The 57,671-nt window shown below is 69.0% G+C and carries 48 protein-coding genes (1 of these 48 running past the window's edge); 38 read left to right on the forward strand and 10 right to left on the reverse strand.

All coding sequences use genetic code 11. From position 1 onward, the window contains the following. The first annotated feature begins 120 nt into the window (after nucleotides 1–120). Entirely contained in the window at nucleotides 121–1,512 is a 1,392-nt protein-coding gene (locus tag ACZK5D_RS14535; RefSeq protein ID WP_463665165.1) for an IS1380 family transposase, read from the forward strand. 204 nt (nucleotides 1,513–1,716) lie between these two features. Here ACZK5D_RS14535 and ACZK5D_RS14540 read toward each other — a convergent pair whose 3' ends face one another. After that, nucleotides 1,717–2,598 (reverse strand): glycosyltransferase family 32 protein, encoded by an 882-nt coding sequence (locus ACZK5D_RS14540; RefSeq protein WP_463665782.1) that lies wholly within the window; start codon nucleotides 2,596–2,598, stop codon nucleotides 1,717–1,719. Nucleotides 2,599–2,786: 188 nt separating this feature from the next. On the opposite strand from ACZK5D_RS14540, the gene ACZK5D_RS14545 reads away from it, so the two are divergent. After that, on the forward strand, nucleotides 2,787–4,598 hold the full coding sequence (locus ACZK5D_RS14545) for an ABC transporter ATP-binding protein (RefSeq protein ID WP_463665783.1): 1,812 nt from the start codon (nucleotides 2,787–2,789) through the stop codon (nucleotides 4,596–4,598). Here the strand turns inward: ACZK5D_RS14545 and ACZK5D_RS14550 are convergent, their stop codons facing one another. Beyond that, nucleotides 4,599–5,321 (reverse strand): glycosyltransferase family 32 protein, encoded by a 723-nt coding sequence (locus ACZK5D_RS14550; RefSeq protein ID WP_463665784.1) that lies wholly within the window; start codon nucleotides 5,319–5,321, stop codon nucleotides 4,599–4,601. A 233-nt stretch (nucleotides 5,322–5,554) separates the two neighbouring features. Beyond that, complete coding sequence (locus tag ACZK5D_RS14555) at nucleotides 5,555–6,445, reverse strand: glycosyltransferase family 2 protein (protein WP_463665785.1); 891 nt, start codon at nucleotides 6,443–6,445, stop codon at nucleotides 5,555–5,557. Nucleotides 6,446–6,700: 255 nt separating this feature from the next. Here ACZK5D_RS14555 and ACZK5D_RS14560 point away from each other — a divergent pair, with 255 nt between their 5' ends. Then, the gene (locus ACZK5D_RS14560) at nucleotides 6,701–7,522 is read left to right on the forward strand and encodes a glycosyltransferase family 2 protein (RefSeq protein ID WP_463665786.1); all 822 of its coding nucleotides are present in this window, start codon (nucleotides 6,701–6,703) and stop codon (nucleotides 7,520–7,522) included. A gap of 10 nt (nucleotides 7,523–7,532) precedes the next feature. Here the strand turns inward: ACZK5D_RS14560 and ACZK5D_RS14565 are convergent, their stop codons facing one another. Then, nucleotides 7,533–8,258 carry a glycosyltransferase gene (locus ACZK5D_RS14565; protein WP_463665787.1) on the reverse strand — a complete coding sequence of 242 codons (726 nt, stop codon included), beginning with the start codon at nucleotides 8,256–8,258 and terminating at the stop codon, nucleotides 7,533–7,535. 130 nt (nucleotides 8,259–8,388) lie between these two features. Between ACZK5D_RS14565 and ACZK5D_RS14570 the strand changes: the two genes are divergently transcribed. From ACZK5D_RS14570 to ACZK5D_RS14630, 13 genes are all read left to right on the forward strand, one after another. Further along, the gene (locus ACZK5D_RS14570; RefSeq protein ID WP_463665788.1) at nucleotides 8,389–9,252 is read left to right on the forward strand and encodes a glycosyltransferase family 2 protein; all 864 of its coding nucleotides are present in this window, start codon (nucleotides 8,389–8,391) and stop codon (nucleotides 9,250–9,252) included. A 56-nt stretch (nucleotides 9,253–9,308) separates the two neighbouring features. Beyond that, nucleotides 9,309–10,550: a hypothetical protein gene (locus tag ACZK5D_RS14575; protein ID WP_463665789.1), complete on the forward strand. Its 1,242-nt coding sequence runs from the start codon at nucleotides 9,309–9,311 to the stop codon at nucleotides 10,548–10,550. Beyond that, complete coding sequence (locus tag ACZK5D_RS14580) at nucleotides 10,547–11,464, forward strand: glycosyltransferase family 2 protein (protein ID WP_463665790.1); 918 nt, start codon at nucleotides 10,547–10,549, stop codon at nucleotides 11,462–11,464. Before ACZK5D_RS14575 ends, ACZK5D_RS14580 begins: the two co-directional genes overlap by 4 nt. Nucleotides 11,465–11,544: 80 nt before the next feature. Then, a complete protein-coding gene (locus ACZK5D_RS14585; protein WP_463665791.1) occupies nucleotides 11,545–12,438 on the forward strand; it encodes a glycosyltransferase family 2 protein in 894 nt (297 codons plus the stop codon). Next, nucleotides 12,435–13,439: a CgeB family protein gene (locus tag ACZK5D_RS14590; RefSeq protein ID WP_463665792.1), complete on the forward strand. Its 1,005-nt coding sequence runs from the start codon at nucleotides 12,435–12,437 to the stop codon at nucleotides 13,437–13,439. The genes ACZK5D_RS14585 and ACZK5D_RS14590 overlap by 4 nt, the downstream gene beginning before the upstream one ends. Then, a complete protein-coding gene (locus ACZK5D_RS14595) occupies nucleotides 13,430–14,446 on the forward strand; it encodes a prephenate dehydrogenase (RefSeq protein ID WP_463665793.1) in 1,017 nt (338 codons plus the stop codon). The genes ACZK5D_RS14590 and ACZK5D_RS14595 overlap by 10 nt, the downstream gene beginning before the upstream one ends. After that, a complete protein-coding gene (locus tag ACZK5D_RS14600) occupies nucleotides 14,443–15,360 on the forward strand; it encodes a glycosyltransferase family 2 protein (RefSeq protein ID WP_463665794.1) in 918 nt (305 codons plus the stop codon). The genes ACZK5D_RS14595 and ACZK5D_RS14600 overlap by 4 nt, the downstream gene beginning before the upstream one ends. Nucleotides 15,361–15,479: 119 nt before the next feature. Further along, nucleotides 15,480–17,723: an N-acetylneuraminate synthase family protein gene (locus ACZK5D_RS14605; RefSeq protein WP_463665795.1), complete on the forward strand. Its 2,244-nt coding sequence runs from the start codon at nucleotides 15,480–15,482 to the stop codon at nucleotides 17,721–17,723. Nucleotide 17,724: 1 nt separating this feature from the next. Further along, nucleotides 17,725–18,768 (forward strand): glycosyltransferase, encoded by a 1,044-nt coding sequence (locus ACZK5D_RS14610; RefSeq protein ID WP_463665796.1) that lies wholly within the window; start codon nucleotides 17,725–17,727, stop codon nucleotides 18,766–18,768. Beyond that, nucleotides 18,765–19,790: a glycosyltransferase family 4 protein gene (locus ACZK5D_RS14615; protein WP_463665797.1), complete on the forward strand. Its 1,026-nt coding sequence runs from the start codon at nucleotides 18,765–18,767 to the stop codon at nucleotides 19,788–19,790. Before ACZK5D_RS14610 ends, ACZK5D_RS14615 begins: the two co-directional genes overlap by 4 nt. Further along, nucleotides 19,787–20,722 carry a glycosyltransferase family 2 protein gene (locus ACZK5D_RS14620; RefSeq protein ID WP_463665798.1) on the forward strand — a complete coding sequence of 312 codons (936 nt, stop codon included), beginning with the start codon at nucleotides 19,787–19,789 and terminating at the stop codon, nucleotides 20,720–20,722. The genes ACZK5D_RS14615 and ACZK5D_RS14620 overlap by 4 nt, the downstream gene beginning before the upstream one ends. Beyond that, a complete protein-coding gene (locus ACZK5D_RS14625; RefSeq protein ID WP_463665799.1) occupies nucleotides 20,719–21,861 on the forward strand; it encodes a glycosyltransferase in 1,143 nt (380 codons plus the stop codon). The genes ACZK5D_RS14620 and ACZK5D_RS14625 overlap by 4 nt, the downstream gene beginning before the upstream one ends. Further along, nucleotides 21,858–23,036 carry an O-antigen ligase family protein gene (locus ACZK5D_RS14630; protein WP_463665800.1) on the forward strand — a complete coding sequence of 393 codons (1,179 nt, stop codon included), beginning with the start codon at nucleotides 21,858–21,860 and terminating at the stop codon, nucleotides 23,034–23,036. The genes ACZK5D_RS14625 and ACZK5D_RS14630 overlap by 4 nt, the downstream gene beginning before the upstream one ends. Here the strand turns inward: ACZK5D_RS14630 and ACZK5D_RS14635 are convergent. Beyond that, entirely contained in the window at nucleotides 23,030–24,562 is a 1,533-nt protein-coding gene (locus ACZK5D_RS14635) for a tyrosine-protein kinase domain-containing protein (protein ID WP_463665801.1), read from the reverse strand. The two genes, ACZK5D_RS14630 and ACZK5D_RS14635, sit on opposite strands and share 7 nt — an antisense overlap. A gap of 152 nt (nucleotides 24,563–24,714) precedes the next feature. On the opposite strand from ACZK5D_RS14635, the gene ACZK5D_RS14640 reads away from it, so the two are divergent. Continuing rightward, nucleotides 24,715–26,124 (forward strand): sugar transferase, encoded by a 1,410-nt coding sequence (locus ACZK5D_RS14640; protein ID WP_463665802.1) that lies wholly within the window; start codon nucleotides 24,715–24,717, stop codon nucleotides 26,122–26,124. Between the two features lie 7 nt (nucleotides 26,125–26,131). Here ACZK5D_RS14640 and rfbA read toward each other — a convergent pair whose 3' ends face one another. Next, nucleotides 26,132–26,998, reverse strand: coding sequence for a glucose-1-phosphate thymidylyltransferase RfbA (gene rfbA / locus ACZK5D_RS14645; protein ID WP_463665803.1), 867 nt, complete (start codon nucleotides 26,996–26,998; stop codon nucleotides 26,132–26,134). A gap of 100 nt (nucleotides 26,999–27,098) precedes the next feature. Between rfbA and rfbB the strand changes: the two genes are divergently transcribed. Genes rfbB through ACZK5D_RS14675 form a run of 6 tightly spaced genes read left to right on the forward strand, consistent with a single transcriptional unit; the run spans nucleotide 27,099 to nucleotide 31,673 of the window. Next, nucleotides 27,099–28,097, forward strand: a complete 999-nt coding sequence (gene rfbB / locus ACZK5D_RS14650; protein WP_463665804.1) for a dTDP-glucose 4,6-dehydratase — start codon at nucleotides 27,099–27,101, stop codon at nucleotides 28,095–28,097. After that, nucleotides 28,097–29,476: a sugar nucleotide-binding protein gene (locus ACZK5D_RS14655; protein WP_463665805.1), complete on the forward strand. Its 1,380-nt coding sequence runs from the start codon at nucleotides 28,097–28,099 to the stop codon at nucleotides 29,474–29,476. Before rfbB ends, ACZK5D_RS14655 begins: the two co-directional genes overlap by 1 nt. Then, nucleotides 29,473–30,366 carry a nucleotidyltransferase family protein gene (locus tag ACZK5D_RS14660; RefSeq protein WP_463665806.1) on the forward strand — a complete coding sequence of 298 codons (894 nt, stop codon included), beginning with the start codon at nucleotides 29,473–29,475 and terminating at the stop codon, nucleotides 30,364–30,366. Before ACZK5D_RS14655 ends, ACZK5D_RS14660 begins: the two co-directional genes overlap by 4 nt. Further along, nucleotides 30,363–30,626: a PqqD family protein gene (locus ACZK5D_RS14665; protein ID WP_458995213.1), complete on the forward strand. Its 264-nt coding sequence runs from the start codon at nucleotides 30,363–30,365 to the stop codon at nucleotides 30,624–30,626. The genes ACZK5D_RS14660 and ACZK5D_RS14665 overlap by 4 nt, the downstream gene beginning before the upstream one ends. Continuing rightward, on the forward strand, nucleotides 30,619–31,356 hold the full coding sequence (locus ACZK5D_RS14670) for a hypothetical protein (RefSeq protein WP_458995214.1): 738 nt from the start codon (nucleotides 30,619–30,621) through the stop codon (nucleotides 31,354–31,356). Before ACZK5D_RS14665 ends, ACZK5D_RS14670 begins: the two co-directional genes overlap by 8 nt. After that, nucleotides 31,353–31,673 carry a PqqD family protein gene (locus tag ACZK5D_RS14675; protein ID WP_463665807.1) on the forward strand — a complete coding sequence of 107 codons (321 nt, stop codon included), beginning with the start codon at nucleotides 31,353–31,355 and terminating at the stop codon, nucleotides 31,671–31,673. Before ACZK5D_RS14670 ends, ACZK5D_RS14675 begins: the two co-directional genes overlap by 4 nt. A gap of 11 nt (nucleotides 31,674–31,684) precedes the next feature. On the opposite strand, the gene ACZK5D_RS14680 is transcribed toward ACZK5D_RS14675, so the two are convergent. Together ACZK5D_RS14680 and ACZK5D_RS14685 are read right to left on the reverse strand one after the other, a co-directional pair. After that, entirely contained in the window at nucleotides 31,685–32,587 is a 903-nt protein-coding gene (locus ACZK5D_RS14680; protein ID WP_463665808.1) for an HAD family hydrolase, read from the reverse strand. 10 nt (nucleotides 32,588–32,597) lie between these two features. Next, nucleotides 32,598–34,361 (reverse strand): glycoside hydrolase family 3 protein, encoded by a 1,764-nt coding sequence (locus tag ACZK5D_RS14685; RefSeq protein ID WP_463665809.1) that lies wholly within the window; start codon nucleotides 34,359–34,361, stop codon nucleotides 32,598–32,600. A gap of 217 nt (nucleotides 34,362–34,578) precedes the next feature. Between ACZK5D_RS14685 and gnd the strand changes: the two genes are divergently transcribed. Together gnd and ACZK5D_RS14695 are read left to right on the forward strand one after the other, a co-directional pair. Next, a complete protein-coding gene (gene gnd, locus ACZK5D_RS14690) occupies nucleotides 34,579–36,033 on the forward strand; it encodes an NADP-dependent phosphogluconate dehydrogenase (protein ID WP_463665810.1) in 1,455 nt (484 codons plus the stop codon). A gap of 77 nt (nucleotides 36,034–36,110) precedes the next feature. Next, nucleotides 36,111–37,418: a lactate racemase domain-containing protein gene (locus ACZK5D_RS14695; protein WP_463665811.1), complete on the forward strand. Its 1,308-nt coding sequence runs from the start codon at nucleotides 36,111–36,113 to the stop codon at nucleotides 37,416–37,418. A 91-nt stretch (nucleotides 37,419–37,509) separates the two neighbouring features. Here the strand turns inward: ACZK5D_RS14695 and ACZK5D_RS14700 are convergent, their stop codons facing one another. Beyond that, complete coding sequence (locus ACZK5D_RS14700; protein WP_463665812.1) at nucleotides 37,510–39,174, reverse strand: MFS transporter; 1,665 nt, start codon at nucleotides 39,172–39,174, stop codon at nucleotides 37,510–37,512. Between the two features lie 68 nt (nucleotides 39,175–39,242). Between ACZK5D_RS14700 and ACZK5D_RS14705 the strand changes: the two genes are divergently transcribed. Then, nucleotides 39,243–39,830, forward strand: a complete 588-nt coding sequence (locus ACZK5D_RS14705) for a TetR/AcrR family transcriptional regulator (RefSeq protein WP_458995221.1) — start codon at nucleotides 39,243–39,245, stop codon at nucleotides 39,828–39,830. Nucleotides 39,831–41,231: 1,401 nt separating this feature from the next. On the opposite strand, the gene ACZK5D_RS14710 is transcribed toward ACZK5D_RS14705, so the two are convergent. Continuing rightward, nucleotides 41,232–42,683, reverse strand: coding sequence for an MFS transporter (locus tag ACZK5D_RS14710; RefSeq protein ID WP_458995223.1), 1,452 nt, complete (start codon nucleotides 42,681–42,683; stop codon nucleotides 41,232–41,234). Nucleotides 42,684–42,969: 286 nt separating this feature from the next. On the opposite strand from ACZK5D_RS14710, the gene uidA reads away from it, so the two are divergent. The 12 genes from uidA to ACZK5D_RS14770 all read left to right on the forward strand — a co-directional run. Beyond that, nucleotides 42,970–44,748, forward strand: a complete 1,779-nt coding sequence (uidA, locus tag ACZK5D_RS14715) for a beta-glucuronidase (RefSeq protein WP_463665813.1) — start codon at nucleotides 42,970–42,972, stop codon at nucleotides 44,746–44,748. 5 nt (nucleotides 44,749–44,753) lie between these two features. Beyond that, entirely contained in the window at nucleotides 44,754–45,662 is a 909-nt protein-coding gene (larE, locus tag ACZK5D_RS14720) for an ATP-dependent sacrificial sulfur transferase LarE (RefSeq protein ID WP_458995225.1), read from the forward strand. Next, entirely contained in the window at nucleotides 45,659–46,345 is a 687-nt protein-coding gene (gene larB, locus ACZK5D_RS14725) for a nickel pincer cofactor biosynthesis protein LarB (RefSeq protein WP_458995226.1), read from the forward strand. Before larE ends, larB begins: the two co-directional genes overlap by 4 nt. Next, entirely contained in the window at nucleotides 46,338–47,741 is a 1,404-nt protein-coding gene (gene larC, locus ACZK5D_RS14730; RefSeq protein ID WP_458995227.1) for a nickel pincer cofactor biosynthesis protein LarC, read from the forward strand. Before larB ends, larC begins: the two co-directional genes overlap by 8 nt. After that, complete coding sequence (locus tag ACZK5D_RS14735) at nucleotides 47,734–48,792, forward strand: LacI family DNA-binding transcriptional regulator (protein ID WP_458995228.1); 1,059 nt, start codon at nucleotides 47,734–47,736, stop codon at nucleotides 48,790–48,792. The genes larC and ACZK5D_RS14735 overlap by 8 nt, the downstream gene beginning before the upstream one ends. A 7-nt stretch (nucleotides 48,793–48,799) precedes the next feature. Continuing rightward, complete coding sequence (uxaC, locus tag ACZK5D_RS14740; RefSeq protein WP_458995229.1) at nucleotides 48,800–50,221, forward strand: glucuronate isomerase; 1,422 nt, start codon at nucleotides 48,800–48,802, stop codon at nucleotides 50,219–50,221. After that, the gene (locus ACZK5D_RS14745; protein WP_458995230.1) at nucleotides 50,218–51,639 is read left to right on the forward strand and encodes a mannitol dehydrogenase family protein; all 1,422 of its coding nucleotides are present in this window, start codon (nucleotides 50,218–50,220) and stop codon (nucleotides 51,637–51,639) included. The genes uxaC and ACZK5D_RS14745 overlap by 4 nt, the downstream gene beginning before the upstream one ends. A gap of 38 nt (nucleotides 51,640–51,677) precedes the next feature. Next, complete coding sequence (gene meaB, locus ACZK5D_RS14750; protein ID WP_458995231.1) at nucleotides 51,678–52,703, forward strand: methylmalonyl Co-A mutase-associated GTPase MeaB; 1,026 nt, start codon at nucleotides 51,678–51,680, stop codon at nucleotides 52,701–52,703. Nucleotides 52,704–53,952: 1,249 nt separating this feature from the next. Next, on the forward strand, nucleotides 53,953–54,657 hold the full coding sequence (locus ACZK5D_RS14755; protein ID WP_463665814.1) for an FHA domain-containing protein: 705 nt from the start codon (nucleotides 53,953–53,955) through the stop codon (nucleotides 54,655–54,657). A gap of 3 nt (nucleotides 54,658–54,660) precedes the next feature. Continuing rightward, nucleotides 54,661–55,122: an FHA domain-containing protein FhaB/FipA gene (locus ACZK5D_RS14760; RefSeq protein ID WP_458995233.1), complete on the forward strand. Its 462-nt coding sequence runs from the start codon at nucleotides 54,661–54,663 to the stop codon at nucleotides 55,120–55,122. Nucleotides 55,123–55,125: 3 nt separating this feature from the next. Next, nucleotides 55,126–56,568 (forward strand): PP2C family protein-serine/threonine phosphatase, encoded by a 1,443-nt coding sequence (locus tag ACZK5D_RS14765; RefSeq protein ID WP_463665815.1) that lies wholly within the window; start codon nucleotides 55,126–55,128, stop codon nucleotides 56,566–56,568. Continuing rightward, a protein-coding gene (locus tag ACZK5D_RS14770; RefSeq protein ID WP_463665816.1) for an FtsW/RodA/SpoVE family cell cycle protein crosses the window boundary here: on the forward strand, nucleotides 56,568–57,671 show its 5' portion. Its footprint extends 291 nt past the window's final position; 1,104 of the gene's 1,395 nt are visible here — the first part of the coding sequence; it begins with the start codon at nucleotides 56,568–56,570; its stop codon lies beyond the right edge, outside the window. Before ACZK5D_RS14765 ends, ACZK5D_RS14770 begins: the two co-directional genes overlap by 1 nt.

Consider the following 57,671-nt stretch of genomic DNA (forward strand, 5'->3'; position numbering starts at 1 on the left):
CCTCGTGCTTTCATGACGGTGGGTGGACTGTAGTGGCCTGAGATAGCGAAAGTGCCCCTGACTTGGGATGATGTGACTTGTCTAGAGAAACATCGACCAACAAGAAGGAGCACCTTCGAGGTGAAGAGTACCGGCTCGTATCCCAGGGTTCATGTCGATACCGCGAAGGTGACCGCGGTCGGGCAGGCTGGCGGGATCCTGCTGACCGAAACCATCCGCGCGGCCGGCCTGGACCGGGCCCTGTCGGAGGCGCTGTCTCGGTGGCGGAAACCGTTGGCGGTCCACGACCCAGGCAAGATCGTCTGTGATCTGGCGGTGTCGCTGGTGCTCGGCGGTGAAGCGTTGAGTGACCTCGCTACCCTGCGTGCTGAACCAGGGGTCTACGGCCCGGTGGCGTCGGATCCGACTGTGTCGCGGCTCATCGCGGCCCTCGCTGCGGATGCGGACAAGGCCATCAAGGCGATCGCGGGAGCTAGGCAGCAGGCCCGCGCCACGGTCTGGGCCCTGGCCGGTGAGCATGCCCCCGACCACGAGTCGACTGCCGAGGATCCGGTGATCATCGACTTGGACGCGTCGTTGATCACCGCCCATTCGGAGAAGCAGCGCGCGGCTGCGACGTTCAAGCGAGGCTTCGGGTTCCACCCGTTGCTGGCGTTCGCCGACCACGGACCTGAGGGCACCGGCGAAGCCCTGGAGGTCCACCTACGCCCCGGGAACGCCGGTTCGAACACCGCCGCCGATCACATCACCGTCACCAAACAAGCTCTCGCGCAGCTCCCCGACCGGAACCCGCGGCCCGGACGCCGCGTGCTGATCCGCGCGGACGGGGCCGGCGGCACGAAGGAGTTCACCAAGTGGCTGACCGGGCGCAGGGTGGCGTACTCGGTCGGGTTCACCCTCCCCATGGACACCCCCGACCTCTACCACTTGGTCCCTGAGTGGGTTTGGGTGCCGGCCCTCAACAGCGATGGCGAGGCTCGCGAGGGGGCCGATCTTGCTGACTTCACCGGACTGCTGGATCTCGACGGTTGGCCTGCCGGGATGCGGGTGATCGTCCGCAGAGAACGGCCCCACCCCGGCGCTCAGCTGCGGTTCGACGACGTCGACGGCTACCGGCTCACCGCCTTCGCCACCAACACCACCCTCGGCACCCTCCAGCAGCTGGAGCTCAGGCATCGTCGACGCGCCCGCTGCGAAGACCGGATCCGGATCGCGAAAGACACAGGCCTGGCCAACCTCCCGTTGCACGGGTTCGACCAGAATCGGATCTGGTGCCAGATCGTCGCCCTGGCCTCCGAGTTGCAGGCCTGGAGCGCGATGCTGGCGCTGGCCGGTCATGAAGCCCGCCGCTGGGAACCGAAACGGCTCCGCTACCGGCTCTACACCATCCCCGCGACCCTCGCCAGAAGAGCCCGCCGCACCGTCGTCCACTTCAGCGACCGATCCCGCTGGGCCGAGCTGATCATCGACAGCATCAGCCGACTCCGAAACCTCCCGGCACCAGCCACCTGACCCTGTCCTCCACATGACCCTCTGAATCTGGCAGCTCCCGGCCTGGAAACCCGCACCGCAGACGTCACGCGGGGTCTTGTCACACCCACCTGCAAGAATCAGAACAACCCCGACGCCACCGGCGCCGACCAGCCCCACACACGCCCGTCATGAAATATCGAGGCTAGAAGCCCTTCCGGTCCGCGAGCCGCGGCGGTTGCTTATCTAGAGATAGTTGTCATAATCTAGCCTGAGCCTTTCGTCAGCCCGGAGGTTGTGGCGGTACTTGAGGCACAACGGGTGGAAAACCCGAGCAAGCAGGTCGTGCCAGGAGAATGGATAGCCAACCACATCGCCGCGGGCCTGCCCGGGGAACTCGCGCGCCTGCTCTAGACCTGCATCGAGTCTGCGTTCGACCTCACGCAACCATTCGGCCGTGAACGCCGTAGCAGACCACGCGATCCCCGCGTGCGTGGCTACAGTGTCGCGGTGATACCTCCGCAGGTCGCGTCCGAGCCGCCCAGGCAACGAGACCACGTCAGCACTCGAGCGAATACGAGGCGCCCGGTACCAGCCCTGTGGGTCACGCTCAGACGCTTCAAAAGCTTGCGTCCAGCTACCAAGGGGCTGTTTGATGTCAAGATATGCTCCTCCGTGGAAGTGCAAGAAATAGGCGCGCAGGTAATCGGAGCGATGGACCAATGACAGATATTCGTAAGCAGGATGAAGCGGATGTCCTTCGACAACCCACTCGCCCAGGTTCGCCGGGGTCACGAGATGCACCGGTAAGCCCAACCTGGCGCGCATGAGGTCTAGGCTCGCAAGTCTATTGGCCGACAATGGATTGTCGCCCGTCCAAAAACAGTACGCTTGCCGAGGCAGACGAGACGGCTCCATCACCTCTGGGGGATGGCGGGCCAAGAAGGATCTGCGGTACCGCGCTGCGTCGAATTCGTAAGCACCGAAACGATTCATGATCCCTGCACTGAGATCTGTGAACAGATCCCGTGACTGCCTGCACATCGGCTTGGCGGCCTTGGACGCCCGCAGCGTCAGATGCTTGGCCTCCCGCATCAGCCCGAGGAACCGCACATCAGGCGAGCGCATTCCGTCTCCCTCACTAGAGCGATCACTGACCCTCACGCCGCCCACTGCAGCCCTCCCCCTCACGATGTCACGGGACGAGCCCGCTCAACTACAGTAATGAGCATGCGCACGATCAGACTACCGAGCAGCAGGTGCACTGGCTCCCACCGTCATCCGACTCGATCTGCCTCGATGACGGGGTCTGCGACGTGAGAGGCCTCGCCGCGACTGTCGACGACGTTCGCGCAGCGTTCACCCTGGTCCCTTGGCGGCTCCGACCCAAGCTCATAGCCATGTTCCTGGGACTCGGCATGGTTGCGCTGATCGACATGTCGGCGGTGGTGCTGGTCCTCCCCGCGATGCAGATCATCACCGGGTCAACGATAGCGTCCGCCCCCGCTCTCTACTTTCTGAGCAACCTCACGGGCATCACGCAGCCCGAGGATCTTCTCGTCTTCACGCTCAGCACAGTCATCGTGTTGATGATCACCAAGAGCGTGCTCACTCTTGCGTTTAGATGGTGGAGCTTGGGGATTCTAGCGACTGCTCGGACCGATGCAACCCACGAAGCGATGATGCTATACATGACGTCGCCGTGGGTGCACCACCGGAGACGCCCATCCGACGACATCTTTCAAACGCTGCTCACCTACATACCCTCCGTGTTCGCGTCGCTGACGCCAGCGTTCCTCTCACTCTTCGTATCGGGCGTAACGGTCGGCGCTATCCTGGTCGCGCTGCTGCTACTCTCGCCATTGGCGACCCTCGCAGCCGTGATCGTCTTTGGCGGATCAGCCTTCGCAATCCAGGAGCTCTTGCGGTCCAGAATCCTTAAGCTCGCCGAGCAAACAAGAGTCGAGCAGCACAAGAGTTGGCACTACCTATCGCCCGCCCTCGACGGCTCCCGCGACATTCGCCTGACCAACTCGCACGTCTTCTTCACTGAGGGATACTCGAAGACAACGCGACGCATAGCCGAGCTCGGCCGACGAACGGGCGTCTTGAACGAACTACCGAAGCACCTTCTGGAGATCGTGATGATTCTCGGCATCATCCTGGTTGCTGTGCTTCTTCTCGCGACGTCGCCCCGCGATGAGGCTTTTGCCTTCTTGGGCGTATTCGCCGTCGCCGCGATCCGGATCATCCCGCAGCTGAACGCAGTCGTCGCGACTGTCGGGGGAATCCGGTCAAACAGCCCCAACGCGGCCAAACTACGAGAGGAGATAGCAAACCTTCGAAACGAGGAGGGGCGCGCACGTGACCCGGAGCCTCGAATCTCCTTCACGCGGGAGGCCATACTGTTCGACGACGTGACATTCCGCTTCCCAGACTCGGTAGAACCGGTCTTGAGTGGAGTCAGCGGCGAGATACCCTACGGTTCAACTGTCGCTTTGGTCGGCGCCAGCGGGGCGGGCAAGACCACCTTCGTCGAGATTCTCCTAGGGCTACTGAGGCCTGCGAACGGCAGCATCAAGGTCGGCGACTCGTGTATCCATGATTCTCCCACGGCGTGGAGGGAGCAGGTCGGGGTTGTCTCTCAGGACATCTATCTCATGGATCGGAGCCTTCGTGAGAACATTGCCTTCGGTGTACCAGCGGACCGAATCAGCGACGACCGTGTTTTGTCCGCTATTCACCGCGCCCAACTCACCGACTTCTTCGAGTCTCTGCCAGACGGCCTTGACACGGTGATTCGCGGCGGGGGGACTCGCGTGTCGGGGGGCCAGAAGCAACGAATTGGGATTGCGCGGGCCCTCTATCGCGATCCGAGCGTCCTCGTTCTGGACGAGGCTACCTCCGCGCTGGATAATGAGACCGAGCACCGAGTCACTCAAGCCCTTGCCGACCTCAAAGGCGCGATGACCATCATCGTCGTTGCCCACCGCCTGTCGACCGTTCGCGATGCAGACACCATCTTCTACTTTGCGGGGGGACGGATTGAAGCCGAGGGGACCATGGCTGAATTGGTTGACACCTCACCTGGTTTCGCTGAGCTTGTGCGATTGGGGAGACTCGCGTGATCAACGGTAGTCCTTAAACTCCAGCAGCATGGTGTCATCAAGAAGGACGCGGTCACTGTACTTGAGTAGAAGTGGGCACAGGACTTGGCCCAAGATGTAGCTCCACTCCACTGGATAGCCCTGATTGTTCCCGAATGCATTACCAGGGTTCTCGCACAAACGAGCGCTCAGATCGTCCATGCGGGATTCAACTTCCTGCATCCACTGCGCAGTGAGTGGCGACCCGGGTCGCATGATGAAGGCGCACACACCATGGATTCTGCCATACTCCCGTTTCAAGTCCCATCCCAGGCGGCCCGGCAATTTCGGCACGGCGTCTTTCGATAGCTCCCGATACCCAATAGACCAGTGTTCGGGCGACGCCTCGAGCCGCTCAAATGCACCCTTCCAAGGACCCAGAGGCCGCTTCACATCGCTATACCCGCCCCCATGGTGGTGCATAAAATACGCGCGGAGATAGTCCGACTTATGCACGGCCGATAGAGACTGATACGCGGGATGCAGAGGCGCCCCCGGCTCCACGAAATCGGACAGGTTCTGTGGGGTTACAAGCACCACTTCAAGCTCGGGATTGACCGCACGCAGACGATTGAGGCTCTCAGTTCGACGCGGCGTCAGCGGGTTATCGCCCGTCCAGAAGCAGTAGATCACCCGGGGAATGCTCCTGGGCGATTCCATGCTCTTCCCCTCTGCATCCTTGGCGACAAAGCTGCGCCCGTACATGCGCGGGTCGTACCGATACTCTCCTGCAGGTCTTGTCAATTGAAAGTAGGACTCACGGAGACGTTCACCTGAGGACCTGCACATGCTCTCGATCATCCTGGCGATCAGGAAACCCTGGTGCTTCGCCCTCTGCGCAGCCTTCGTAGCCCAGTTCGGAGCTGTCCTGGGGGAGCTAGAGTCTCTGCCAGTACCATCGCGGACCACACGAACCTCCACACCTGTCGTCTAGGGTTCTAAGGAATCGGAATCAGTCTCCTGGCCCGTAGACCGCCGCGGAGGCGCCCCAGTTTGTTGGACCAGTCTCGAGCCAGTCTCTCACGATCGCCGCGGACCAGGAGGTCACCTGACCGAGTGAGCAGGTGTTTGAGTTCGCCGAGTTCCTGGCGGACGCTCTGCTTCCGACTCATTTCGCCATAGTGCCGCGAATAGAGTTGCGCGGCCCCGATACCGTAGCTGTAGTGCTGAGCGAGCATTGCCCGGAAGGAGTCGCGCATGCGCACGTCGACCACAGCATCAGCTGTATAAGCGAACCGATATCCGGCCTCCTGCGCACGCAGACACAGGTCGAGATCTTCGGCGCCACGCATGAACGCTTCGTCGAAGCCGTGGATCGTGTGGAAAGCTTGGCCAGTCACCGCCATGTTCCCGCTGCCACCGGCCTTGAGATACCCGAAGGGCACTGTCGGACCGTCCGGGATAGTGTCTACGGCACCACCATGCCAAGCCAGAACGTCTGGTCGGTTCAACACACCGGTGAACAGTGTTGGCCCTGTTACCACATCTGCTTCTTTCAGGGCTTGGCTGAGGGCGCACACCCAGCCGGGCCGGATCATGTCATCCGCATCACAGAAGAGGAACCCGTAGCCGCGGGCAGCAGCGGCACCAACATTCCTAGCGTACGAGGCACCCGAGCGTTCGTCGGCGCTGACCAGGCGCACCGGTAGGCGATGGCGCATTTTCTCGACCGAAGACTCAGGCCAACCGTCGGAAGACTGATTGTCGACGACGACCACCTCCCATGGCTCATGCACGTGCTCTTCGCTCAAACGGACGAGTTGGTCGAGCAGGGAAGCACCGGGATTGTGCGCTGGGATGATCACAGAGATCTTAGGGTGGTCGACCACCGTCTCAGGCTACTGGAAGCCCGCGAGATCGGATGCGGGAGGCGCCCAGGTTGTCCTGTTGCGCTACCATCGACAGCACATCCTGGGGTTTGACTTCGGAGTCGTATGAGTTTTCTCCACGCCGCGGCAGACAAGGCTAGAGCCACCAAGCATCGAGCCCTCCTGCTTGAGCGCTCAGCCCAACGTGCTTTCCGCATGATTCGGCGGCACTACGCTCACGACCGGCGCGTCTTGGCCGCTCGGATCGAGGGGACGATGGATCAAGTGCGCGCTCCGGGCTCACATGTCTTTTCGAACCTGACCGGGGTCTGGGGTGTCACCGTCGTCAGGAACGAGGAGGAAGTCCTCCCCGCTCTCCTGGCTCACTACGAAGGGCAGGCGCTCGATGGCTTGGTGGTGGCAGACAACCTGTCCACCGATAGGACCACTGCGATTCTTGCGAACTACGACGGACCCTTGCGCCTCTTGGTGTATCGGGACCACGAACCTCGGCACTACCACGAGATCAAGATGGATTTCCTGGCGCAGCAGGCGGCGCTCTTGGGGGCACGCTGGATCGTGCCCATGGACGCTGACGAGTTCTGGTATGCACCCCATGGACGCCCCCTGGGTGGCTACCTGAACTCCCTGCCACGCGACATCAAGGTTCAATCTGCACACGTGCATAACGTCGTACGAAAGGGCAGTGCCCACTTCTTGGGGTCAATGCCCGACCGGCTTCCGAAGGTGGCGTACCGCTGGCATCCTTGGGCACATCTCCACCATGGAAACCATGCCGTCAACCGGACGGGTGCGATCGCACACGACCTCCGAATCCTGCACTTTTCGTACCGGTCCAAGGCCCACTTCATCCGCAAGATTCGAGATGGAGCCGCCGCTTTGAGCTACCTCGGGCCGTACGACCTCGAGCATCCCGGTCACAGCTGGTTGGACTTGAACCAGTTGGACGATGTGGAACTTTCCAGAACCTATGACGAGATGCTGGACGGCAGGGGCCCTTGGTTCATGGACTGGATTCCCAAGGGAGACATGATTGCTGTCGCTCCGTTTCCCTGGCGCGTGTGGCAGCTCGACTAGCTAGCTTGGTTCACCGACGACGAAGGCGGTGACGCAGAGTTCGCGCCCATACGAGCGCCATGATCGGGCGGTGCCACCACCGAGTGCCGTGAATCGGAGCCAGAATGCGTCGACACACCTCTTGCTGCTCGGCTTTGAGCCCGCGGAACTCCTCGGAGCCCGCAGTTACGCTGCCTCGAGTCCGAAATGGCGTGTGCACAAGGACTGCATTGAGCTTTCGCTGGTGCGCGAAGAGCCAGTCATCCCCACCCCATATGATCATCTCCTCAGGGATAGGTACGTAGTCAGCGCGCCGCATACACATGAATGCGCCGTAGCCGAAGGTAATGGTGTCCGGGGTGGCGAGGCGGTGGCTGATTCGTCGGTTGCCATCGTCGACGAAACAGGTCTTGTCAGGGCCGATGATTCCGAACCATCCTTTGCTCAATACACGGGCCACATAGGTGAAGACGTCCGGCTCGAATCGGATGTCGTCGTTCAGGATCGCCAACCACTCAGCCGTCGACTCACGGACCCCGAGATTCCAGGCTGGATTAACATATATGTTGCGCACCTGATTCAGCACCCGAACCTTAGGTGACGCTGGCACGTTGAGTGGCTCCTGTGCGTTGTTGATCAGAACAATTTCATGAACCAGGTCATGGTGTGCGCAGACCTCGACCAGGTGGACGAGATCCTGGGACCGCTGCAAAGTCGGGATGATCACACTGAATCTCCCGCTGACGATGGGCGACATCCGTCTGGACCTTCCTCGAAGGGACCGGCCACTGAACGATCCACCTGGTGCCAGCGTAACCCAAGAGGCCCTGGAGGCACCCGGGTGCCCTATCGTAGGGGCCGTCTAGGGTGGGAAGGGTGAAGACGCGGTGGCTGCTGTGTCGACGGTCGTGGTCATACCGGCTCTCAATGCTGCTTCGACGATCCGAAGACAACTAGACGCCCTCGACCGCCAGACAGTCCTGGATTTTCGCGTTGTGGTGAGCGACAACGGCTCGTCCGACGAAACCGTCACTCTGTGCCATGGCTGGCAATCGAAGTTCGCGGGGCTTGACGTGGTAGATGCTTCAGCCCGGCGAGGCGTGGCGCACGCGCGCAACGTCGGCATATCTTCGTCGTCGGAGGCGCTCATCCTCATCTGCGACGCGGACGATCGGGTTCATCCGACGTGGGTGCAGTCGATGCGTGAGGGGCTGGCACGGGCCGACGGCGTTACAGGCCCCCTCCACCTCCTGTACGAGGACGGGAAGGGAAGCCAGTTGGTCAACGCTGATACCGTCCCGCAGTCGATGAACTACCTGCCCTACCTCCCAGGCGGGAACCTCGGTATCCACAGAGCCGTTTACGAGACCCTGGGACCGTTCGACGAAAGCATGGCTTTGGGGCAGGAAGACGTCGACTTCGGCTGGCGCATGGCAAGGGCGGGATTCCGGATGGGGCACCACCCCGGCGCATCACTCGACTACTTCCAACGAGCGGGACTGCGCCCGTTGTTGCGCCAGCAGTTTCGCTACGGCCGGGCGCACGTGGCCCTCTTCTCCAAGCACCGTGGGATGCCTGACGCGCCCGCCGTGGCCAGCCTTCCGCACTCGCTGCGGTGGTTTCTCATCTGGGCCATGCAATTTCCCCGCCGGGTGCGCGAAAAGCGCGTCAACGCGGCAGTCGGTGCCCTCGCTTTCCAACTCGGGCGTCTGTCGGAGTGCGCAGCACGTCGAACCCTCAGCCCCCTGTGAGGGGACCCTCGTCTCTCGACCATCTGGACCGCCGGGGGCGCTCGATACGATGGAGCATGAGCGACGGACAGACAGCCCCCGGCGCGGCGTCCCGGCTCGAATGGGGTGCCGTCGTCATCCTCTCGCTGATCCGTGTTGGCTGGGTGCTGATCGATTCACCGATCCCCTCAGTCGACACTCTCCGATATCGCAATCCTCAGGACCCGCTGGCGGCCCTGCGGTTCGATCTGGGACAGGGCCCCGGTCAGCTGCTTCAACTCCTTTACCTGCTGCCGGTTGAGCTCGCCGCCATCGTTCAGGCTGGTGTCACCGGCATGCTGTGGGGCTCGGCGGCCATCGTTGCCTGTCGGGGGCTTCCGCGCCCCGTGTTCTGGCTTACCTTGGCATTCGCCATGTCACCGTGGTGGCTCGTCTGGGACGGACGCCTCCTCACTGAGTCGCTGACGCTGGGGGCATGCGCGCTGTTCGCCGCCGGCGTTGTTCGCTGGTCCTTGGGAGGCCCGTCGTCACCCATGATCACCGGAGCGGTGGTCGCGCTCCTCGTCCGGCCGCTGGTCGCTCCTCTGATGGCTGCGACCCTGCTGCTCGCGATCGCATCCCGACGCGAGGTCCCGAAGCCTCGCTGGGCTGGTGTAGCGCTCGCAGTCCTGGTGGCGTTCGGGCTCGTCCAGTCGGCGGCCTTCAACTCAGCACCCGTGTCGTACCCGTACCTACCGATGCCCACGACGATGGAGGCGGTTCGGGCCGCCGATCGCTATGTGGGGCGCTTCCACATTGATGGGTATCTGGACCAGGCGCGCCAGCATGGCGTGCCTGATTGCCCAGCAGCCCTGACGATACCGACACGGATGGAGGGCCTGGCCCCGCTGTGGAGCGAGACGTGCCCCGAGATGGTGGAGTGGTTGGAGGCGGGAGGCCTGCCATGTCACTCCGAGATAATCGGCAACACCTCCGCTACTCTGCGCGAGATGGCAATCGGGGAGTGGCACGCTGAGACGTGGGGTTTCGTGGCCCAGAGTGACCCGCGCTGGGTCAAGGTCATGCACAGAATGCTGGCCCGCTGGTGGCCGTTCGTCCGCGCCGTCGACATTGTGATGTGGACAGCCCTCGGCGTGGGGATCGCCTGGCTGGTACGGCCTGGGCGCCGCTGGCTCTTCCGTGCCGGCTTCGCGGCCTGCGTGATTGGATTCGCGTCCGCGCTGTGGCTTTTCGACGGCATCGAAGTGTGGCGCCATATCCTGCCTGCGTCCGCGGTGGTCATCCCCGCTGCCCTCGCTTCGACTCGAGGTGAGACGTGACCGGACCGGAGGTCTCAGTGGTCATCATCGTCAGGAATGGGGCCCGGACGATACAACGCCAGCTGGATGCCCTCAGCGTGCAGATCGGCGCCCCTGAGTTCGAGGTGATCGTCGTCGACAACGGCTCGCGGGACAACACCGTGCAGGTCGTCAAGCACTGGATGGGGTCAGTCGGAGTGCCCACCCGGATAATAGACGCGTCGTCTACACCTGGCATCCCGTTCGCGCGCAACGAGGGTGCCAGGGCCGCACGCGGCCGGATCGTCGCCTACTGCGACGCGGACGACATCGTCGATCCAGATTGGGTCGCCGCGATGGCCCGGGCGCTTCGAGAGACGGTCGGAGCTGCGGCGGGTTTCAAACGCTTCGTGTCGCTCGACGGACAGCCGAGACCCGGCGCCGCAGCCGAGGGCCTGCAAGGCGCGCGCCCGTTTCCCTTCGCGCCGGCCTGCAACCTTGCCATCACTCGCAGCGTGCTCATGAAGGTCGGCGGTTTCGACGAATCGCTGCCCAGGTACGGGTTCGAGGACACCGACTTCTGCTGGCGCCTACAACAGGCAGGGTTTCCACTCATCTACGCTGCCGATGCCCGCATCACGTACTACATCTCGGATCGGGCCACCGCCGCTCAGAAGGTCTTCCTCATAGCACGAGGAAGAATGCTCATGGCGCGGCGCCACCCCTTCGTGGGCCCCGCGGAACTGACGCTTGGCTCGCACCTCAAAGACCTCGCCCGCCGGGTCTTGCTCCTCCCCCTGCGTCTCGTGCTGCCAAGAGCCATCCCACGACAGAGGTACGTCCGCGAGCTGATCGAGAGCTTCGGCCGCCTCAGTGGATACTGGAGCTACTGGATGATGGGGCGCGAGCCGGTTCCCCGGCTACTGGCTGACAATGCCACTCCGGACGAAGGGTGATCATCACGGCTCGCGCGCAACAGCAGCACCCTCTTCCCCGTGCGCGATAGGTAGGCTGTGTGCGTGGCAGGAGGGGGTCCATGATGTCGGCACCGACGGTCAGCGTGGTCGTCCCCCACTACGGCGAGCCGGCGCCCACACGGGCGCTCGTGGCCCAGCTCTCCTCGCAGCACCCCCATCAGATCATCGTCAGCGACGACTGCTCGCCGACGCCGTTCCCCCCGACCGACGACGCGATCGTCGTCCGCCGCGACACCAACGGCGGATTCGGGGCCGCCGTGAACTCCGGCGCCGCGCTGGCCACCGGCGACCTGCTCCTGGTGCTCAACAGCGATCTCGAGATCCCGGCCGGCTTCATCGACGCGCTCGTGTCGTCGGCGACCCACTGGCAGCCGGCGGTCGTGGCGCCCCGTGTGCTGGACCGTGCGGGCACCGTCGCCTACACCGCCCGACGGTGGCCAACGGCGCTCAACCAGAGCGTGGAGTGGCTCACCCCGCTCGCGCGGTGGCGCGACCGCCTCTGGTTGCGCAGGCTGCTCGGGCACGACACGCGAGCCTTCACCACACAGAGCCCCGTCGAGGTCGACTGGCTGGTCGGGGCGGCCTTCATGCTGCCCACCAAGGCATTCCGGGCGGTCGGGGGGATGGACGAGCGGTTCTTCATGAACTCCGAGGAGATCGACCTCCAGCGGAGGCTCGCGGCCCTGGGGTTGCGCCGCGTCTATCTGCCCCAGGTCGCTGTCACCCACGAGGGGGGCGGTTCCTCCGATCCGGCCAAGCGACGGCGATGGCTGGTCACCGCCCAGATCCGCTACGCCCGGAAGTGGGGAGGAGCGGGGCTGCTTCGGGCGGCACTCACCCTTGCCACCGTCGCCAACCTCCTGTGGAACAGCACCCGCCGGATCCGGGGAATCGCCGTGTCCCCGGTCCACACGGCCCGCGAGGAACTCGGCCTGATCTGGGGAGCCACATGACCCGCCCGAAGCTCCTTCTCCTCAGCCCGGTATTCCACGGGTACTGGGCCAGCATCGCCGCCGGGTTCCGTCAGCAGGGCTTCGAGATCGACACCCACTGCTATGACGCCAAACAGACGTTCGGCCGGAAGCTCTCCCACAAGCTGATGCATGAGCTTCCCACCCGGATCGGAGTGACCGGCGAGCGGCCGCACGCCCGCCACAGCACCGAGGCGGCAGCCGCGATCCGCGCCGCGAGGCCCGACATCACCGTCGTCATCCGCGGCGACCAGTTCGGCAACGAGGTCTACGAGGCCCTCGACGACGTGGGCTCCCGGAGCTACCTGTGGCTGTGGGACGAGGTCCGCCGCACCGCCCACGACGCCACCTCCCTGGACCGCTATGACCACCTCCTCTCCTACTCCCCCCTCGACACCCTCGCCTTCAACGCCGCCGGCCGGCCGTGCCTGCACCTCCCCAACGCCTTCGATCCCGACATGACCCCCACCCCGCGTCACTCCCCAGAGGTCGTCTTCATCGGCGCGCGGTACCCCCGCCGCGACGAACTGCTCACCGCCGTCGATTCAGCCGGGATCCCCCTGCGCTGCTACGGCCGCGAGTGGTCACGGCATCCCTTCGACCTGGCCCGCACCTGGCAGGTGCGGAGGCCACCCGTACCCGCCGCCCGGGACATCGACCGAGCCGAGGGATACGCCCTCACCGCGGGCGCACCGGCGGCCATCAACATCCACGGCGACCAGGACGGCTTCACCATGAAGACCTTCGAGGTGCCAGGCGTCGGCGGAGTCCAGTTGGTCGACCGCGACGATGTGGCCCAGTACTACGAACCGGGCCGAGAGGTGGCCGTGTTCCACGACGCCGACGAGCTCGTAGACCTGTGCAGGCGGGCGATCACCGACGACCGCTGGGGGGACGAACTCCGGGAGGCAGGCCGCAGACGGACGCTGGCCGAGCACACCTGGGCGCACCGGGCCGCGGAGGTGGCCAAGCTGTGGGCCTGACCTACCTGGACCGGGAGTCCTGGCGCCGCTGGCAGGAGTCCCGCCGCCGGCTTCAGATCCTGAAGGCCCGGTTGCGTCCCGGCCGCGAAGCCGGCCGGCCACCGTCGCGACGCTTCTGGGTGCGGGGCACATCGCCCACCGTCCTGGTGGCGTCGGACTCGAACTCGCCGACCAACCGCCACGCGCTTCTGCAGCCGTTGGCGGTCGCGCCCGCGCTGTCGGTGATCCTCGCCCACCCAGCAGAGGTCGACCTCGCGCTCCCGGGCACTGGCTGGACGGAGATGAGGAACCCCGCCGACGCGCTGGACTCCGTCACGACGATGATGTCGATCGGCGACCACCTCGGCGTCGGCGAGTGGGCCCACGCGACGGCCACCGAGCGCGGCTGGCGACAACTCGTCGTCCAGCACGGACTGCTCACCCCCTACTCACCGCCACCACCCCCCAGCTCCGAGGTGCTGGCCTGGTCGGACACCGACGCCGACTTCCTCAGGCAGGGACGGCCGGACCTCACCACCCACGTCGTGGGCTCGGCGCTCCTGTCCGACGCCGCCGCCTCACCCGCCCCGCACGTCAGCCGCTTCGGCACACCGGTCTTCCTGGGCCAGCTCCACGGGGCGGAGTTGTCGAGATGGTCGATGACGCGATCTGTCACAGCGTTCTGGCGGATGACCGGGGCCACGTACCGCCCGCATCCCCGCGAGGAGGACAAGCTCTCGCGAGCCCAGCACGCCCTCTGGCGCAGGCTGGGCATGGACGTCGACTCCTCCACGTCACTGGCCCAGCTCGACCGCCCCGTCGTGAGCGCCTTCTCCACGGGAGTTCTCGAGGCCGCCGCCAGGGGCGTGCCAGCGTGGGTGTTCCACCTTGACCCTCCACGCTGGCTCGAGGAGTTCTGGGACCGCTACGCCATGAGCCGCTGGGGCGCCGATCCCACGCCGCCCCCCAGAGCCGGGAACGATCCCGCCGCACACATCGCCCGCCACCTTCAGGAGCCATGGACGTGAAGCACATCGACGTGTCCGTCATCATCTGCGTCAGAAACGGTGCGTCAACACTCACCAGGCAGCTGGACGCACTCGCCAGTCAGCAGGGCGCGCCGCCGTTCGAAGTGATCATCTCCGACAACGGCTCGACGGATGCCACTCGAGATGTCATCGATGCCTGGGCCTCTTCAGGGATGGGGTCAGTCAGGGAACTTCATGTGATCAACTCTGGACGAAAGCGAGGAATCCCGTTCGCCAGAAATGAGGGAGCAAAGGCGGCACGAGGATCGGTGCTCGCCTACTGCGATGCGGACGATGTGGTGCACCCTCGCTGGCTGGTGAACCTAGCGGAGGGTGCCGCTGGGGGACTCGCTGGCGGCCGCGTGCTCGGTGTCCGGCCCAATGGCGTCAGGGAGGACGTGTTTGGAGAGGGTCTCAGGCACACCGGCTACCTGCCTCACGTGAGTGGCTGCAACTTCGCCGTGGACCGCACCTCGTTCTTCGCAGTGGGTGGATTCGACGAGTCGCTTCCGCCGTACGGATGCGACGACGTCGAGTTCTCGTGGCGCGTGCAGGAAGCGGGGTTTCCACTCAGATACGTCCCTGAGGCAGAAGTCGATTTCACCATTACCCCCCGCGCTCGCGTGGTGAAGAAGGAGTTTCTCACCGCCAAGGCACGCATGGCGGTCTCAGTAAGGCACCCGAGATCCTCGAGCAGCCACCCAACGTTGCCGGCTCTCGTCCGCGACTTACTGGGGCAGACAATCAGGCTCCCACTCCACCTGGTGAAGCCGCGCGGCGTGTCCCGATCCCGGCGGATCCGCTGGGTCGTTGATTGCGCCGGGCGGTTGTCCGGGTACTGGTCCTACGCCGTGATGGGACACCGCCGGCCTCCCGAGCTGTTGCCGGGGGATCCCGGCCGATCGGCTTCCTGACTTCGGAATCCCTCGCGCGCACGAGGGCTGGGCGGGTGGCGAGGGGTGTGACACCATAGGCCGACAGGCACATCCGTAACGGCTGAGTTGGGTCGCAGAGGCTCGGGGGAACTTCCGACATGATCATCGAACGCAATGTGGCGAACTTCGCCATCCGCGACGACGAGCCGATCCTCAGCGCCCTGCGGAAGATCGATGCCAACCGATCCCGGATCGTGTTCGTGGTCGACGGTCACGGAGGACTCGTCGGCTCCCTCTCCGACGGCGACGTCCGCCGATGGCTGCTGGCCGGCGAAGGCGCATCACTCGATACCCCGTGCGGCCGCGCCGCCAACACCCGCTGCGTCCGGGCCGCCCTCGACGCACCCCACGCCGACATCGCTACGCTCATCGCCGGAGTCATCACGCACGTGCCGGTCGTCGACGGGCAGGGCCGCCTCGTCGCCGTCGCCAGCAACGACCGCCGTGCCCTGTCGATCGGGCGCCACCGGGTCTCTGCGGAGGACCCGGCACTGATCATCGCCGAGATCGGCAACAACCATCAGGGCGACGTCGCGTTCGCCAAGCACCTGGTCGACCTCGCCGTCGACGCGGGGGCCGACGTGGTCAAGTTCCAGCTGAGGGACATGGACGCCCTCTACCGGCAGGGGGGCGGCGCCACGGGCGGGGAGGACCTCGGCGCGCAGTACACCCTCAACCTGCTGGCCAAGTACTCCCTGTCTGCGGATCAGATGCTGGAGGTGTTCGACCACTGCCGTGCGCGGGACGTGGACGTGCTGTGCACACCGTGGGACTCCCCCAGCGTCAGGGTTCTCGCCGGCTACGGCGTCCCGGGGCTCAAGGTGGCCTCCGCGGACATGACCAACCACACGCTGCTGGCGGACATGTTCGCCACCGGGCTGCCGCTCATCGTGTCCACCGGCATGAGCACCGAGGCAGAGATCATCGAGGCGGCAGCCCTGCTCCACGCGTCGGGCTCACCCTTCGCCATGCTGCACTGCCAGTCCACCTACCCCGCACCGTTCAAGGACATCAACCTTCGCTACCTGGACCGGCTCGCCGAGATCAGTGGCGGCCCGGTGGGATACTCGGGCCACGAGCGTGGCTTCCACGTGCCGCTGGCCGCCGTCGCCATGGGCGCCCGCATCATCGAGAAGCACTTCACCACGGACCAGTCCCTCGAGGGCAACGACCACAAGGTCTCGCTCCTCCCAGGCGAGTTCCGCCAGATGGTCTCCCGGATCCGCGAACTCGAGGAGTCGCTCGGCTCGGGGGAACCCCGGGTGGTCTCCACCGGCGAGTCGATGAACCGCGTCAACCTGGCCAAATCGCTCGTGGCCACCCGCCGGATCGAGGTCGGCGAACGGATCCGCCGCGACGACGTGGCGGTCAAGTCCCCGGGCAGGGGCCTGCAGCCGAACCGCCTCGAGGCGCTGCTGGGCCGTACGGCACGACGGGTGGTCGACGAGGGGGACTTCTTCTACCCGGCCGATCTCACCGACACCGTCTCACGCGGACGGCCCTACAGCTTCCGCCGGCCCTGGGGCCTGCCGGTGCGCTACCACGACTACGCCAAGCTGATCGAGGGCACCAACCCCGACTTCCTCGAGTTCCACTTCTCCTACAAGGACGTGGAACTCGACATCGACCAGATCTTCACCGGCCGCCTGGACATGGCGTTCACCTGCCACACCCCGGACCTGTACGCGGGCGACTTCATCATCAACCTGGCCAGCCCGGACGAGGCCGTGTGGGAGCGGTCGATCCGGGAGACCCAGCGGGTGATCGACATCACCCGCGGCCTCACCAGGTACTTCACGTGCGATCAGCCTCCTGTGGTGATCGCGACGATGGGTGGATTCACCGCCGACGGGTTCGTCGATGCTGCCGAACGCCCAGCCATGTACGCGCGGATCGCCCAGGCGATCGAGCGGCTGGACGCCTCGGAGGTCCGCCTGACGGCCCAGACCCTCCCGCCGTTCCCGTGGCTCATGGGGGGCCAGCAGTATCACAACCTCTTCATGGGACTACAGGACACCGTCGACTTCTGCCTGCAGTACGGCCAGCGGCTCACGCTCGACATCTCCCACTCGAAGCTGGCCGCCAACTTCCACAGGATGCCGTTCAGCACCTATGTGGAGGCGCTCGCCCCGCTGACCGAGCACCTGCACATCGTCGACGCCGAGGGCGTGGACGGCGAGGGACCGCAGATCGGCGACGGCGAGGTGGACTGGCCGGTCCTCGCCGAGCAACTGGACCGGCTGGCGCCCGGCGTCGGGTTCATCCCGGAGATCTGGATGGGTCACACCAACAATGGCGAGGGATTCTGGACCGCCCTGGACCGCCTGGAGCAGTGGTTCTGACGTGACCGCGGTGGCGATGTGGGTGGTGCCGGTGAGCAACCTCGCCGGCGTGGCCCGCCACGTCCTCGACGTCGCCCGGGTCGGGCTGCCCGGCTACGAGTTGCAGGTGGCCACGCCGCCGGGCGCGCTCGCGGAGGAACTGCGCCGCAGCGGGGTGCCCGTGCACGAGGTGCCCCTGGACGGCCCTCCAGTTGCCGCAGCCCGCAGCCTCCGTCGTCTGGTTCTCGCCGAGCGCCCCCGTGTGCTGCACTCCCATCTGGCCAGGGCCGATTTCCTCATCGCCGCCGCGACCCTCGGCCTGCCGCCCCTGCTCGTCTCCACCGAACATGGCATCGCCGCGGACCCCCGCCTCTACACGCGCGGCCGGATCAGGGCCGCCGCGCGACGTGCCCTCCACCACGCCCGTACCCATCGCTTCGGTGCGCTCATCGCGGTGAGCGAGTCCACCAGGCACGAGATGGTCCGCGCCTGGCGCCCGCCCCGCGCCATCCAGGTGATCCGCAACGGAGTCGACCCCGCCCCGGGCCCGGCGCGCACCCCGGGGCTCCGCTTCCTCACGCTCTCCCGGCTGGCCCCGGAGAAGCAGCTGCCGGCGGTGCTGGTGGCCTTCGCCGCCGTCGCGCGCACGCATGAAGAGGCCATCCTGACCGTGGCCGGCGACGGCCCCGAGCGGGACACGCTGATCGCGCTGGCGCACCGCCTGGGCCTGGGCGCGAAGGTGACCTTCCCCGGCCATGTGGACAGCAGTGATGCGCTGGCCCGGCACGATGTGCTGGTGCAGCTCTCTGCGTGGGAGAACGCCTCCTACTCCCTGCTCGACGCAGTGGCCCACGGCCTGGGCGTCGTGGCCACCCCAGTCGGCGGCAACGCGGAGATCCTGCCCCCGCAGTGCCTGTCCGACGCCGACGACACCGACAGGGTGGCCCTGCTGATGGCCCAACAAGCCTGCACCCTGGCCCTCAGGCCCGCGCTGCCTGACGGATGGCCCACGGTCTCGGCGATGGCGCGGCAGATCGCGGCCGTCTACGACGGGCTGCTGCGGTGACGCAGGTGACGTTCGTCGCCAACCAGGGCGAGATCGGCGGGGGCGAGGTCATGCTCCTGTCCATGGCCGACGCCGCCCGCCGGGCCGGCTGGACGGCGGTCGCGGCAGGGCCGGCGGGAGAGGTGCTCGACGCGGCCGCCGCCGGCGGCTTCCCCACCGTGGAGATCCGCGCCGGATCGACCGTCGGATACCTGCGCGGGCTGAGGGCCTGGGCCCGGTCGGCCTCGCACGGGCTTCTCTGGTGCAACGGGCTGCGCCCGGCGGTCGCGACCGCCGGCCTCCCCCGACGGGTGGTGCACCTGCACTCGATGCCCAGGGGCCCCCTCAGGTCCCTGGCGCCGCTGGCCACCCGCGGCGCCGCCGAGGTCGTCGTGCCCTCGGAGTGGATGCGTGGACGCCTCGGCCCGGATGTGAGGACGCTCCCCAACTGGACGCGCGGCCTCTCCTACTCCCCACGCCTGCCGCCGACGGACGAGATGCCGGTCCGGCTCGGGTTCCTCGGGCGCCTCACCTCCGCCAAGGGCGCCGTCATCCTGGCCGAGGCGCTACAGCGCCTGCGCCGCGACGGCAGCCGCCCTTATCAGCTCGTGATCGGCGGCGCCTCCCGCTTCACCGGAAGGCGCGACGAGTCTGCCGTCCGTTCCGCATTGTCGGGGCTGAGCCCCGCTCCGATAGACCTGGGGTGGGTGGAGCCATCCGAGTTCTTCGCGCAGGTCGACCTTGCCGTCTTCCCCTCCGTGGCTCCGGAGTCTTTCGGGCTGGTGGCCGCCGAGGCCATGGCCGCCGGCTGCCCCTTCGTCGTCACCGACGCCGGTGCCCTGCCCGAGGTCACCGCCCACGACCCCCGCTTCGTAGCCAGGGCGGGCGACGCCGACGACCTGGCACGTGCCCTCTCCGCGGCCACGGCCCACTACTCTCCGGACCACCTTCATGCCTCCCGCGCACGCTGGGAGGCGCAGTACTCGCCCGAGGTGGGAGCCGAGCGGTTCGGACGGTTCCTGAATGAGGGCAGGTGGACATGACGCTGGCATCCGTGGTCATCCCAAGCCGTGGGGGCGCCCACCGGCTCCCGATTCTGCTCTCGGCGCTCGCCGCGCAGGACGATCCGGCGTGGGAGGCGATCGTCGTGATCGACGGCGACGCGGACGACTCCGCCTCGGTGGTGGCGGGCTTCGCGGAGCGGCTACCGGTCCGCAGCATCGTCTTCCCGGAGAACCGCGGGCGGGTGGCGGCGCTCAACGCAGGGTTCGAGGCGGCCGCGGGCCACGTGCTGATCAGGTGCGACGACGACATGGAGCCGCGCCAGGACTATGTGGCACAGCATCGGCGAGCCCACCTTGAGGGTCCGCGTGGGGTCGTCGGCCTGCCGCTCAACGTCTGCGAGTCCACCCCCTACTGGCGCGCCTACGGCGCGCACGTGGACGCCGAGTTCCGGCGTCACGCCTACGCCACACCGGCGGACCGGGCCTGGCGCTTCTGGGGTGGGAACGTCTCCGTCACCCGCGCGGTCCACGACACGGTGGGCCCCTACAGCACAGACTTCCGGGGCTACGGCTACGAGGACGTGGACTACGGCTACCGCCTGCATCGCGCCGGCATCCCGGTGAGGCTGGTGCCAGAGCTCGAGACCCGCCATCACATGGCTGCGGTCACCACGGCAATCAGGGTGAGGCGGGCCATCGACTCGGGGTCCGCCCGCCGGATCTTCTCGCGCAGGCACGGGATCGACGTGCTGGGCGACCCCTGGAACCTTGAGCCCAGCGTGTGGAACCACACGGTCAAGGCCGTGGCCCGGTCGCTCACCCAGCCGCGTGCCGCCAGACTGGCGGGATGGGTCGACCACGCCGCCGCAACCCTCCCTCAGCCGCTCTCACGCAAGCTCATCGCCGTGCTCGTGGAGGCCGCCGGCCTGGCCGGGTATGGAGCCCCTGTCCAGCGACGGAGCACCACGTGAGCCCGCGGGTGGCGATCGCCCACGACTACCTGACCCAGCGTGGCGGCGCCGAGCGGGTGGTGCTCGCGATGCTGCGCACCTTCCCCGACGCGACCATCCACACCACCGTCTACGACCCCGACGGCACCTTCCCCGAGTTCCGCGGCGCGCGCATCCTCACCACCCCCCTCAACCGGCTGGGGCTGCTGCGCCGCGACCACCGCATCGGGCTTCCCCTGTATCAGCCGGCCATCTCCCGGAGCCCCGTGATCGACGCCGACGTGCTCCTCGTCTCCACCACCGGCTTCGCGCACGGGTTCCGCACCACGGGCAGGAAGCTGGTCTACTGCCACTCCCCTGCACGGTTCCTCTACCTCGTCGACGACTACCTCGGCGCGCCCGCCTCCCGCTCGCCGATCGGGTGGGCGCTCTCGGCCCTCCGGCCCTGGCTGGTGCGCTGGGACCAGCGCGCCGCGCGCACGGCGGACCGGTATCTCGCCAACTCCACCGTCGTCCGGGACAGGATCCGCGACGTCTACGGCATAGATGCCACCGTGGTCCCGGCTCCGCCGGCCGTTCACGGCGATGTCACGCCGGAGCCGATCTCGGCGCTGGACGACTGGCCACGCTTCCACCTCGTCGTGTCCAGGCTCCTGCCCTACAAGAACGTGGACAAGGTAATCGGCGCGTTCCGTACGCTGCCCGACGAGCGGCTGGTGATCGTCGGCAGGGGCCCCCAGCGCGATGAGCTGCACAGGGGCCTGCCGGCGAACGTCCGCATGCTCGAGGGACTCTCCGACGGGGAACTGGCCTGGGCGTATGCGCACGCCACCGCGCTGATCGCGCCCAGCTTCGAGGACTACGGCCTCACTCCGCTCGAGGCGGGGATGCTCGGCACCCCGACGCTGGCCCTCCGGGCCGGTGGGTACCTGGACACGGTGGTCGACGGCGTCAACGGCAGCTTCTTCGCCGAGGCGACTCCCGCAGCCATCGCCAACGCGGTGGCCGGTCCCGGAACCGGGTCCTGGGACCCGGCGGTGATCCGTGCCCACGCGGCGGGCTTCAGCGAGGAGAGGTTCGCGGCCGCCCTCAGGCGGCATGTGGCCGAACTTGTGTCAGACTCGACGCACGCCCAGCCCGACGAACGGAGGACGCGATGACCGCCCAGAGCACCGCGGCCGTTCCGCGGCGGGCCGACGACCCGGGCACCGGGAGCCGGTGGCTCGACGAGTGGGGCGACACGGTCATCCCGGTGTTCCTGCTCGGCTTCCTCATCCCTGTGCGGGGCATCGAGTTCCTGGTGCCCGCCATGACCCTGCCCGTCAACACGCTGGCTCTGGTGGCCCTCGTCGGCATCGGCATCCTCGCCGGCGCGAAGTGGCGGGCGGGAAGCCTGCTGGTCACTGTGGCAGGGACCGCGCTGGTGGGCTGGCTGGTTGGCCGGACGATGTTCGAGTTCGGACTCGAGGAACTGCGCCGGTCGGTCAACATTCTCACTCTCTTCGCCACCGTCGCGGTGATCGGCTCGGGGCGGATCCATGTGCGGTCCCTGACCCGGGGCGTCGTGGTGGGCATGGTCGCCGCACTCGCCGTGAGCGCCGCCCTCATCCCCTCCAGCGGGTACCAGGGGAGATTGACGGGGGTTCTCGGCGACCCGAACGCCGCCGGCTACGTGCTGACCACCCTGGGGCTGGCCGCCGCCCAGTCGCTGACCACCCGCCGGATGCGGCTGCTGTTCTGGAGCGTCATCGGAGTGGGCGTGCTTCTCACCGTGTCCCGCACGACCCTCTTCGCCTTCGCCGTGGCCACCCTGTGGATCTGGGTCGCCCCGAGGATGGGGCGTCTGGTGAGCCTGGCCGCGCTCACCATCACCGCGACGCTCTATGCCTGGCTCAGCGCTCTCGCAGAGGAGAACGCGTGGTTCCAGGACCGGGACGGCTCTGACGACCTGCGCCTCGCGCTGGTGGCCGCCGAGCAGCGAATGGTCGCCGAGGCCGGCTGGCTGGGGAAGGGTTTGGGGACGGCGATCGTGGAGATCCGCGACACCACCCTGTTCTTCCACAACAGCTACCGCGCCCTCCAGACCGAGGGCGGGCTCATCGCCCTGGGTCTACTGATCGCGCTGATCGTCGGCGTCTTCCTGATGTTCCACCAGCTGCCTCAGCAGGAACGCCCCGTGTGGGCGGAGGCGGCGCTGCTGTGCGGCCTCATCTGCTCGTTCAACATCGGCTTCTCGCTGACCAGCCCCGCGATCGCGGTGGCGCTGGGGTTGTACCTGGCGTACCACGGGGCCGCCAGGCAACGCCTGGCTGAAGGACCAACCCGGGTTCAGTGACCCGCGCTGCGCTTCGCCGGCCTGAGGGGGGCCGGCGCATCGGGCGCCGCGGTGCGGGGAGCGGCGACGACCGGCCCGCGCTGCACCGTCACCGGCGCCGCATCCTCCTCCGGCAAGGCCAGGTCACCGGTGCCGTAGTAGGCGTTGTACGCGCCGCCATGGCCGGCGCCGTAGACGACGTCTCCCACGGACCGGCGGTGGGCGCGGTGCAGCACCGTGCCCAGCACGGAGCCACCCACCTGCTTGAGCAGCTTGGTGGCCATCCGCAACTGCTCCTTGTGCGTCTTCCCGACCCTCGCCACCAGGACGGCGCCGTCGGTGGCCGCCGTCAGGAGACCAGCGTCCGTCACCGCGAGAATGGGCGGCGCGTCGGTGATCACGAAGTAGTGCTTGGCCAGACCCGACAGCAGCGACTTCATGCGCCGCGACCCCACCATCTCGCTGGGGTTGGCGGGCACCTTCCCTGAGGTGAGGACCATGAGGTTGGGTTCGCTGGTGCGCTGCAGCGCGTCCTCGACGGACACGTCGCCCACGAGCACCTGCGAGAGACCGATGGCGTTGTCGGCCCCGAAGATCTGGTGCTGGACCGGCTTGCGGAGGTCTGCGTCGATGATCACCACCGGCTGCCCGGAGCGGGCGATGAGCACCGCCAGCGTGGAGGAGATAGTCGACTTCCCCTCGCCCGGGTTCGCGGACGTCACGACGATGGACCTCGGCGGGGAGTCGATGTTGACGTAGCGCAGGTTGGTGCGCACCTGCCGGAGCGCCTCGCCCGCGGCGCCCAGCTTCGAGAGGCTGATCCGCGCGCCGGTGCGCTGCTCGGCCAACTCCTTGGTTTCGGGGATGATGCCGAGCACCCCGTGCCCCGTCTCGGCCTCCACGTCCGCCATCGTGCGGACCCTCACGTCCAGCTTGGTGCGCATGAAGCCGATGGCCAGACCCAGCCCCAACCCGATGGCGGTGCCGAGGAGGAGGATGCGCAACCAGTCCGGGGACACCGGCCGCGACGACGTGGCGGCCGGGCTGTAGGTGGCGATGCGGACGGCCACATCGTCGGGGTTTGCGGGTGTGCCTTCCTCAGTGGGGGTGAGGGCCTCAAGCGCGAGGGCCTCGTCCGCCAGGGCCTGCAGGCCGGCGTCGGCCAGGATCCTGGCGGCCTCCCCTGAGGCGCCCGTGGCGAACACGGTGATCAGGGGGGTGCCGGTCACGGTCGAGGCGCTGATCGAACCGTCGGCCGCCGAAGGGTTGGCCAGCACATCAGGCATCTGGGTGGCGCGGTCACGCACGGCAGCCGTCCCCGCGAGCGTGGCGTACACCGCCGCCCGTTGCTGCGACAGCGCGCTCCCGCTCATCGCACCCCCGACGGTGGTGTTGTCTCCGGCCACCACGATGCCCGTCGCGCTCGACTGGTACACCACCGGCTGCAGGTACGCGTACCCCGCGGAGGCCACCAGGCCGAGCAGCGTGAAGAGCGCGATCAGCCTCGCGTTGTGCCGTAGAAAGCGGACGAATTCGATCAGCGTCACGTGCGGAGACCCCCGTGCCTTTGCGCGGGTGCCGCCCCGCCGTCCTCCTGAGTATAGGCATCGCCCGAGTGGGCCGCACCGTCGCCCGATTCGGCACTTACCACGGCGGATGGTTAGAGTGAGTCGAGGGGGTGTTGGGGACCACTATGCGCGTGTCGTACCGTTTGGCGCTCGTCGCGCTCGACACTGCCCTCATCGTGATGGCGACGATCGCCGCGGTCGCCCTCCGCACCTGGGTCCCCTTCCTCCGCAGCATCAACGACGCAGACCAGCTCGTCCTGCCCGTCGCACCCCTCATCGTGATCGGCTGGCTGATCGCCTTGGCACTCGGAGGCGCCTACCGGCCCCGGCACTGGGGCTTCGGAGTCATCGAATACCGCCAGGTGTTCAACTCGTCGATGTTCTTCCTCCTCGCACTGGGCTTCTTCGCCTTCATCTTCAACTACCCACTCTCGCGCGGGTTCGTCGCCATCCTGGTGGCCATCGGCATCCCCACGCTGCTCCTCGGCCGGCTGACGGCCCGGAGGATCCTGCAGGCGCTGCGGCGCGGCGGGCGGTTCTGCCTCCCCACGCTCGTCGTCGGAGACCAGGGGGCGGTCGACGACGTGGTCGCGGTCCTTCACCGCGAGACCTGGCTCGGCTACACCCCGGTGGGCATCGTCGCCCCGCCTGAGGAGGAGGTGATCGAGGTTGGGCCCTACCCTCGAGACGTCGCGGAAGTCGGCTCACTCGACGACCTCATCAGCGTGATCGACCGGACCGGTGCCCGCGCGGTGATCTTCACCACAGGCTCCGTGCGCCGCGGCCGGGAGTTCAACGAGATGGCCCGCACCCTGGAAGGGCACCACGCGGAGATGGTGGTGGTGCCGGCCATGACGGACATCTCCAGCCAGCGCATCAACGTGACGCCCGTGGCCGGGCTGCCGCTCATGCACGTGAGCAAGCCGCAGGCCGAACGGTCCCTCCACTTCACGAAGCGCGCCTTCGACACGGTGGTCGGCCTCGCGCTGCTCATCCTGCTCGGGCCCCTCATGCTGGTCACCGCGCTGCTGATCAAGCTTGGCGACGGGGGCCCGGTGCTGTTCCACCAGAGCCGGATCGGCCGCGGGGGTGAGCCGTTCGAGCTGTACAAGTTCCGGTCGATGGTGCCGGACGCCGAGCGGATCCGGCTGGAGCAGCTGGAAGACGCCAACGAGTCCGACGGCGTGCTGTTCAAGATCCGCGAGGACCCACGCATCACCCGCATCGGCAGGTTCATCCGCCGCTACTCCATCGACGAACTGCCCCAGCTGTTCAACGTTCTCAAGGGCGAGATGAGCCTCATCGGCCCTCGGCCGGCCATGGAACGCGAGGTGGCAGCCTACGGCACCCACGTCCGCCGCCGTCTGGACGTGCGCCCCGGCATGACTGGCCTGTGGCAGGTCTCCGGCCGCTCGGACCTGGACTGGGACGACACCGTGAGGCTGGACCTCTACTACGTGGACAACTGGTCGATGCTGCAGGACCTCGTGATCCTCCTGCGCACCTTCCGCGCCGTGCTGAGTTCCCGCGGGGCCTACTGACCGCCTCTCAGCGGGGCAGGAGGCCGCGGAGGTAGGTGCCGTAGCCGGATTTGTCGTAGCGCTGTGCTCTTTCGGCGAGGTCGTCGTCGGTGAGAAAGCCGCGTCGCCATGCGGCTTCTTCGGGGCAGCCGACCTGGAGGCCTTGGCGGGCTTGGAGGGTGCGGACGAAGTTGCTGGCGTCGTTGAGGGAGTCGAAGGTGCCGGTGTCGAGCCAGGCGGTGCCGCGGGGGAGGAGGTCGACGTTGAGGCGGCCTTGGTCGAGGTAGGCGCGGTTGATGTCGGTGATCTCGTATTCGCCTCGTGGGGAGGGGGCGAGGTTGGTGGCGATGTCGACGACGTGGTGGTCGTAGAAGTAGAGGCCGGGCACGGCCCAGTGGGATTTGGGGTGGGTGGGTTTCTCCTCGATGGAGACCGCGAGGCCGGATGGGTCGACTTCGACGACGCCGTAGGCGGTGGGGTCGGCGACCTGGTAGCCGAAGATGAGGGCGCCGTCGATGGAGCGGGTGCGTTCGATGAGTCTGGTGCCGAGGCCGGGGCCTGAGAAGATGTTGTCGCCGAGGATGAGGCAGGAGGGTTCGCCTGCGACGAAGTCGGCGCCGATGGTGAACGCCTGGGCCAGGCCTTTGGGTTCGGGTTGGACGGCGAAGGTGAACTCAACCCCGAACTGTTCGCCGTCGCCGAGGAGGTGGTGGAACGCGTCGGCCTCGTGGGGGGTGGTGATGATCAGGACCTCGCGGATGCCGGCGAAGATCAGCGTGGCGAGCGGGTAGTAGATCATGGGTTTGTCGTAGACGGGCATCAGCTGCTTGCTGGTGCCGAGCGTGATCGGATGAAGCCTGGAGCCGGTCCCGCCGGCAAGAATGATCCCCCGCATGGCACCCACCTTGGCACACCGTCGGCCCGTGCGGGGACGCGGCGGGGATGCCTGCGGCGGAGGTGGGGCGGCCGGGTGGTTGACCGGTAGGCTCCCAGGGGTGAAGAGGATTCTGGTCACTGGGGGAGCCGGGTTCATCGGCAGCAATTTCGTGCACTGGTTGGTGGGCAACACGGATGTGTCGGTCACGGTGTTGGACGCGTTGACGTATGCGGGCAATGTGGCGAATTTGGCCGGGGTGGATCCGGCGCGGGTGCGGCTGGTGGAGGGGTCGGTGACTGATCCCGTGCTGGTGGGCGAGTTGGTGGCCGGGCATGACACGGTGGTGCATTTCGCGGCCGAGTCCCACAACGACAACTCCCTCGAGGGGCCTGGGGTCTTCGTGGAGACCAACATCATGGGCACGTTCCACGTCCTGCAGGCCGTGCGGCAGCATGACAAGCGGCTGCATCACATCTCCACCGATGAGGTGTACGGGGACCTGGAGCTCGACGACCCGGCCCGATTCACCCCGTCGACGGCGTACAACCCGTCGAGTCCGTATTCGGCGTCGAAGGCGGCCTCTGATCATCTGGTGCGGGCGTGGGTGCGGTCGTTCGGGGTGCGGGCCACGATCAGCAACTGCTCGAACAACTACGGGCCCAGGCAGCACATCGAGAAGTTCATCCCGCGTCAGATCACCAACGTGATCGACGGCATCCGCCCGAAGCTGTACGGGGCGGGGTTGAATGTGCGGGACTGGATCCACGTCGACGACCACAACGCGGCCGTGTGGCGGATCCTCGAAGATGGCCGGATCGGGGAGACGTACCTGATCGGCGCCGACGGGGAGATGAACAACCGGCAGGTGATCGAGCTGATCCTGGAGCTGATGGGACAACCGCGCGACGCCTTCGACCAGGTCGCGGACCGGGCCGGGCACGATCTGCGGTACGCCATCGACGCGTCGAAGCTGCGCGACGAGCTGGGCTGGGCGCCGCGCTACACCGACTTCCGGCAGGGCCTGCAGGCCACGATCGACTGGTACCGGGCCAACGAGGCGTGGTGGCGGCCGTTGAAGGCCGCCGTCGAGGCGAAGTACGCCGCGAAGGGCCAGTGATGGCACCGCTGACGGTGGAGCCCACGGCCATCCCCGGTCTGCTGATCCTCACCCTCCCCCTCCACGGGGACCCGCGGGGCTGGTTCAAGGAGAACTGGCAGCGGGCCACCATGACCGCGGCCGGGCTGCCGGACTTCGGCCCGGTGCAGCAGAACATGAGCTTCAACGCGAAGGCGGGGGTGACCCGCGGGATCCACGCCGAGCCGTGGGACAAGCTGGTCTCCGTGGCCACCGGCCGCGTGTTCGGCGCCTGGATGGACCTGCGTGAGGGGGACACCTTCGGCACGGTCGTGACCTGCGAGATCGGCCCCGACACCGCCGTGTTCACCCCCCGCGGCGTCGGCAACGCCTACCAGGCCCTCGAGGACGGCACCTGCTACTCCTACCTGGTCAACGAGCACTGGTCCGCCGACGCGAAAACCCAGTACACGTTTGCCAACCTCGACCACCCCGCCATCGCCTGGCCCCTCCGGCTGGCCACCGCCACCATCTCCGAGGCCGACCGCACCCACCCCCCGCTGCACCAGGTCAGCCCTATGCCCCGGCCCCGCCCGGTGGTCACCGGGGCCGACGGTCAACTCGGCCGCGCGCTGCGCCGGCTCCTCCCCGACGCCATCCACCTCGGCCACCACCAGCTCGACCTCACCGACCCCGACGCCGTGGCCGCCTACCCCTGGGACCAGGCCTCCGCGATCATCAACGCCGCCGCCTACACCGCCGTCGACACCGCCGAAACCCACGGCCGCGCCGCCTGCTGGAGCGTCAACGTCACCGGCACCGCCAACCTCGTCGCGGCCGCCCGCCGCCACCGCCTCCCCCTGGTCCACATCTCATCGGACTACGTCTTCGACGGCACCACAGAAACCCACCACGAGGACGAACCCGCCTCCCCGCTCAGCGCCTACGGCGCCTCCAAGGCCGCCGCCGACGCCCTCGTCGCCACCCTCCCCCACCACTGGATCCTGCGCACCAGCTGGGTCATCGGCGAGGGCCCCAACTTCGTGCGCACCATGGCCCGCCTCGCCGACACCGGCGCCTCCCCCGCCGTCGTCAACGACCAACACGGCCGCCTCACCTTCACCGACGACCTCGCCGCCGCCGCCCTCCACCTCCTCACCACCGCAGCCCCCGCCGGCACCTACAACCTCACCTCCGACGGGCCCACCACCACCTGGTACGACATCGCCACCACCGTCTTCCACGCCCGCCACGCCACCGGCAACGTCACCCCCACCGACACCCCCACCTTCACCGCCGGCAGGACCACCGCCCCACGCCCCCACCACTCCACCCTCGACCTCACCAAGATCAAAGCCACCGGCTACACCCCCGTCGACGGCGCCACCGGCCTCCGCCGCTACCTCGACTCCCTGCCATGAGCCTGGAGCCCTCCCTCGGTGTCCGCCTCCGCCTGACCCACGGCGTGCTGCAGCGCATAGCGGACAAGGCCGGCGCCGACGTCCTCCACATCAAGGGGCCGGCCGTGGCGCCGGAGCTCCTGGACAGGCGCACGGTCGCGGACCCCGCGGGTGACCGGACCGAGACCGTGGCCCGCAACAGCTCCGACGCGGACCTGCTCATCCGCCCGCAGCACGTCCGCCGGTTCCTCGACGAGGCCACCCGGCACGGCTGGATTCTCAAGACCAGCTTCTCCACCAGCTCGGCCTTCGGGCACGCCATGAACATCTTCCATCCCACCCTCGGCAACGCCGACGTCCACCGCCACTTCCCGGGCCTCGCGCCCGAGGCGTTCGACGAGCTGTGGCGGGACCGCTCCACCCTCCTTCTCGGGCATGTGCCCTGTCCCACGCCGTCGGTGCCGGCCCAGCGGCTGGTCCTCCTCCTGCACTCGGCCCGCAGCGGGCCGCACCATCCGGACACGGACCGCGCCTGGGGCCGCGCCACGGACGAGGAGCGCGCCGAGGTGCTGGCGCTCGCCCGGCACCTGGGCGCGGAGATCGGGGTGGCGGCGGCGGTGGGTGACCTGGAGGCCTTCCGCGGCCACCCCGACTACCTGCTCTGGAAGCACTTCCGCGACGGCAACACCAGCCGCCTGGACGAGTGGCGCGCCCGCTGGCGCTCCGCCACCACACTCGGCAGGAAGGCCGCCGTCGTCCAGGGGCTGCTGCTCTTCGACCGTTCTCTCCTGGAGGCCGAGCTGGGGCACGCCCCCAGCCGTCGCGAGGTGGCTCAGCGTACGCTGCTGCGATGGAGACGACTGCTCGGCGAACTCGCCGCCCGCCGGGACCCTAGGACGGGGGGACGATGAGGCACCGGCACCACCCGGACGTGGTCTGGGACAACGACGACGACCGCGTGATCGCCGCGGCACCCTCCGTCGGGCAGGTGGTCATCCTGGACGGCACGGCCGCCCTCATCTGGGACGTCCTCGACGGCGCCACCACCGAGGAGATCGTCCGCGACGTCAGCGAGGCGACGGGGGCGCCGACGGCCGAGATCGAGGCGGACGTCGCCGCGTACCTCAAGGATCTGGCGGCGAGGGCCCTGACGGTGAACTCCGATGACTGAGCCTGGATCCGTGGTGAGGCTGGCCGGCCTCGGCACCACCATCTCCGTGGACCTCGGCGAGTCGGGCCTCGACCTCGACGCCTTCCGCCACCTCTGGGCCCGTTGCCTCTCCCCCGACACCACCGCCCGCGCAGAGGTGACGGTCAGGAAGGGCTCGTCGCAGGAGTCCGCCACGCAGCAGATCACCCAGGCGTTCATCGCGGCCCGCGCGGGTGAGCTGCTCATGTTCCACGCCGGCTCCGTCGCCCACCGGGGCACCGGGCGCGCGCTGGTCTTCGTCGCCCCCGGCGGCACGGGCAAGTCCACGCTCACCCGTCGCCTCGGCAAGCGCTACGGCTACCTCTCCGACGAGACGGTGGGGATCAGCCCGGACACGCTGCGCATCCACCCCTACCCCAAGCCCATCACTCTCGCCCCGGATCACGGCCACCCGAAGCGCGAGAACTCCCCCGACGACCTGTCGCTGCTCCCCGCACCGGAGGTCCCGGTGCTCGCGGATCTCGTGGTGCTGCGGCGGACCCCGGACCGGGAGAGCGCCACGTTCACCCCGCTGCCCGTCCTCGACGCGCTCACCATGATCGCCCCGGAGACGTCGTCGCTGTCGAAGCTGCCCGAGCCGCTGCACCTCATGGCCGACGTGCACAGCCGGGCCGGGTGCACGCTCGTCGAGTACGGCGAGGGCCACCAGATCCTCCAGTGGTGCACCGACAGGTTGGAGGGACTCGCATGAGCATGGAACCGGAGATGATCCCGGAGACGTCAGCTCACGACCGGGGCATGATCCGCCGGGAACCCGTCACCGACCTCCTCGCCGTCGACGGCGAGTCGCTGGTACTCGTCGATGACAAGGTGCTCCGCCTGGGCCCGGTGGCCACCGTCGTCCTGCAGCTGCTGGAGGACGGACCGCGCAGCCAGGCCCAGCTGACCGAGGCCCTCGAACACGAGTTCGGAGCCCCTCCAGAGGGGGATCTCGCCGAGGCCGTCGAGGCACAGCTGAACGGGCTCGCCGCCGCGGGGTTGATCACCCGCGACGACGAGCCCGCCTGAAACTCAGACCCTCAGAGGGTCGTCCACGCCGGAAGCTCCGGCAGCAGCGCCTCGAACTCGGCCACCAGCGAGTCCATGTACTCCCCGCGGTAGGTGCCACCCAGGAACCTGGGCAGCGCCTCCTCGCGGAACCGGCGCCAGGACTCAGCCTCGCTGCCGGGCATGATCGGGTAGAACAGCACCCCCTCGGAGAAGGCGCTGTCGCGGTCTCCTGGGGCGTCGCCGATCAGCATGATGTGGTCGTCGTCGTACTTGCCCTTGGCGGCCCAGTGCACGTGCTGGGCCTTCGAGCCCATCTCCTGCCCGGCGACCACCTTCATGTACTTCGCGAGGTCGTGCTCGTGCCACTCACGCTCGAGTGCCTCCATCGGGGTGGCCGACACCGTCATGCAGTCCACGTCGTCCTGCATCGCCTCGATGGCCTCCCGCACGCCCGGGAAGGGGGCGCAGCCGTGCACCATCCAGGCGATCAGCTCGTTGACGCCCTTGCCCCACGCGATGCACTGGGCGATCTCGGCCGACGGGTGGGCCTCGGCGAACTCCGCGATCCCGCGGTCCGAGCGGGGGTAGCCCGAATCGAGGAACCTCTGCAGCTCGACGCCCTCGGGCACCTTCACGCCGCGCTCCAGCACCTCGGGCCGTTGCCTGAGCAGCTCGAACAGCCTGGCCAGCGCCACCCAGCGGTTCTGGCCGCGGGTGGTGGAGTGCAGGTTGACGAACAGGGCGGTCTCGCGCACCAGGGTGGACGCGGCCTGCAGGTCGAAGTACTTGATGTAGGAGGGCGTGAAGCACTCCTGGTGCTTGATGTCCATGGCGTCCATGGCGCAGCCGTCGGAGTCGATCCCGACGAAGAAACCCTTGGTGGGCTGGAAGTCGAGCAGGACCTGGGCCCGCTCCGGCATCTTCTCTGTCATGTGGGGGTCCTCAGATCCGGGAGTCGGGGAAGGGGAACATCTCGGTGGCGGAGGTGCCCTTGAACTCGCTCTTGCCCTCCATCTTGTCCAGCAGGACGTCGAGGTTGAAGTCGTGGTCGTCGAAGGCGTTGATGAACGTCTTGACCTGCGGCATGTCGGCCAGGAGGTTGGGCGACGCCGTCGACACCAGGATGGTGGGCAGCTCGTGGACGTACCACGGCATGTCGAGGGTGCCCTTGGTGCCGGGCCAGTAGGGGCGCTCGACGGCCTGGCCGAGGCCGTTGACGTTGGCCACGGAGAGCACGAGGTCGTAGTTGTCGGTGAGGTCCGAGATCGGCGACTTGCCCGCGTAGGCGTTCTGCAGGATCGCCCTGGTCTCGTCGGGGGACTTGCCCTTCACCTTGTCCAGCTGGGACTCGTAGCGGTCCGCGTCGTAGCCGCGCTCGCGCAGCTTGGCGACGATCTTGTCCGCCGGGTGCTCGCCGGCGCCGCCGGCCATCATCGCGAAGGGGCTGGGCGCGGCGCCGATCGGCACCACGAGGATCCGCTTGAACTTCTCCGTGGAGATGGGGAGGTTCTCGGGCTGCTTGTGCTTGACCAGCGTGATGGCGCGGTCGGCGACCTCCTTGGCCATCTCCTTGCTCTCCGGCAGGCCGATGCGGGCCATGGCCACCTCCTTCGGCGGGAGGAGCTCCTCGCGCTTGCGGGCGTGCAGGCCCAGCATCGCCTTGAGGCCGAGGATGCGGGTCAGGGCCTCGTGGAGGCGCTCGTCGGAGAGCTTGCCGGACTTCCAGCCCTCCATCATCCAGCCGAAGTCCTCGTCGGGATCGTTGAAGAACAGGAACAGGTCGCAGCCGGCCTCGATGGCGGTGGGGAGGATGTCGGAGCGCTTCATGGCGCCGGTGAGGCCCACCATGTGGCTCGCGTCGGTGACGACGACGCCGTTGAAGCCCAGCTTCTCGCGCAGGAGCTTGGTGTTGATCTCCTTCGACAGGGTGGCCGGCAGGATGTCCTCGTCGGTCATGTCGGGGTTGAAGTGCTTCTGGTAGGCGGGCAGCGCGATGTGGCCGGTCATCAGCGACGGGAGGCCGGCGTCGATGAGGCCCTTGTAGAGCTTGCCGAACGTGGCGTCCCACTCGTCGGTGGACAGGTAGTTGGGGGCGTGCGAGAGGTGCTGGTCGCGCTCGTCGATGCCGTCGCCGGGCCAGTGCTTGGCGGCCGGGGCGATGCCGGACTCCTGGATGCCCTTCATGTAAGCGAGGCTCATCTCCAGGACCATGTCGACGTCGCCGCCGAAGGCCCGCCGCGACACGATGGGGTTGCGCCAGTTGCGGTAGATGTCGACGATGGGCGCGAACGACCAGTTGCAGCCGATGGCCGCGGCCTCGACGCCGGAGATGCGGCCCATCTCGTAGGCGTACTTCGCGTCGCCGGTGTTGCCGATCTTGGCCTCCCACCCAACGTACGTGCCGTCGGTGGCGGCGCCGTTGCCGCCGGCCTCGGTGTTGGCGGCGATGAGCATCGGGATCTTGGACTTGGTCTGCAGGATGTGGTTCTGCTCCCACACCTCGGCGGCGGGGGCGGGGACGTAGCGGACGGCCCCGATGTGGTAGGTGTCGAGCACCCCGGTGAGGTACTCCTCGGTCCGCTGGGCTCCCATGTTGACGAAGAGCTGACCGATCTTCTCCTCGTCGGTCATCTCCTCAATGGTGCTGCGCACCCACTCGATTGCCTCGTCGTCGAGGTTGAAGGGCGTGGCCTTGAGGTCCACCATGATGATTGCTCCTTGCTACGTTGCTGGTGTCTTCACGCTACGTCCGGACCACCCCCGGGACCTCGTGGTTGCCGTTTGTTGCCACGCTCAGCCGAGCGTGCGGCCGCCTCCCGAGTTGCCACGCGGGCGCCCCCAGCCATGCAACAACTGGCAACACTTGTCGCGCGGCCCGCCCCGCGGGTCATCCTGAGGGGGCACACGACCCAAAGGAGCATCGATGGCACTCGCCACCCCGACCCCGTCCACCGCAGACATCGGCGTCACAGGAATGGGGGTCATGGGCTCGAACCTGGCCCGGAACCTCGCCCGCAACGGCCACAAGGTGGCCATCCACAACCGCAGCGCCGCCAAGACCGAGGCAGTCATGGACGCCCACGGCACCGAGGGCACCTTCATCCCCGCCGAGACCATGGACGACTTCGTGGCCTCCCTGAGCAGCCCCCGCGTCGCCATCATCATGGTGGCCGCCGGCCCCGCCACCGACGCCGTCATCGAGGAGCTCGCCTCCCGCATGGACAAGGGCGACATCATCGTCGACTGCGGCAACTCCCTGTTCTCCGACACCCGCCGCCGCGAGGCCGCCCTGCGCGAGCGCGGCCTGCACTTCGTCGGCGCCGGCGTCTCCGGCGGCGAGGAGGGCGCCCTGTGGGGCCCGTCGATCATGCCCGGCGGCTCCGTGGAGTCCTACACCCGCCTCGGCCCCATGTTCGAGTCGATCGCCGCCCAGGTGGACGGCCAGCCCTGCTGCGTCCACGTCGGCTCCGACGGCGCCGGACACTTCGTCAAGATGGTGCACAACGGCATCGAGTACGCCGACATGCAGGTGATCGGCGAGGCCTACGACCTGCTGCGCCGCGCGCTGGACCTCAGCCCCGCCGAGATCGCCGACATCTTCGCCGAGTGGAACACCGGCGACCTCGACTCCTACCTCATGGAGGTCAGCGTCGAGGTGCTCCGCCACAAGGACGCCACCACCGGCCAGGCGCTCGTCGACGTCATCGTCGACCGAGCCGGCCAGAAGGGCACCGGCTCCTGGACCGTCCAGACCGCCCTGGACCTGGGCGTCCCCGTGACCGGCATCGGCGAGGCCACCTTCGCGCGCGGCCTCTCGTCGTCGGTCGAGCAGCGGCTCGCCGCCCGCAACTTCGACGGCGGCGCCTCCGCCTGGGACGTGGCCGACCGCGACGCCTTCATCGAGGACGTCCGCCAGGCGCTGTACGCGTCGAAGCTGGTGGCCTACTCGCAGGGCTTCAACATGATCCAGGCCGCGGCGGCCACCTACGGCTGGGAGATCAACCTGGGCGAGCTGGCCCGCATCTGGCGCGGCGGCTGCATCATCCGCGCCCAGTTCCTGGGCGAGATCACCCGCGCCTACACCGCCAGCCCCGAGCTGCCCCTGCTGATCGGCGACGGCTACTTCTACGGCAAGATCGTGGCCACCCTCCCGGCCTGGCGCCGGGTGGTCAGCCAGTCCGCGCTGCACGGCGTGCCGGTGCCGGTGTTCTCGTCCTCGCTGTCCTACTACGACGGCGTCCGCGCGGACCGGCTCCCCGCCGCCCTCATCCAGGGCCAGCGCGACTTCTTCGGCGCGCACACCTACCGCCGGATCGACCTCGAGGGCACCTTCCACACCCTCTGGGCCACCGAGGGGCGCCCCGAGGTCGAGGCCTGAGCCTCACCTGCTCCACTCCCCCGGGTCCGGTTCTCCGGACCCGGGGGTTCGCACATCCACGAGAGTTAGGCTGAGCCATGACCAAGCTGTACCCGGGCGTCGCCCCGGCCGCCACCGTCGGCGGCGCGCAGAGCACCCTGACCGACGATGAGATCCGGCGCTTCGTCGCCGACGCCATCGGCGCCTACGACTTCGACGGCAAACGCGTCACGCTGGTGGTGCCGGACGGCACCCGCCACGCGCCCATCGCGATGCTGTCCCATCTCATCCGCGACGCGCTGGGGTCGCGGCCGAAGGACGTCCGGGTGGTGATCGCGCTCGGCACCCACGACTACATGTCGGAGACCGCCATCGCGGCCCTCATGGGCTACGAGCCCGGCCACTTCGCCGACGAGTTCCCCGGGTGGGAGATCTTCAACCACGACTGGCGCAACGACGACAGCTTCGCCGACCTCGGCACCATCGAGGCCTCCCGCATCGGCGAGCTCACAGACGGCCGGCTCACCGACCGCGCGATGACCGTGCTGGTCAACAGAATGGTGGTCGACACCGACATCTCTCTGGTGCTCGGGCCGGTCCTCCCGCACGAGGTGGTGGGCATCTCGGGCGGCAACAAGTACTTCTTCCCGGGGCTCTCCGGCCACGACGTCATCGACATGTCCCACTGGGTGGGCGCGCTGATCACCAGCTACGAGATGATCGGCAGCGTCGGGATCACCCCGGTGCGGCAGATGATCGACGCGGCGGCCGAGCTCATCCCGTCGACGAAGCTGCTGCTCGGCATGATCGTCAAGCCCGGCTCCGACGACCTCCAGTTCCTGGCGTTCGGCGACACCCGCTCCTCGTGGGAGGCGTGCGCGGAGGTATCGGCCCAGGTGCACGTCAAGTACGTGCCGAAGGCGTACAAGCGGGTGGTCTCGATCATCCCGACGATGTACGAGGACATGTGGACCGGCGCGAAGGGCTTCTACAAGATGGAGCCGGTGGTCGCCGACGGCGGGGAGCTGATCATCTACGCCCCCCACATCACGCAGGTCTCCGTCATGCATCCCGGGATCGAGGAGATCGGGTACCACAACCGGCAGTACTTCGTCGGCCAGTGGGACCGGTTCAAGGGCCACCCCTGGGGCGAGCTGGCCCACTCGACGCACCTCCGGGGGCTGGGCGACTACGACCCGGCCACCGGAGTCGAGACCAACCGGGTGACTGTCACTCTCGCCACGGGGATCCCGCGGGAGGTGGTCGAGGGGATCAACCTGAACTACCTCGACCCGGCGGATGTGGACCTCGACGCATTCGAGGCGGACCCGGACACGCTCGTCGTCCCGAAGGCCGGCGAGCTGCTCCACCGCACCGAGGCGCAGCGCAACCGCCTGCCCGCCTGACCTCACCGTCGTGGCGGCTCACGGGCGGAGGGTGAGCGCCTCGGCGGAGCGCCGGCGCGCCGCGCCGGCCCCGCGGAGTGCGCTCTGTCGGTCAGCCCTTGCGACGCCCTCCCCGTCGGCTCGGCGCCTCGCCGCCGGGCTCGCCGCCCGGTGCCGGTGCCTGCGGAGGGGTCGCGGGGACGTTGGGCAGCGCCCAGGTGGCGGCCAGACCGAGACCGATGATGGCCGCCGCCACCCCCGTGGTGATCCTGCTCGCCGTGATCATGGCCGCGGAGGCCGCGTCGCCGGCGGCGGCGGTGGCCGGATCGGCCTTGAGCGACGGGATGACGGCACCGGCGGAGTTGGTGACCACCTCGACGATCGGCGTCGAGGCCGCATCCGGCAGGCCGGCCTCCTCCAGGTTGTTGGCCGTCGACGTGCCCAGAGAAGCCAGCAGAAGGCTGCCGAGCAGCGCCACGCCGAGAGCCGAGCCCAGCTGGCGGAACGTGCTCTGCAGGCCGGAGGCCTGACCCGATTCCGCGACGGGGATCTCGGCCAGGATGACGCTGGTCAACTGGGCCGTGGCCATGCCCACGCCCATGCCGTAGAGGAACAGCCACGTGGCGATCAGCCAGCCGCTGATGTCGGCCGACAGCGTGAGCGCCAGCCCTGCCACCGCGAACGCCTCGACCCCCAAGCCGATCCGCACGACGGCACGGCCTCCGAGGCGCGCGGTCAGCTGCGGTGTGGCGCCGGAGATGAGGAAGGTGCCCACCGCGAGCGCCATGATCAGCCACCCGGTCCCCAGCGCGGTGTAGCCGAGCGAGTTCTGCAGCAGAAGGGGCAACGTGAAGAGCAGCCCGAACTCGCCGAGCGCCACCACGAGGGCGGCGATCGACCCGTACCGGAACGACCGCACGCTGAGCAGGCGGAGGTCCACCAGGACCACCTTGCCGCTGCGCGCCCGCGCCTGCTGAAGCAGCACGAAGACCACCATGAGGGCCAGCCCGAGGGCCATCACGATCGGCACCGGAGAGATCTGGCCAGAGTCCTGGCGCCACCAGCCGTAGGTCTGCCCCTCGATGAGGGCGAACACGATGCCGCCCATGCCCAGGGCCGACAGCACGGCCCCGCCCACGTCGAGTCCGCGGGGGCCCGAGGTGTCACGGGACTCGGGCACCCACAGGATGATCGCCAGCAGGACCACCAGGCCGACGGGCAGGTTGAGCCAGAAGGCCCACCGCCACGTCCAGTTCGTGGCGAGCCACCCCCCGAGCAGCGGGCCGACGGCGGCCATGCCACCGATCGTCGAGCCCCAGACCGCGAAGGCGATCGCACGCGCGCGCCCACGGAACATCGCGTTGAGGGTCGAGAGCGTCGCGGGCAGGATGGCCGCCGCGCCGATCCCCTGGAGGACGCGGGCCGCGATGAGGACGTTGCCGTCGCTCGCGAAGCCGGCGCCGAGGCTGCCCAGCATGAAGATCACCATGCCGATCCCGAAGAGCTTGCGCCGGCCGTAGAGGTCGCCCACCCGCCCGACCGTCAACAGGAGCGCGGCCAGCATCAAGGAGTAGACGGCGTTCATCCACTCCGCCTGGGTTGAGGTCAGCTGGAGGTCCTCGATCACCACGGGAAGCGCGACGTTGACCACCGTCGCGTCCATGATGATCACGGAGACGCCCAGCGCCACTGCGGCCAGCGCCAGCCACCGATGCGGATGAGGGTGCGGCTCCGCCGACGGGTCCGTGTCCTCTGAGGTAAACTTACCGACAGTCATGTCGGCATCATACCGACACCATCGTCGAGAACAAACCCCCGTCCCGACGGGCACGAAGGAAGGTTGAGATGCCCAGGATCGACGCTCCCACCGTCGCCGAACACCACAGCCGCAAACGCGCCACGCTCCTGGCCGCCGGCGCTGAGCTCCTCGCCGAGCAGGGCGTCGACGGCGTGACCCTGGGCGCGGTGGGAGCCGCGGCCGGCCTTGCGCGCTCCAGCGTGTACCAGTACTTCGACTCGGCCCCGGCGCTCCTGGCCGCCGTGGTCAACGACCTCGCGGCTTCTGCCGCCGAACATCTCGCGCGGACCCGCGACGCGGCGCCCACGCCGACGGCACGGATCGAGGAGTTCGTCCGCTCGGCGCTCGACACCTCCATGGAGGCCACGCACCGGTCGCTCGCGGCGCTCGACCCCGCATCGCTGCCGGCCGAGTGCCGGGCGCACGTCGCGGCGCTGCACCAGCGGCAGTTCGAACCGCTGCGGCAGGACCTCGCCGAACTCGGAGACGAGCGTCCCGAACTCACCGCGCAACTGATCGGTGGCGTGCTCAGCGCCGCCTACCGGGCGCTGGCGGACGGCGCGCCCAAGGACACCGTCGTGGCGCACACCCTCGCGTTCATCGGCCATGGCGTCGGGACTGCCGCCCCAGACTGACGGATGGGTGGGTGCACGACACGCCGTCGGGATCGGTGTTCGGGTACACATAGAGCACCGAGGGCCGATTCACACGGCGTGTCGTGCCACGGGCTCCGGGCCGACGACGGCGGGGACGCCTGCCCCGGGGCGGGAGTCCGGCGGGTGGGGTGTGCACGACACGCCGTCGGGATCGGTGGTCGGGTGCGTATAGGGCACCGAGGTGCGATTCGCGCGGCGTGTCGTGCCACCGGTAGGGGGCCACGGTGTCGACGGCGGGACGTGAGGTGTCAGCGAGGGCGGGGGACGGCAGGGCGGCTGGGCGCAGGGATGCCCAGCCCGAGGGGCACCCAGAAGAACCCGCCTGAAGCAGGCTCGAGCCCGGGCCGCCCTGCCGGCACCCGCCCGGACCCGACCACGCCACAGGCACACCAGTGACGGGAGACGTGGGACGAGGCCCGGGCGGCCTCAACTACCCGACCCGCGACCAACACGCGGCCAACAAGCAGACGGCGGACAAGGGCCGCACGGGCCTCGTGTCAGGGCTCCCGGCACCGACGGCGTGACCCGGACCCAGCGGGGTCGACGAGCGAACCGGCAACCCTTGAGGTCGCAGCAGTCCCAGCACCGTGCGCGAGATGGTTTCGACACGCGCTGAGCCGCAGGCGGCTCGGCGCGGCTCAACCAGCGGAAGGGGCGGCTCGGCGCGGCTCAACCTGCGTCGGAAGGGGCAGGCCTGCCGGAGCCTGACAGCGAGGGTGGGGGACGGCAGGGCGGCTGGGCGCAGGGATGCCCAGCCCGAGGGACACCCAGAAGAACCCGCCTGAAGCAGACCCGAGCCAGGGCCGCCCTGACGGCACCCGCACGGAATGGACCACGCCACAGGCAGACCAGTGCAGGGAGACGTGAGACGAGGCCCGGGCGGCCTCAACTACCCGACCAAAGCCAAGCACACGGCCGACAAGCAGACGGCGAACAAGGGCCGCACGGGCCTCGTGTCAGGGCTCCCGGCACCTGGCGGCGTGACGCAGTGTCGTTGTCCATAGTGAGCCAACGGGGGTTTCGACACGCGCTGAGCCGCAGGCGGCTCGGCGCGGCTCAACCAGCGGAGAAAAGGCCCGGCTCAACCCAAGTCGACACGCGCGGAGCCGCAGGCGGCTCGGCGCGGCTCAACCAGCTCGGGAAAGGGTACGGCCCAACCAGCGTCGGAGAGGGTCAGCCGAGCACGAAACGCCGCGCGAATCGCACCTCGGTGCTCTATACGTACGCGACCCCCGATCGCGACGGCGTGTCGTGCACGCGCCTCATCGTCGAGCAGGGCGAGGGGTGGGGCCGGGCCGGGCGGTGGGAACAGACGAACGGCCCCCGCCTGAGCGGGGGCCGTTCGTGAGTGGGACGTCGGTCCCGGTTCGTCGTCGAGGATCAGACGGTGGCGGCAGCCTCCGCCTCGGCGCGGCGACGCTTGAGCTCGGCGATGTTGGACTCCACTGCCTTCTTGCCCAGCGGGTAGACCAGCCAGAGCGCCAGGGCGCAGGCCAGGTACATGAAGCCCGGCAGCAGGGTGGACAGCATCCAGATGCCCTGGATGGTCTCCTCGCTCTGGGTGACCGACTCGCCGGCGGTGGCCGTCTGGTAGCCGATCCAGCCGAGGGCCATGGAGCCGAGGCCGCCGGCCAGCGCCTGGCCGAACTTGCGGGACCAGGAGTACACGGCGTAGACGACGCCGTCGTTGCGGGCACCGGTCTTGACTTCCTGCTGGTCGATCACGTCGGTGATGAAGGCCCACACGAGGACGTTGAAGAGGCCGAGGCCGATGACCGCGAAGCCGAAGACCACGAGGAAGGCGAACGGCGAGTTGCGGAGGTCCACGAAGTAGAGCGCGATGTGGAGGAGGCCACAGAGCAGGACGCCGATGACGCCGATCTCCTTCTTGCCGAAGCGGCGGGCCAGCGCCGGGGCGAAGGCGGCGAGGGCGAGGGCGGGAAGGAAGGACAGGATCTGGCCGATGGAGGCGAGCTCGCCGCGCTCGAAGTACTCGAGCCACAGGAAGGAGCTGACGGAGCCGGCGAACAGGGAGGCGAACAGCAGCATGATGGCCGCGAGGATGAGGCCGCCGAGGGCGCGGTTGGTGAACAGGCCCTTGACGAGTGCGCCGGCGCCGCCACCCTCACCCTTGGCCTTGGTCTCGACGACGACGCGCTCCTGCACGTTGACGTAGCAGAGCAGGTAGCAGACCACGGCGAGGATGCCGAACACGACGGCGATGATCGGGAAGCGGCCGGTGAGGATGTCCTTGCCCTGGAAGGCGATGAGCGGGACGGTCAGCGAGATGACGATGCCGGCCAGCGATGCGCCCATCGAGCGGAACACCGACAGCTGCGAGCGGTCGTCGGCCTCGGGCGAGATGGCCGATGCCATCGAGCCGTAGGGGATGTTGATCATGGTGTAGAAGACAGATCCCCAGAGGAAGTAGGTGACCCACATCCAGGCGATCTTGGCGCCCATCTGCGCCTCGCCGACCGGCAGGAACCAGTACATGGCGAAGATGGCCACCATGGCCAGCGCCACAGGGATGGCGCCGCGGAGGATCCAGGGGCGGAACCGGCCGGCGGCGGTGGGCTTCGAGCGGTCGACGATGACGCCCATGCCGACGTCGGTGAAGGCGTCTACGAAGCGGGCCACGAGGAACACCAGGCCGACGGCGACCGGGTCGATGCCCATGCCCTTGATGTAGAAGGCGCCGAGGAAGAAGGCGGACATCATGAAGGTGAAGTCGTTGCCGAAGTCACCGAACATGTAGCCGACCTTGTCGCGCCAGCCGAACGGGCGGACGTCTGTTGCCTTCCTGCTGGAGGGTGCGGCGATGGTTGACATGTAAGTCTCCTTTGACTAGCGGCTTCGACGCCGCCTTGCGGGGTGTGAGGTCAGGTCCCTCGGTGGTGTCGATCCGCCTGGGCTGTGACTCAACTGTCGCACCGGCCGATCCGGGTGGCCATAAGTTGCCATCTCTTGCCACCACGTCCACCCCGGGATGGTGCTGCCGCGCAACAGCGCCCGATCCCACGGCAACTTGTGGCAACCCAGGATCTGGCCAGTCGGCAACATGGTGCAATGAATCCCACAGCCCGCCCGTACGCACCGCCTCGCAAAGGAGCAAGACATGCTGGGAGCACGCCCCTCCGTCAGCCGATCCATCACGACCCTCGACGGCGTGTGGGACTTCCGTGCCGACACCGAGCACGAGGGCCGCGACGACCGCTGGTACGCCCGCCGACTGACGGACTCCCGCCCCATGCCGGTGCCGGCCTCCTTCAACGACATCACCACGGACACCGCCCTCCACGACCACGTGGGCGTCGTCTGGTACCAGCGCTCCGTCACCGTGCCGCGCGTCGTCGACGGCGAGCGCCTGTTCGTGCGCTTCGGCGCCGCCACGCACCAGGCAACCGTCTGGGTGGACGACACCGAGGTGGTCAGCCACGTGGGCGGCTACCTGCCCTTCGAGGCGGACATCACCGACCTCGTCGAGGGCTCCTTCCGCCTCACCGTCGCCGTCGACAACCGCCTGTCGTGGCAGTCCATCCCGCCGGGCTTCGTGAAGACCGACGAGCTGGGCCGCGAGAAGCAGTACTACTTCCACGACTTCTACAACTACGCGGGCCTGCACCGCTCCGTGATCCTCTACACCCGCCCGGCGGTCGCGGTCACCGACGTGACCATCGTCACCGACATCGCGGGCACCGACGGCGTGGTGGCCTACGACGTGGTGGCCGACGGCGCGAGCAGCGTCCGGGTCCGCGTCCTCGACGCGACCGGCGCCGAGGTGGCCTCCGCCGACGGCGCCAGCGGCGAGATCACCGTCGCCGACGCGGAGCTGTGGGCGCCCGGGCGCGGCTACCTCTACACGTTGGAGGTCCACGCCGACGACGACGTCTACCCCCAGCCGTTCGGCATCCGCACCGTCGAGGTCAGGGACTCCCAGTTCCTCATCAACGGCGAGCCGTTCTACTTCCGCGGCTATGGCCGCCACGAGGACAACCTGGCCCGCGGGAAGGGCCACGACAACGCGCTCATGGTCCACGACTTCGAGCTGATGACCTGGCAGGGCGCCAACTCGTTCCGCACCTCCCACTACCCGTACGCGGAGGAGGTCATGGACTACGCGGACCGCCAGGGCTTCGTCGTGATCGACGAGACCGCGGCCGTCGGCCTCAACGCGGGCATCACCGGCGGCATCTTCGGCGACGACAACCCGCGATCCACCTTCAGCCCCGACACGGTCAACGACGAGACCCAGCGCGTGCACGCCGCCCACATCCGCGAGCTGATCGCCCGCGACAGGAACCACCCGAGCGTGGTGCTGTGGTCCATCGCCAACGAGCCCGAGACCTTCACCGACGCCGGCCGCGCCTACTTCGAGCCCCTGGTCAAGACGGCCCGCGAGGCCGACCCCACCCGCCCCGTCGGCTACGTCAACGTGCAGCTGTCCACCCCCGACAAGGAGAAGGTGGCCGACCTCTACGACGTGGTCATGCTCAACCGCTACTACGGCTGGTACTGGGACAACGGCGACGTGGAGCTGGCCGAGGCCCACCTGCGCAGGGAGATCGACGCCTGGATCCAGCTGGCGCCCGGCAAGCCCATCATCTTCACCGAGTACGGCCCCGACACGCTCAACGGCCTCCGCGACTTCCACTCCCGCCCCTGGTCGGAGGAGTTCCAGGCGCAGCTGCTCGGCATGTACCACCGCGTCTTCGACGACTACGCGGAGGTGGCCGGCGAGCAGATGTGGAACTTCGCCGACTTCCAGACCACCCCGGGCATCATGCGCGTGGGCGGCAACAAGAAGGGCATGTTCACCCGCGACCGGCTACCCAAGGCCGCGGCCTACGGCGTCCGCGACCGCTGGCTGCGCCTGCGCGACGAGCAGGGTCGCTGACGGACATGACCTCCCATCGCGCAGCGCGGCCGACGGAAGCGAGGGCCGATCTCCACACCGCCCTCCCCTCGGCACTCGAGAGGGTCGCGGCCCTGGTGGCCGCCGACCTCGCACCTGACGGCGCCACCCCCCGCGTCGGCGTCGCCTACTCCGGCGGGGTGGACTCGGCCGTCCTCGGGGCGCTCACCGCCCGCGCCGTCGGCGTGGACAACACCGTGCTCCTCCTCGGCGTCTCCCCGTCGCTGGCCCGGCGCGAGCGCCGCCTCGCCCACCGCCAGGCCGAACAGCTCGGCCTCCGCGTGGTGGAGGTGGCCACCCACGAGCTCGAGAACCCGCACTACAGCGCCAACCCCGTGGACCGCTGCTACTTCTGCAAGGACGAGCTGTTCACCCGCCTCGACTCGCGTGTCGCGGCCGAGCTGGGCCTCGACGTCGTCGCCTACGGCGAGAACGCCGACGACGCGGTCCGCCCCGACCGCCCGGGCAGCAGGGCGGCGCGCGAGCACCACGTCCGCCACCCCCTCTCCACCGCGGGGGCCACCAAGGCCGACGTCCGTCGGATCGCGGCCCATCTGGGCCTGCAGGTCGCGGCCAAGCCCGCGTCCCCGTGCCTGGCCAGCCGCATCCCGCACGGCCAGGAGGTCACCGCGGAGAAGCTGGCGGCCATCGACGCCGCCGAGGACGCCGTGCTCGGCGCGGGGTTCAGCGACTGCCGGGTGCGCCACCACGGCGACTCCGCGCGCATCGAGGTGCCCGTCGACGAGTTCGGCCTCCTGGCCGACCGGGCCCGCAGCGCCCGCCTCCTCGCCGAGGTCCGCGCGGCCGGCTTCCGCACCGTCACCCTGGACCTCGCCGGCATCCAGTCCGGCGCCTTCACCCTGCAGATCCTCACCGCCCGTCCGGAGGCGCTATGACCGACGTGGCCCACCTCGACTTCGACCGCTTCAAGCGCCGCGGCTACGCGGAGGCCGTGTTCTGCCTCGGCAAGACGGCCGGGCAGTGCCGCGAGATCGCCCGGATGTGGCGCGAGCGCGCAGCCGCCGACACGGAAGCCCTGGGCACCGTGCTGTTCACCCGCGCCACCGCCGAGCAGGCCGAGGCCATCCTGGCCGAGCTCCCCCACGCCTCGTACGACCCGACGGCCTCGCTGCTCGCCTGGCCCGCCGAGCCGCCGGCACCCACCGGCGGCCGCGTCGTCGTGGTCTGCGCGGGCACCTCGGACCTCCCCGTCGCCCGCGAGGCGGCCCTGACGGCCCGCTACCTCGGCCGCGACACCGTCGAGATCGTGGACGTCGGCGTCGCCGGGCTCCACCGCATCCTGGGCCGGCTCGACAACCTGCGCGAGGCCGACGTCATCGTCCTGGCCGCGGGCATGGATGCCGCGCTGGTGCCCGTGGTGGCGGGGCTGGTGTCCTGCCCCGTCGTCGCGGTGCCCACCTCGGTGGGCTACGGCGCCACGTTCGACGGCGTGGGCGCGCTCCTGGCGATGCTCAACTCGTGCGCGCCCGGCGTTGGCGTGGTCAACATCGACAACGGGTACGGCGCGGGCCACCTGGCCGCGCAGATAGCGGCCCCCAGGGAGGCCCGCCATGCATGACATCGTCACCGGCGGCGGCCACCACACCCATCACCACGCGCACCCGCGCCTCACCACCGCCGACGGCCAGGTGGTGGACGCCGGAACCCGCATCGAGCCCGGCCGCATCCGCCAGGACGTCCTCGCCCCCACCACCCTGTGGATCGACGCGACGCAAGGCGCCTCGGGCGACATGCTCCTGGCCGCCCTCATCGACGCCGGCGCCGACGCCGGGTCCGTGGCCGCCGTCCTCGACCTGATCGCCCCCGGCGCCCTGCACCTGCGCTCGCGCCGCGTGGAGCGCGGGCCGTTCTCCGCCCTCAAGATCGACGTCATCGCCGACGAGGTGGACCCGCCTGCCCGCCACCTGAGCGACATCGAGGCCATGCTCGACGTACCCGGCATGCCCGCCGCGACCCTCCGGCTCGCCACCGCCGCCTTCCGCGCCCTCGCCAGGGCCGAGGCGGCCGCCCACGGCACCACCCCCGAGGACGTCCACTTCCACGAGGTGGGCGCCCTGGATTCCATCGGCGACATCGTCGGCGTCTGCGAGGCGGCCCGCACCCTGGGCGTCCAGCGCGCCGTCAGCTCCGTGGTGGCGGTCGGGGCGGGCACCGTCCCCACCCAGCACGGGCTGCTCACCGTCCCGCCGCCCGCCGTCATGGAGCTGTCCCGCGGCTGGCAGGTGGAGGCAGGGGGCCCGGCAGACGTCGGCGAGCTCTGCACCCCCACCGGCATGACGCTGATCCGCGCCCTGTGCGAGGCCGTGGGCCCGCTGCCCCGCATGTCGGTGCACCGCACCGGCACCGGCGCAGGCAGCCGGGTCCGCGCCGACCGTCCCGGCGTGCTCCGGGCCGTGATCGGCGCCACCGCCGCCCAGCAGCACGCCTCGGGCCGCTCCCCTGGCCAGGACCGCACCCCTGAGGAGGTCTGCGAGGTCAGCGCCAACATCGACGACCTCGACCCCCGCGTCTGGCCCGCGGTGATCGACCGCCTCCTGGACGCCGGCTCCGTCGACGCGTGGCTCACCCCCATCACGATGAAGCGCGGCCGCCCCGCCCACACCGTCTCCGCGCTGGTCCCGCAGGCCGCCGTCGACGACGTGGTGGACGCCCTCATCACCCACACCTCAACCATCGGCGTGCGGATCTCGCCGCCGTGGCGCCGCCGGGTGCTGCGCCGCACGTGGCGGCCGGTGGAGGTGGACGGCATCGAGGTGCGGATCAAGGTCTCCGGTGACGGCCCAGGCTCGGCCATCCACCAGGCCACCGCTGAGTTCCGCGACATCGAGGAGCTGGCCACCACCCTCGGCTGCGCGCAGCGCGTGGCGCTCACCCGGGCGCAGGGCGCCGCCTGGCGTGCCGGGCTCTACCCGGGCGCCCCCTGGCCCGACGGCGAGGAGGACGGCGATGAGTGACGAGTCCACCCCCAAGCGCCGCAAGCGCGTCACCATCTACGACGTGGCGCGGGAGGCGGGCGTCGCGGCGTCGACGGTGTCACGCGCCTTCGCCCGGCCCGGCCGCGTCAACGCAGAGACCGGCCAGCGCATCCACGAGGCCGCCCTCAGGCTCGGCTACCGCGTCGACCCGATCGCCCGCTCCTCGGAGAGCAGCCCGGGCACGAAGCTGCTCGCCTTCGTGGTGGCGGACGTGACCAACCCCGTCTACGCCCACATCATGAAGGGCTTCCAGAAGGAGGCGGCCGAGCACGGCCACACCGTCCTGCTCATCGACTCCCAGGAGGACGGCCAGACCGAGAACCAGCTCATCCACAGCGTCCTCCACCTGGTCGACGGGGTGGCGCTCACGTCGTCGAGGCTGAGCGACTCCGCGATCGCCCAGATCGTCAAGGTCACCCCCGTGGTGGCGGTCAACCGCGCCATCGCCGGCCTGCCCTCGATCATCCCCGACACGGCCCGCGGCCTGCGCCGCGCCGTCGAGCACCTGGCCACCCTCGGGCACCGCCGGATCACATACCTGTCGGGGCCGGCCGCCTCGTGGGCCGACGGCGCCCGCTGGCGCGCGGTCTCCGAGGCCTGCCAGGAGCTGAGCCTGCACCTGAGGCGCATCGGCCCCAACGCGCCGTCAATCCACGGCGGCTTCGCCGCGGCCCGCGAGTGGCAGGAGCACCCCACCACCGGGGTGATCGCCTACAACGACATCATGGCCATCGGCTTCATGAAGCAGGTCCAAGGGGCCGGCTACAAGGTGCCCGACGACGTGTCCGTGATCGGCGTGGACAACTCCATCTCGTCGGTGCTCACCACGCCGACGCTCACCACCGTCTCCCCCGCCACCAGCCTGATCGGCGCGCGCGCCGCGAAGGCGCTCATCACGCAACTGCGGCACCGCGGCGCCCCCAGCGCCGAGACCATCGTCACCCCGATGGAGTTGCTGGTGCGCGAGAGCGTGGCACCCCCTCCACTCCACGACCCCAAGCCCACATCACCTCACACGGAAGTCAGGTAAGACCCCCATGTCACCCGCAGCCCTCTCCCCGCACCCGGACCGCCTCCTCCCGGCAGATCCGGGGGTCCGCGACATCGCCCGCGAGCTCTACGCGCACGTCGCGGAGCTGCCCATCGTCTCCCCCCACGGCCACGTCCCCGCGGAATGGCTGGCGGACGACGAGCCGTTCAGCGACCCCACGACACTGCTCCTCACCCCTGACCACTACACCAACCGCATGCTGCACAGCGCGGCCGGTGTGGACCTGGCGGACCTCGGCGTCCCCGTCGGCACCGCGCTGACCGGGGAGCAGTCCCGGGCCGGGTTCCGGCTCCTGTGCGAGAACTGGAAGGTGCTGCGCGGCACCCCGGTGCAGTTCTGGTTCGAGTCCGAGTTCCACGACGTGTTCGGCGTCGACGTCCGGCCCTCGGCCGAGACCGCGGACCAGATCTACGACCAGATCGCCGACTGCCTGACCCGCGACGAGTTCCGCCCGAGGGCGCTTTACCACCGCTTCAACATCGAGGCGATGGCCACCACCGACGACCCCTGCTCGGACCTCTCCGCGCACGCCAAGCTGGCCGCCGATCCCACGTGGACCGGGCGCGTGGTGCCCACGTTCCGCCCCGACGCCTACCTCGAGTCCGCCCGCCCCGGCTGGCGCGAGCTCACCGAGAACCTGGCCCGCGTCACCGACGTCGACATCACCAGCTACGCCTCGCACGTCGAGGCCATGCGGGTGCGGCGGCTGTTCTTCAAGGAGCAGGGCGCCGTCTCAACCGACCACTCGCATGCCGACGCCGGCACCGAGCGCCTCACCGACACCCGCGCCGAGCACCTGTTCAAGGAGGCGCTGGCCGGCACGATCGCGGCGCCCGACGCCGACGCGCTGCGCCGTCACATGATCAACGACCAGGCCCGCCTCGCGTGCGACGACGGCCTCGTCATGACGCTGCACCCCGCAGTGCACCGCAACCACGACCCCGCCACCCAGGCCCGCTTCGGCGCCGACGTCGGTGGGGACGTGCCCTACGGCGTCGAGTTCACCCGGGCGCTGCAGCCGCTGCTGTCGGCCTACGGCAACGCCGAGGGCTTCCAGATCGTCGTGTTCACCATGGACGAGACCGCCTACTCCCGCGAGCTCGCCCCCCTGGCCGGCTGGTACCGCGGCATGTACGTGGGCGCGCCCTGGTGGTTCATCGACGAGGCGGACGCCATTATGCGCTACCGCCGCAGCGTCACCGGGTACGCCGGCTTCACCAAGACGTCCGGCTTCATCGACGACACCCGCGCGTTCTGCTCCATCCCCGCCCGCCACGACGTGGCCCGCCGCGTCGACTCCTCATTCCTGGCCTCCCTCGTCGCCGAGCACCGGCTCGCGATGGACGAGGCCGTCGAGACCGCCATCGATCTCGTCTCCACCCAGCCCAAGAAGGTGTTCAAGCTGTGACTCTCCCCACCCTGACCCGCGCGGCCTTCGGCCGCCCCGCCGCCCCCGTCCGCATGGTCCACCTGGGCCTCGGCAACTTCACCCGCGCCCACCAGGCCTGGTACACCGAGCACGCCTCCGACGCCGCCGAGTGGGGCATCGCGGCGTTCACGGGCCGCCGCCCCACGATGGCGGACCTCCTCACCCCGCAGGACGGCCTCTACACGCTCATCACCAAGGGCTCCCACGGCGACTCGTTCGAGGTGATCTCGTCGGTCTCGACGGTGCACCCCGCCTCCGACTTCGCGGCGCTCGTCGGATACTTCGCCTCGCCCGACCTCGCCGTCGTCACCTCGACGGTGACCGAGGCCGGCTACCACCGGACCCCCGACGGCCGGCTCGACCTGGCCGACGAGAGTGTCGCGGCAGACCTCGCCGTCCTGCGGGGGCTCGTCGAGGCCGGAGACCTCAGCCCCGAGGCCATCGGCGCGCTCACCGTCACCACCGTGCCGGCACGCATCCTGGCCGGCCTGCTCGCCCGCCGCACCGAGGACGCCGGGCCGCTGACCATCCTCCCGTGCGACAACATCCCGGACAACGGGTCGGCGTTCGCCGCCGTCGTCACGGACGCCGCGGCCGCCGTCGACCCCACGCTCGTGGAGTGGATGGAGGAGAACGTGGCCTGGGCCACCAGCATGGTGGACCGGATCACGCCCGCCACTACCCCCGAGGAGCTCGCGGCCGTCTCGGCCGCCCAGGGCTACACCGACGCCTCGCCTGTGCCCACCGAGCCGTTCAGCGAATGGGTGATCAGCGGGGAGTTCCCCGCCGGCCGGCCCGACTGGGAGTCCGCGGGCGCCCAGATCGTCGACGAGGTGGAGCCCTACGAGCAGCGCAAGCTGTGGATGCTCAACGGGTCGCACTCGCTGCTGGCCTACGCCGGCCCCATCCTGGGCGTCGAGACCGTGTCCGAGGCCATCGCCCACCCCACGCTGCGCGCCTGGGTGGAGCAGTGGTGGACCGAGGCCGGCGTCGGGCTCCAGGTGCCGTGGGAGGACTACGCCCGGGCCCTGCTCGAGCGCTACGAGAACCCCAACATCCGGCACCTCCTGGCGCAGATCGCCAGCGACGGCTCCCTCAAGCTGCCGGTGCGGATCATGCCGACGGTGAGCGCGTTCCGGGCCCGCGGCGAGATGCCCGCGGCGGCCGTGCGTGCGGTCGCGGCGTGGCTGCTGCACCTCCGCGGCCACGGCGCGCCGGTGCGCGACGCCGGCGGCGAGGGGTTGGCGGGGCTCGTCGGCGAGGACCTTCAGGCCGACGCGGCCCGCGTCGTCGCGTTCCTCGACCCGGCGCTGGCCTCCGACGTGGCGCTGACTGAAGCTGTCGCGGCGGCGGCCGAGGAGATCCTGGAACTCGAGGGCAACTCCACGCGGGGCTGACGACGTCGCGGGAGCCCGCGGCGGTAGGGTCTTGAGCCATGCGCAAGGTGACACCCGAGGAGTTGGCGGACCGGATCGTCGCGGGGTCGCGGGGGCACATCGCCCGCGCGATCACGCTGGTGGAGTCGTCGAAGCCGGAGCACCGGGAGATGGCGCATCAGCTGCTGAAGCTGATCGCGCCGCACACCGGTCACGCGTTCCGCGTCGGCATCTCGGGCGTCCCCGGTGCGGGGAAGTCCACCTTCGTCGACGCCATGGGCGTCAAGCTGATCGACGAGCGCCACCATCGCGTCGCGGTGCTGGCGGTGGACCCGTCGTCGTCGCGCACCGGCGGCTCCATCCTCGGCGACCGCACCCGCATGGCGGAGCTCGCCGCGCGGGAGAACGCGTTCATCAGGCCCTCGCCCTCGGGCGGCCACCTGGGCGGCGTGGCGAGGGCCACCCGCGAGTCCATGCTCGTCCTCGAGGCGGCCGGCTACAACGTGATCCTGGTAGAGACGGTGGGCGTGGGTCAGTCCGAGGTCGCTGTCGCGGGGATGGTGGACACGTTCCTCATGCTCCAGGTGGCGCGCACGGGTGACCAGCTGCAGGGCATCAAGCGCGGCATCCTCGAGCTGGCGGACGTGATCGCCATCACCAAGGCCGACGGCGACAACGAGCAGGCCGCGCGGGTCGCGGCGCGGGAGCTCAGCATCGCGATGAAGCTGATCACCAGCGACACCAAGAAGCGTCGCGCCCCTGTGCTGACATGCTCCTCGTACACGGGCGCGGGCCTGGACGAGCTGTGGAACACCGTCGAGAAGCATCGCGCCGAGCTCGAGGCGGAGGGGTCACTGGCGGCCAGGCGCCTGGACCAGCAGCGCGACTGGCTGTGGAACATGGTGCGCGACGAGCTGCTCGAGTCGCTGCGGACGTCGCCGTCGGTGCGTTCGGTGGCATCCGACGTCGAGGCGCAACTCGCGGAGGAGTCGCTGTCGGCGCTCGAGGGGTCACAGGTGATCCTTCGGGCCTTCGCCGACGCCCTGCCCACCTTCCCCTGGGCCCACCACCCCCACCCCGCCTGACCGCTCACCCGCCACCACCTTGCACACGATGCGGGGACCCTGGTTCGGGTGCCCCTTCCCGCTGGTTGAGCCGCGCCGAGCCGCCTGCGGCTCAGCGCGTGTCGAAACCAACTGGCGCCGGTCCATGGAGTGGGCCGAGGTTCTCGCGATTGGAGCTCACGCTGTCGGTGCCGGGAGCCCTGACACGAGGCCCGTGCGGCCCTTGTTCGCCGTCCCCTGGTCGGCCGCGTGCTTGCCTGTGGTCGAGTAGTTGAGGCCGCCCGGGCCTCGTCCCACGTCTCCCTGCACTGGTGTGCCTGTGGCGTGGTCGGCTTCGGGCGGGTGCCGGCAGGGCGGCCCTGGCTAGGGTCTGCTTCAGGCGGGTTCTTCGGGGTGCCCCTCGGGCTGGGCATCCCTGCGCCCAGCCGCCCTGCCGTCCCCCACCCTCGCGCACACCTCACGTCCCCGCCGTCGTCGGGCCGGAGCCCGTGGCACGAAACGCCGCGCGAATCGCACCTCGAGGCCCTAGTCGCACGCGACCACCGATCCCGACGGCGTGTCGTGCACACCCCACACCGCCGAGCAGGGCGGCGGGGACGGTTGGGGACGAGAGTCGCGACGGAGCAGCAGGGCGGGGGGTGGTGGGGGACGGGGCAGGCTGGGTGGGCGTTGATGACGGTACGCGCAGCGCGAAGCGCCGCCGACCGGCAACATGGGCGGCCCGGCCCCCACCACACCCCGCCCAACCCGACCACAGAACCCGACACCAAGAACATCCGGGCAGGCTACCCAAGCCCCTAGTCAACTCACGTTTCATAGGCTTCGAAGCCGCTTCGCGGCACCTCAGCCAGCGATCGAGGGGGGGCGGTGGGGGCCGGGGCAGGTTGGGCGGGGGGTGGTGGGGGCCGGGGCAGGTTGGGTGGGCGTTGATGACGGTACGCGGCAGCGCGAAGCGCCGCCGACCGGCATCATGGGCGGCCCGGCCCCCACCACACACCGCCCAACCCGACCACAGCTCCCGACCACAGCTCCCGACCACGGCCCGCGACCACAGCTTCCGACCACAGCTCCCGACCACGGTCCCCCGACCACAGCTCCCGACCACAGCGCCGACACACAGCTCCCGACCAACGTCCCCCTGTGCGGCAAGCGAGGGTCGATGAAAGGGCGTTGTCGTAGCCCGATATCGCACCCTCGCAGACACGGCGGTTAGACTGGCGGCGAACGTGTGCCTGGGGGGAGGCGCTGTCCGAGCACCGAGAGGAGGCACATGGGAGTCTTTGACAAGGCCGAGAAGCGGATCGAATCCGCCGTGGGCAAGGTCTTCGCGAAGGCCTTCAAGGGTTTCGTGCACCCCGTCGAGATCGTCGCGGGGATCCAGCGCGAGCTCGACGCCGAAGCCAAGCTCCTCTCGCGGGACAAGCGCCTCGTACCCAACGCCTTCACCATCGGCCTCTCGCAGGCGGACCACGACAGGTTGGTCCCCTACTCCAAGACCCTCAACGCCGAGATCATGCCCGGCATCCGGGACCACGCGGCGGACCGGCACTACGTGTTCAACGGCCCCGTCACCATCGACTACGTGCTCGACGAGTCGCTGCCCACGGGGCAGTTCACCGTCGCAAGCCACGCCACCGCAACGGACGCCACCGGCCACGCCGCCCCGTCGGAGCTCACCGGCCGGCTGGTCCTGGAGGTCAACGGCGTCCGCCATCCGCTGGTGGCCCCGGGCCTGGTGATCGGCCGCGGCGCTGAGGCGGACCTCCGGCTGAACGACCCGGGAGTCTCCCGGCGGCACGCGCTGATCAGCGTCACCGGTGACCCGGACCACCCCGTCGTCACCATCGAGGACCTCGGCTCCACCAACGGCGTGCACGTCAACGGGAGCCGCATCACCAAGACCCGGGTTGGCGAGGGGGCCAGGATCGAGGTCGGCAACACGAGGTTGCTGATCCACTCACCGACGGGGTCGTGAGCCATGTCTGACCTCATCGTCGCCGCGATCAAGATCGTCTTCCTGGCCATGCTGTGGCTGTTCATCCTGTTCGTCGCCAACGTGGTGCGCACGGACATGTTCGGCCGCAGGGTCCCCGTCGCCTCCCTCGCCGCGATCCCGGCGGACCGCGGACGCGGCCGCAACCGGTCGAAGCTGCCCACCCGGTTCGCGATCACGGCCGGAGGGCAGCAGGGCTCGTCGGTGCCCGTCGAACCCACCATCAACCTGGGCCGCGCCGCGGACTCCACGCTCCTCCTCGACGACGACTACGCCTCCGCGCGGCACGCCCAGCTGGTGCAGAAGGACGCCACCACGTGGGTGATCACGGACCTGCAGTCCACGAACGGCACCTACGTCAACGGCAAGCTCGTGACCGAGCCCACCAAGGTGACCGTGGGCGACGTGGTGCGCATCGGCAAGACCCTCATGCGGTTCGAGATCTAGCCCATGGCCTTCTCCCTCCGCTTCGCCGCCCACTCCGAGGTCGGCCGGATCCGCAAGAACAACCAGGACTCCGGCTACGCCTCGCCCACCCTGCTCGTCGTCACCGACGGCATGGGCGGCGCCGCCGCCGGGGACCTCGCGTCCGCCGTCGCGGCGCAGGAGGCGGCCCGCTCGGACCACCGCGCGGCGGACGGCGAGGAGATGCTGGAGCGGGTGGGCGGCATGATCGCCCGCGCCAACTCGAAGCTGACGGAGCTGATCGAGGACGACCTCGAGCTCGACGGCATGGGCACCACCTTCTGCGGCGCGATGTTCAACGGCTCCCAGTTCGGCATCGCGCACATCGGAGACTCGCGCGGATACCTGCTGCGCGACGGCGAGCTCACCCAGCTCACGCACGACCACTCGTGGGTGCAGTCGCTGCTCGACGACGGCAAGATCACCCCCGAGCAGGCCGCGACACACCCGCACCGCTCGCTCATCCTCAAGGTGCTCAACGGGCAGGTGGACTTCGAGCCAGACCTGGAGCTGATCGACGCCCACCTGGGCGACCGCATCATGTTCTGCTCCGACGGGCTGAGCGGCCTCGTCGACGACGCCACCCTGCGCGAGTTCCTCACCCTGGAGGACCCGGAGGCGGCGATCGCGAAGCTGGCCGCCACCGCCAACGCCAACGGCGGCCACGACAACATCACCATCGTGGTGGGCGACGTGGTGCCCGCCGACGAGGACCTGGACGCCCGCGAGGGCATGCTGGTGGGGGCCGCGACGGAGGTCAAGGTCCCCCGCCCCGGCGAACTGGCGCTGGGAAAGGCATCGGCGCCCAAGGCGCCGCTGTGGCCCGCGTCGGCCACGGACGTGGTGGTCGAGCACGACGCCTCGGAGGTGGCGCGCTACGCCCCGCACGAGGCGAAGCGCCGCTGGCCAGGCATCACGGCCATGATTCTCGCGGTGGCGCTGGTGCTCGGCGGCGGCGCGTGGGGCGTCTACGCCTACTCGAAGACACGCTACTTCGTCGCCTCCGACGACGGCTACGTGGCGATCTACAACGGCCTGCCGGGCTCCCTGCTGGGCCTGGACCTCAACACGCTCACCGAGCGCACCGACATCGCCGTGACGGACCTGCCCCGGTTCTACCAGCGCGTGGTGGACGGCACCATCCCGGTGGCCAGCGTCGAGGCGGCGCAGGGCACCACCCGCCAGCTCCGCGCGCTGGCAGAGCGCTGCGTCGAGGTGCGCAAGGAGCGGCAGCAGCCCACCCCCCAGGTGTCGCCGTCGCCCACCCCCACGGCCACGCCGTCGTCGACACTCCCCGGCCTGCCGACCACCACCCTGACCCCCGGCCCGCTGCCGTCCTCGCCGTCGGCGGTCCCGAGCTTCCTGCTCCCCCCGGACATCACCGCGACACCCACGGCCAGCGCCGAGGCGGATCCGGAGGCCTGCTGATGTCCGCAGCTGTCCAGCCGGCGGTCTCCGACGAGGTAATCGTCTACAACAAGCGCCGCAACGTGGAGCTGGTGCTCCTGCTGCTGGCGCAGTCGTTCGGCCTCGCCGGGTGGCTGATCACCAGCCTCAACCTGTACGGCGAGCTGCCCCAGAACCTCGTGGTGGTGGCGTCGTTCTGGTTCGGCCTGGGCATCGCGACCCACCTCGTCGTCCGGTTCCGGCTCCCCTACGCCGATCCGGTGATCCTGCCGTCGGTGTTCCTGCTCAACGGCCTGGGCCTGGCCATGATCTGGCGCATCGACCAGATCCCCGAGCCGGTCAACGACGACGCGGCCACGCAGCTGCTCTGGACCGCGCTCGGGTTGCTGCTGTTCGCAGTCGTGGCGTTCGGCCTGCGGGACCACCGCAGGCTCCAGCGCTACCCCTACCTGCTGTTCATCTCCGGCCTGGTGCTGCTGCTGCTCCCCCTGCTTCCCGTGATCGGCGTCTCCTCCGGCGGCGCCCAGATCTGGATCCGGGTCTTCGGGTTCTCGTTCCAGCCGGCCGAGGTGGCCAAGATCGTGCTGTCGATCGCGTTCGCCGCCTACCTGTACGAGAAGCGGGAGGTGCTGGCCCTGGCCGGGCGCCGCTTCATGGGCATCGAGCTGCCCCGCGCCCGCGACCTCGGGCCCATCGCGGTGATGTGGCTGCTGTGCCTCGTGGTCATGGTCTACCAGAACGACCTGGGCACCTCGATGCTCTTCTTCGGCCTGTTCACCGTGATGATCTACGTGGCGACGGAGCGGCCCGCGTGGCCCATCCTGGCGGGGATCTCGTTCGTGGTCGCGGCGCTGGCCGCCTTCCGGTTCACCTACCACGTGCCCCGCCGCGTGAACGCCTGGCTGGACCCGTTCAGCAACTACGACCAGAACCTGCAGATCATCAGCGCCCAGTTCGGGTACGCGTGGGGCGGGCTGTTCGGGCGCGGATGGGGCCTGGGCCGGCCCGGCCTCACCCCCCTGGCGAAGAGCGACATGATCGCCGCCGCGCTGGGCGAGGAGATCGGCATCCTGGGCCTCATGGCCATCGTCATGGTCTACGCCCTGTTGGTGGCCCGCGGCTTC

The organism is Tessaracoccus yangjingae (assembly GCF_055326235.1).

Excerpts from the sequence above, each read along its gene's own strand:
- ACZK5D_RS14540 (WP_463665782.1), bottom strand. The coding sequence starts at position 2,598 with ATGCGCTCGCCTGATGTGCGGTTCCTCGGGCTGATGCGGGAGGCCAAG.
- ACZK5D_RS14550 (WP_463665784.1), bottom strand. The coding sequence starts at position 5,321 with ATGTACGGGCGCAGCTTTGTCGCCAAGGATGCAGAGGGGAAGAGCATG.
- ACZK5D_RS14560 (WP_463665786.1), top strand. The coding sequence starts at position 6,701 with ATGGATCAAGTGCGCGCTCCGGGCTCACATGTCTTTTCGAACCTGACC.
- ACZK5D_RS14565 (WP_463665787.1), bottom strand. The coding sequence starts at position 8,258 with ATGTCGCCCATCGTCAGCGGGAGATTCAGTGTGATCATCCCGACTTTG.
- ACZK5D_RS14575 (WP_463665789.1), top strand. The coding sequence starts at position 9,309 with ATGAGCGACGGACAGACAGCCCCCGGCGCGGCGTCCCGGCTCGAATGG.
- ACZK5D_RS14585 (WP_463665791.1), top strand. The coding sequence starts at position 11,545 with ATGATGTCGGCACCGACGGTCAGCGTGGTCGTCCCCCACTACGGCGAG.
- ACZK5D_RS14590 (WP_463665792.1), top strand. The coding sequence starts at position 12,435 with ATGACCCGCCCGAAGCTCCTTCTCCTCAGCCCGGTATTCCACGGGTAC.
- ACZK5D_RS14605 (WP_463665795.1), top strand. The coding sequence starts at position 15,480 with ATGATCATCGAACGCAATGTGGCGAACTTCGCCATCCGCGACGACGAG.
- ACZK5D_RS14620 (WP_463665798.1), top strand. The coding sequence starts at position 19,787 with ATGACGCTGGCATCCGTGGTCATCCCAAGCCGTGGGGGCGCCCACCGG.
- ACZK5D_RS14630 (WP_463665800.1), top strand. The coding sequence starts at position 21,858 with ATGACCGCCCAGAGCACCGCGGCCGTTCCGCGGCGGGCCGACGACCCG.
- rfbA (WP_463665803.1), bottom strand. The coding sequence starts at position 26,998 with ATGCGGGGGATCATTCTTGCCGGCGGGACCGGCTCCAGGCTTCATCCG.
- ACZK5D_RS14655 (WP_463665805.1), top strand. The coding sequence starts at position 28,097 with ATGGCACCGCTGACGGTGGAGCCCACGGCCATCCCCGGTCTGCTGATC.
- ACZK5D_RS14660 (WP_463665806.1), top strand. The coding sequence starts at position 29,473 with ATGAGCCTGGAGCCCTCCCTCGGTGTCCGCCTCCGCCTGACCCACGGC.
- ACZK5D_RS14665 (WP_458995213.1), top strand. The coding sequence starts at position 30,363 with ATGAGGCACCGGCACCACCCGGACGTGGTCTGGGACAACGACGACGAC.
- ACZK5D_RS14670 (WP_458995214.1), top strand. The coding sequence starts at position 30,619 with ATGACTGAGCCTGGATCCGTGGTGAGGCTGGCCGGCCTCGGCACCACC.
- ACZK5D_RS14675 (WP_463665807.1), top strand. The coding sequence starts at position 31,353 with ATGAGCATGGAACCGGAGATGATCCCGGAGACGTCAGCTCACGACCGG.
- ACZK5D_RS14680 (WP_463665808.1), bottom strand. The coding sequence starts at position 32,587 with ATGACAGAGAAGATGCCGGAGCGGGCCCAGGTCCTGCTCGACTTCCAG.
- ACZK5D_RS14685 (WP_463665809.1), bottom strand. The coding sequence starts at position 34,361 with ATGGTGGACCTCAAGGCCACGCCCTTCAACCTCGACGACGAGGCAATC.
- gnd (WP_463665810.1), top strand. The coding sequence starts at position 34,579 with ATGGCACTCGCCACCCCGACCCCGTCCACCGCAGACATCGGCGTCACA.
- ACZK5D_RS14695 (WP_463665811.1), top strand. The coding sequence starts at position 36,111 with ATGACCAAGCTGTACCCGGGCGTCGCCCCGGCCGCCACCGTCGGCGGC.
- ACZK5D_RS14700 (WP_463665812.1), bottom strand. The coding sequence starts at position 39,174 with ATGACTGTCGGTAAGTTTACCTCAGAGGACACGGACCCGTCGGCGGAG.
- ACZK5D_RS14705 (WP_458995221.1), top strand. The coding sequence starts at position 39,243 with ATGCCCAGGATCGACGCTCCCACCGTCGCCGAACACCACAGCCGCAAA.
- ACZK5D_RS14710 (WP_458995223.1), bottom strand. The coding sequence starts at position 42,683 with ATGTCAACCATCGCCGCACCCTCCAGCAGGAAGGCAACAGACGTCCGC.
- uidA (WP_463665813.1), top strand. The coding sequence starts at position 42,970 with ATGCTGGGAGCACGCCCCTCCGTCAGCCGATCCATCACGACCCTCGAC.
- larE (WP_458995225.1), top strand. The coding sequence starts at position 44,754 with ATGACCTCCCATCGCGCAGCGCGGCCGACGGAAGCGAGGGCCGATCTC.
- larB (WP_458995226.1), top strand. The coding sequence starts at position 45,659 with ATGACCGACGTGGCCCACCTCGACTTCGACCGCTTCAAGCGCCGCGGC.
- larC (WP_458995227.1), top strand. The coding sequence starts at position 46,338 with ATGCATGACATCGTCACCGGCGGCGGCCACCACACCCATCACCACGCG.
- ACZK5D_RS14735 (WP_458995228.1), top strand. The coding sequence starts at position 47,734 with ATGAGTGACGAGTCCACCCCCAAGCGCCGCAAGCGCGTCACCATCTAC.
- uxaC (WP_458995229.1), top strand. The coding sequence starts at position 48,800 with ATGTCACCCGCAGCCCTCTCCCCGCACCCGGACCGCCTCCTCCCGGCA.
- meaB (WP_458995231.1), top strand. The coding sequence starts at position 51,678 with ATGCGCAAGGTGACACCCGAGGAGTTGGCGGACCGGATCGTCGCGGGG.
- ACZK5D_RS14755 (WP_463665814.1), top strand. The coding sequence starts at position 53,953 with ATGGGAGTCTTTGACAAGGCCGAGAAGCGGATCGAATCCGCCGTGGGC.
- ACZK5D_RS14760 (WP_458995233.1), top strand. The coding sequence starts at position 54,661 with ATGTCTGACCTCATCGTCGCCGCGATCAAGATCGTCTTCCTGGCCATG.
- ACZK5D_RS14765 (WP_463665815.1), top strand. The coding sequence starts at position 55,126 with ATGGCCTTCTCCCTCCGCTTCGCCGCCCACTCCGAGGTCGGCCGGATC.